General features: G+C 71.5%; 35 protein-coding genes, 8 tRNA genes and 1 other RNA gene (1 of these 44 running past the window's edge). 22 read left to right on the top strand and 22 right to left on the bottom strand.

What is annotated here, in order from left to right; all coding sequences use genetic code 11:
* From ACZ60W_RS12470 to ACZ60W_RS12480, 3 genes are all read right to left on the bottom strand, one after another.
* Positions 1–617: the 5' end (the start) of an FtsX-like permease family protein gene (locus ACZ60W_RS12470; RefSeq protein WP_469755296.1), read on the bottom strand. Its footprint begins 1,288 nt before the window's first position; the window shows 617 of its 1,905 coding nt (coding positions 1–617); it begins with the start codon at positions 615–617; its stop codon lies off the left edge, out of view.
* Positions 618–967: 350 nt separating this feature from the next.
* Positions 968–1,642 carry an ABC transporter ATP-binding protein gene (locus tag ACZ60W_RS12475; RefSeq protein ID WP_469755297.1) on the bottom strand — a complete coding sequence of 225 codons (675 nt, stop codon included), beginning with the start codon at positions 1,640–1,642 and terminating at the stop codon, positions 968–970.
* A gap of 58 nt (positions 1,643–1,700) precedes the next feature.
* The gene (locus ACZ60W_RS12480) at positions 1,701–2,108 is read right to left on the bottom strand and encodes a hypothetical protein (protein WP_469755298.1); all 408 of its coding nucleotides are present in this window, start codon (positions 2,106–2,108) and stop codon (positions 1,701–1,703) included.
* 361 nt (positions 2,109–2,469) lie between these two features.
* Between ACZ60W_RS12480 and ACZ60W_RS12485 the strand changes: the two genes are divergently transcribed.
* Positions 2,470–3,729, top strand: a complete 1,260-nt coding sequence (locus ACZ60W_RS12485) for a COG1361 family protein (RefSeq protein WP_469755299.1) — start codon at positions 2,470–2,472, stop codon at positions 3,727–3,729.
* Positions 3,730–3,840: 111 nt separating this feature from the next.
* On the opposite strand, the gene ACZ60W_RS12490 is transcribed toward ACZ60W_RS12485, so the two are convergent.
* A complete protein-coding gene (locus ACZ60W_RS12490; RefSeq protein ID WP_469755351.1) occupies positions 3,841–4,479 on the bottom strand; it encodes a TetR/AcrR family transcriptional regulator in 639 nt (212 codons plus the stop codon).
* A gap of 282 nt (positions 4,480–4,761) precedes the next feature.
* Between ACZ60W_RS12490 and ACZ60W_RS12495 the strand changes: the two genes are divergently transcribed.
* Positions 4,762–5,538 (top strand): VOC family protein, encoded by a 777-nt coding sequence (locus tag ACZ60W_RS12495; protein ID WP_469755300.1) that lies wholly within the window; start codon positions 4,762–4,764, stop codon positions 5,536–5,538.
* Between the two features lie 42 nt (positions 5,539–5,580).
* Here ACZ60W_RS12495 and ACZ60W_RS12500 read toward each other — a convergent pair whose 3' ends face one another.
* From ACZ60W_RS12500 to ACZ60W_RS12525, 6 genes are all read right to left on the bottom strand, one after another.
* On the bottom strand, positions 5,581–7,365 hold the full coding sequence (locus tag ACZ60W_RS12500) for a protein kinase domain-containing protein (RefSeq protein ID WP_469755301.1): 1,785 nt from the start codon (positions 7,363–7,365) through the stop codon (positions 5,581–5,583).
* Positions 7,366–7,622: 257 nt separating this feature from the next.
* Positions 7,623–9,422, bottom strand: coding sequence for a phosphotransferase (locus ACZ60W_RS12505; RefSeq protein WP_469755302.1), 1,800 nt, complete (start codon positions 9,420–9,422; stop codon positions 7,623–7,625).
* A gap of 378 nt (positions 9,423–9,800) precedes the next feature.
* Positions 9,801–10,223: a PIN domain-containing protein gene (locus tag ACZ60W_RS12510; protein ID WP_469755303.1), complete on the bottom strand. Its 423-nt coding sequence runs from the start codon at positions 10,221–10,223 to the stop codon at positions 9,801–9,803.
* On the bottom strand, positions 10,220–10,435 hold the full coding sequence (locus ACZ60W_RS12515; RefSeq protein ID WP_116159834.1) for a type II toxin-antitoxin system VapB family antitoxin: 216 nt from the start codon (positions 10,433–10,435) through the stop codon (positions 10,220–10,222). The genes ACZ60W_RS12510 and ACZ60W_RS12515 overlap by 4 nt, the downstream gene beginning before the upstream one ends.
* Before the next feature lie 122 nt (positions 10,436–10,557).
* Complete coding sequence (locus tag ACZ60W_RS12520) at positions 10,558–12,990, bottom strand: helicase C-terminal domain-containing protein (RefSeq protein ID WP_469755304.1); 2,433 nt, start codon at positions 12,988–12,990, stop codon at positions 10,558–10,560.
* 278 nt (positions 12,991–13,268) lie between these two features.
* Positions 13,269–13,353, bottom strand: a tRNA-Ser gene (locus tag ACZ60W_RS12525).
* Between the two features lie 141 nt (positions 13,354–13,494).
* Here ACZ60W_RS12525 and ffs point away from each other — a divergent pair.
* The 6 genes from ffs (at position 13,495) to ACZ60W_RS12555 (ending at position 22,457) form a co-directional block, all read left to right on the top strand.
* Positions 13,495–13,593, top strand: an RNA gene (ffs, locus tag ACZ60W_RS12530) — signal recognition particle sRNA small type.
* 243 nt (positions 13,594–13,836) lie between these two features.
* A complete protein-coding gene (locus ACZ60W_RS12535) occupies positions 13,837–15,972 on the top strand; it encodes a DNA polymerase III subunit gamma and tau (protein ID WP_469755305.1) in 2,136 nt (711 codons plus the stop codon).
* Positions 15,973–16,033: 61 nt separating this feature from the next.
* Entirely contained in the window at positions 16,034–17,284 is a 1,251-nt protein-coding gene (purD, locus tag ACZ60W_RS12540; RefSeq protein WP_469755306.1) for a phosphoribosylamine--glycine ligase, read from the top strand.
* A gap of 260 nt (positions 17,285–17,544) precedes the next feature.
* Positions 17,545–19,659 carry a M48 family metalloprotease gene (locus tag ACZ60W_RS12545; protein ID WP_469755307.1) on the top strand — a complete coding sequence of 705 codons (2,115 nt, stop codon included), beginning with the start codon at positions 17,545–17,547 and terminating at the stop codon, positions 19,657–19,659.
* A gap of 296 nt (positions 19,660–19,955) precedes the next feature.
* Positions 19,956–21,416, top strand: a complete 1,461-nt coding sequence (locus ACZ60W_RS12550) for a N,N-dimethylformamidase beta subunit family domain-containing protein (protein WP_469755308.1) — start codon at positions 19,956–19,958, stop codon at positions 21,414–21,416.
* Between the two features lie 129 nt (positions 21,417–21,545).
* Entirely contained in the window at positions 21,546–22,457 is a 912-nt protein-coding gene (locus tag ACZ60W_RS12555) for a phosphoribosylaminoimidazolesuccinocarboxamide synthase (protein WP_469755309.1), read from the top strand.
* A 109-nt stretch (positions 22,458–22,566) separates the two neighbouring features.
* Here ACZ60W_RS12555 and ACZ60W_RS12560 read toward each other — a convergent pair.
* The 4 genes from ACZ60W_RS12560 to ACZ60W_RS12575 form a co-directional block, all read right to left on the bottom strand.
* A tRNA-Gly gene (locus ACZ60W_RS12560) sits at positions 22,567–22,642 on the bottom strand.
* A gap of 182 nt (positions 22,643–22,824) precedes the next feature.
* Positions 22,825–22,897 (bottom strand) — tRNA-Gly (locus ACZ60W_RS12565).
* Positions 22,898–22,977: 80 nt separating this feature from the next.
* Positions 22,978–23,049: transfer RNA gene (locus ACZ60W_RS12570), tRNA-Gly, on the bottom strand.
* A 148-nt stretch (positions 23,050–23,197) separates the two neighbouring features.
* Positions 23,198–23,539, bottom strand: coding sequence for a histone-like nucleoid-structuring protein Lsr2 (locus tag ACZ60W_RS12575; protein ID WP_469755310.1), 342 nt, complete (start codon positions 23,537–23,539; stop codon positions 23,198–23,200).
* A gap of 367 nt (positions 23,540–23,906) precedes the next feature.
* Here ACZ60W_RS12575 and purS point away from each other — a divergent pair, with 367 nt between their 5' ends.
* The 3 genes from purS to purL are packed head-to-tail and all read left to right on the top strand — an operon-like array spanning position 23,907 to position 27,078.
* Positions 23,907–24,152 carry a phosphoribosylformylglycinamidine synthase subunit PurS gene (purS, locus tag ACZ60W_RS12580; RefSeq protein ID WP_017240564.1) on the top strand — a complete coding sequence of 82 codons (246 nt, stop codon included), beginning with the start codon at positions 23,907–23,909 and terminating at the stop codon, positions 24,150–24,152.
* Entirely contained in the window at positions 24,149–24,829 is a 681-nt protein-coding gene (gene purQ, locus ACZ60W_RS12585; protein WP_469755311.1) for a phosphoribosylformylglycinamidine synthase subunit PurQ, read from the top strand. The genes purS and purQ overlap by 4 nt, the downstream gene beginning before the upstream one ends.
* Positions 24,829–27,078 (top strand): phosphoribosylformylglycinamidine synthase subunit PurL, encoded by a 2,250-nt coding sequence (gene purL, locus ACZ60W_RS12590; RefSeq protein ID WP_469755312.1) that lies wholly within the window; start codon positions 24,829–24,831, stop codon positions 27,076–27,078. The genes purQ and purL overlap by 1 nt, the downstream gene beginning before the upstream one ends.
* A 54-nt stretch (positions 27,079–27,132) precedes the next feature.
* Here the strand turns inward: purL and ACZ60W_RS12595 are convergent, their stop codons facing one another.
* On the bottom strand, positions 27,133–27,537 hold the full coding sequence (locus tag ACZ60W_RS12595) for a nuclear transport factor 2 family protein (RefSeq protein ID WP_469755313.1): 405 nt from the start codon (positions 27,535–27,537) through the stop codon (positions 27,133–27,135).
* A 79-nt stretch (positions 27,538–27,616) separates the two neighbouring features.
* Here ACZ60W_RS12595 and ACZ60W_RS12600 point away from each other — a divergent pair, with 79 nt between their 5' ends.
* The 4 genes from ACZ60W_RS12600 (at position 27,617) to purM (ending at position 32,155) form a co-directional block, all read left to right on the top strand.
* On the top strand, positions 27,617–28,405 hold the full coding sequence (locus ACZ60W_RS12600; RefSeq protein ID WP_469755314.1) for a maleylpyruvate isomerase family mycothiol-dependent enzyme: 789 nt from the start codon (positions 27,617–27,619) through the stop codon (positions 28,403–28,405).
* A gap of 65 nt (positions 28,406–28,470) precedes the next feature.
* Complete coding sequence (locus tag ACZ60W_RS12605; RefSeq protein ID WP_469755315.1) at positions 28,471–29,280, top strand: META domain-containing protein; 810 nt, start codon at positions 28,471–28,473, stop codon at positions 29,278–29,280.
* 216 nt (positions 29,281–29,496) lie between these two features.
* Positions 29,497–31,023: an amidophosphoribosyltransferase gene (purF, locus tag ACZ60W_RS12610; RefSeq protein ID WP_469755316.1), complete on the top strand. Its 1,527-nt coding sequence runs from the start codon at positions 29,497–29,499 to the stop codon at positions 31,021–31,023.
* A gap of 52 nt (positions 31,024–31,075) precedes the next feature.
* A complete protein-coding gene (gene purM / locus ACZ60W_RS12615; RefSeq protein ID WP_469755317.1) occupies positions 31,076–32,155 on the top strand; it encodes a phosphoribosylformylglycinamidine cyclo-ligase in 1,080 nt (359 codons plus the stop codon).
* 144 nt (positions 32,156–32,299) lie between these two features.
* Here purM and ACZ60W_RS12620 read toward each other — a convergent pair whose 3' ends face one another.
* Together ACZ60W_RS12620 and ACZ60W_RS12625 are read right to left on the bottom strand one after the other, a co-directional pair.
* Positions 32,300–32,554 carry a DUF3073 domain-containing protein gene (locus ACZ60W_RS12620; RefSeq protein WP_019887615.1) on the bottom strand — a complete coding sequence of 85 codons (255 nt, stop codon included), beginning with the start codon at positions 32,552–32,554 and terminating at the stop codon, positions 32,300–32,302.
* 301 nt (positions 32,555–32,855) lie between these two features.
* Positions 32,856–33,947, bottom strand: a complete 1,092-nt coding sequence (locus ACZ60W_RS12625; protein ID WP_469755318.1) for a Leu/Phe/Val dehydrogenase — start codon at positions 33,945–33,947, stop codon at positions 32,856–32,858.
* 155 nt (positions 33,948–34,102) lie between these two features.
* On the opposite strand from ACZ60W_RS12625, the gene ACZ60W_RS12630 reads away from it, so the two are divergent.
* Together ACZ60W_RS12630 and bldC are read left to right on the top strand one after the other, a co-directional pair.
* Positions 34,103–34,954 carry a DUF8083 family protein gene (locus ACZ60W_RS12630; RefSeq protein ID WP_469755319.1) on the top strand — a complete coding sequence of 284 codons (852 nt, stop codon included), beginning with the start codon at positions 34,103–34,105 and terminating at the stop codon, positions 34,952–34,954.
* 578 nt (positions 34,955–35,532) lie between these two features.
* The gene (bldC, locus tag ACZ60W_RS12635; protein WP_003949541.1) at positions 35,533–35,739 is read left to right on the top strand and encodes a developmental transcriptional regulator BldC; all 207 of its coding nucleotides are present in this window, start codon (positions 35,533–35,535) and stop codon (positions 35,737–35,739) included.
* Positions 35,740–36,392: 653 nt separating this feature from the next.
* Here the strand turns inward: bldC and ACZ60W_RS12640 are convergent.
* Both ACZ60W_RS12640 and hrpA read right to left on the bottom strand, forming a co-directional pair.
* Positions 36,393–36,466 (bottom strand) — tRNA-Asp (locus ACZ60W_RS12640).
* Positions 36,467–36,554: 88 nt separating this feature from the next.
* A complete protein-coding gene (hrpA, locus tag ACZ60W_RS12645; protein WP_469755320.1) occupies positions 36,555–40,529 on the bottom strand; it encodes an ATP-dependent RNA helicase HrpA in 3,975 nt (1,324 codons plus the stop codon).
* A gap of 150 nt (positions 40,530–40,679) precedes the next feature.
* Between hrpA and ACZ60W_RS12650 the strand changes: the two genes are divergently transcribed.
* Both ACZ60W_RS12650 and ACZ60W_RS12655 read left to right on the top strand, forming a co-directional pair.
* Complete coding sequence (locus ACZ60W_RS12650) at positions 40,680–41,444, top strand: DsbA family protein (protein ID WP_469755321.1); 765 nt, start codon at positions 40,680–40,682, stop codon at positions 41,442–41,444.
* Positions 41,441–42,286, top strand: a complete 846-nt coding sequence (locus ACZ60W_RS12655; protein ID WP_469755322.1) for a cytochrome c biogenesis CcdA family protein — start codon at positions 41,441–41,443, stop codon at positions 42,284–42,286. Before ACZ60W_RS12650 ends, ACZ60W_RS12655 begins: the two co-directional genes overlap by 4 nt.
* A gap of 90 nt (positions 42,287–42,376) precedes the next feature.
* Here ACZ60W_RS12655 and ACZ60W_RS12660 read toward each other — a convergent pair.
* From ACZ60W_RS12660 to ACZ60W_RS12670, 3 genes are all read right to left on the bottom strand, one after another.
* Positions 42,377–42,450, bottom strand: a tRNA-Phe gene (locus tag ACZ60W_RS12660).
* Positions 42,451–42,472: 22 nt separating this feature from the next.
* A tRNA-Asp gene (locus tag ACZ60W_RS12665) sits at positions 42,473–42,546 on the bottom strand.
* 39 nt (positions 42,547–42,585) lie between these two features.
* Positions 42,586–42,658 (bottom strand) — tRNA-Glu (locus tag ACZ60W_RS12670).
* A 104-nt stretch (positions 42,659–42,762) separates the two neighbouring features.
* Here ACZ60W_RS12670 and ACZ60W_RS12675 point away from each other — a divergent pair.
* The 3 genes from ACZ60W_RS12675 to ACZ60W_RS12685 all read left to right on the top strand — a co-directional run.
* Positions 42,763–43,113, top strand: a complete 351-nt coding sequence (locus ACZ60W_RS12675; RefSeq protein ID WP_469755323.1) for a metallopeptidase family protein — start codon at positions 42,763–42,765, stop codon at positions 43,111–43,113.
* 97 nt (positions 43,114–43,210) lie between these two features.
* Positions 43,211–43,855, top strand: a complete 645-nt coding sequence (locus tag ACZ60W_RS12680; protein ID WP_469755324.1) for a hypothetical protein — start codon at positions 43,211–43,213, stop codon at positions 43,853–43,855.
* Positions 43,856–44,052: 197 nt separating this feature from the next.
* Positions 44,053–46,170 (top strand): DEAD/DEAH box helicase (locus ACZ60W_RS12685; RefSeq protein ID WP_469755325.1); only part of this gene is annotated, 2,118 nt, incomplete at its 3' end.

The raw sequence follows: 46,170 nt of genomic DNA on the forward strand, positions 1-46,170 counted from the left end.
CCGAACTTGCGCGGCGGCCTTCGCTCCCCGGTCCGCCTCACCGCAATGGGCGACCGCGCCGCCCGACGCGCGCTGAAAAGCCCCACGACCCAGGCGAGCGCGGGGCACCCGACAAGGCAGACGGCCAGCGTGGACCCTTCGGGCCAGGCGTCCTTGGGGTACCAGCGCAGTCCTGGCAGGCCCGCCCGTGCCAGCACCTCATTGAAGCCGAGATACCCCACGATTCCGAGCCAGGAACCGGCGAATGCGGCCATGAGGCTTTCACACGCGTTGACTCGCATGGTGTCTTTGGCGCTGAGCCCTACGAGTCGTAGGGCCGCTAGGCGACGAGCTCGGGATTCACTGGACAGCCGGGCGCATACGGACAGGAAAATGACGAGCGGAAGGAGAACGATGCATCCGAGGGTGAACCGAAGGATGTCGACCGTCGACGGCTCGATGATTTTCTGCTTCGAGTATTTGCTGCCGAAGTGGCCCAGAGGTAGGGCGTTGGGGAGTTCTTCTGGCGTGGTGCCGATGTAGGCATAAAGATCGTCCTGGCCCCCCAGTCCTCCAGCCCCGATGATGCCGGTTACGCGACCAGGCACTAGGCCAGAAACACCTGGCTGTGCCGCCATGAGCTCGCGCAGCCTTGGCGAGATGACCGCCTCGCCGGCTTCCGGCAGCCGAGAGACACCTGGGGGAAGTGGGCCCGGTCCAGGCGTTGTGCGCGCCAGAAGCACCCGCCGGAGCGGCTGTGCCCCGTATGGATCGTCGCGTTCCACGTACACGAAGCTGCTTGCAGGGCTGCCAAGTCTGGGCTCGCGGGCCGCGGTCCGGGCGTCGTGGGCCGAGAGAATTGAGGGAATGGAGAGTGCGGCTGCTAGGCAGGCGACTCCCAGCGCGGAACCGACAGCCATCAGGAGAAATCGGATGCGTCCTCTGCGTTCGCTTCCCCACAGTAGGTGCACGCCGAGAAGGAAGTTGCTCACACGCGTACCTGTTGCGTCAGGACCCCGTCAGACATTCGATATTGTTTATCGGCCTTCGCCGCGACATCTTCGGCGTGAGTGACAATGACCACTGCCGTCTTCTGCTGACGTGCGAGGTAGAGGAACTCGTTGAGTACGTTCTTGGCGTTGGCGCTGTCGAGAGCCCCGGTCGGTTCGTCAGCGAAAACGACATCAGGCCTATGCACTAGCGCTCGCGCAACCGCGACGCGTTGACTTTGACCGCCTGACAGTTTTGACGTGCGACGCCGCAGCAAGTCACCTAACCCGAGTCGCTCCAGAACCTGCGCTGCGATGGCATGGGCGTGGTCTTTGCTAATTCCTGCCAGTCGCAGCGGCAGTGCGGCGTTCTCTTGCACGGTCAGCTCCGGGAGGAGCTCACCGTACTGGAAGACGAACCCAAGGCGTTCGCGGCGGAGGGCACTCAACTCGCCGTCGGGGAGCGAACCGAGATCGATGTCATCGAAGATCACTCGACCGCTCGTCGGTGGCAGGACCCCTGCAAGGCAATACAGCAGGGATGATTTGCCGGAACCACTGCTGCCCATGATGGCGGCGACCTCACCGCGCTCAAGAACGAAGTCAGCGTTGCGGACCGCGTGGTACGTGCCGTAGTAGAGATCCACGCCCTCGGCGCGGAGGATGCTGTCCATCACTTGGCGAGCTCCATAGAAAGGGGAGCCGCCCCCCGGCGGCTCCCGTAACCATCGATTACCTACGTGAGAACTTCTGCAGCTTTGCGCAGTTGTCCGGGCGCAGCGCCCCGCGGTCCCGGCAGAGCTGAACCTCGATGTCGCGGGTGATCAGAAGTGCCGGGTCCTTGAGGACCCGGTCGATCTTGACGGTCTTCTTCTGAACGCCCTTGATGCGGCTCTTCGGATAGGCCGCGATGTTGATCTCGAGGTAGACGTTGTGGCCGTCATCGGCGGTCACGTCCGTCAGGTTGCCCTGCACGTGGAGCCCGCTGGGCTGCTGGCTCTGTGGCTGCCACCTGTACTTGCCGACGAAGCTGGCGCCTGGCGTCTCCATCTTCCAGACGTGCCACGAGTCCGCCATCGCCACCCCCATCCCTCCGAAGAACAGCCCCGCGGCCAGTGCCGCCGTAGCCAACTTCCGCATGGATAACCCCTGTTTGGTCGAGCCGACTGGTCATCACAGAAAGTAGCGGGCGGGAGGCGGGGGGATGCGCGCAGTAACGTCCCTCCCTTTGAGGACCGCTCGAACCGGTGAATGGGGGGTGGGGGAGGGGGCGTACAACCTTCGTGGGGGTGTGGGGGTCAGGAGGGGTATGACAACTCTGGGTTTTTCGAGGCGGGTTCGGGCGGCAGTGGTGCCGGCGGTGGCGGTGTCCGTGGTGTGGGGGGTGGCGGCGGCGGGGCCGGCCGTGGCGGTGAGTGATCAGTTGTGGGTGTACTCGAATCCGTATGAGCTGGTGGTGCCGGGCGGGGCGGAGGGAGGCGCGGCGGGGCCGGAGAGGTCCGTGGCGCTGAAGGTGTCGCACGACAACCAGGAGAACGAGGTCGGCGCGGGGCGGATCCGGGTGGACGCGAGTGGGCTGGCGGCGTTCGCGAGGGTGTCGTGGCCGGCGAACTGCGCGGTGGAGACGGTGGAGTCGGCGGTGTGCGACGTTCCGGCGTTCGTCGGGACGGAGCCGGTGACGGCGGCGGTGCTGGGGGTGCGGGCCCTGGAGGGGGCGCAGGCCGGGGCGGAGGGGCTGCTGCGGTACACGGCGAGCGCCGGGGGGATGGAGTCGTACCCGGGGGAGACGCGGGTCGTGCTCGGTGACGGGCCGGACCTGGCGCTGAGCGAGTCGCCGCGGAAGGACGGTGTGGCGCCGGGGAGCAGGATCACGGTGCCGGCGACGCTGGCGAACAACGGGAACCGGACGGCGCAGGGCGCCCTGATGCGGCTGTTCGCGTCGCGCGGGCTCGGTTTCGTGGAGCGGCCGGCGAACTGCGAGTACCTGGACACGGAGGTCGGGACCGAGGCGCTGTGCGTGCTGGACGAGCCGATCGCGCCGGGGGATTCGTTCGCGCTGGCCAACCCGTTGAAGGTGCGGAAGAACGCGCTGTACGACCGGTACGACTACTCGGTCGAGCCGTACTCGGCGGAGGCGCTGGGGGCGGCCCGGGCCGGGCGGACGTTCACGCCGGGGACGGGTGCCGAGCTGCACCTGGTGCCCGCGCCGGCGCTCCGGACGGCCACGGCCGCGGGGACCGCGAAGACCGCCGCCCGGACGGCGGCCGAGGCGCCCGTGCCGGATCTGGACCCGCAGGACAACTCCCGTTCCGTGATCGTCCACGCCGCCAACACCGCCGACCTGAGGCTGCGGGGCAGCCGGGTCGTGGGGGCGGTCGGGGCGACCGTGCGGGCGGAGGTCACGGTGAAGAACCGCGGGCCGGCGTGGATCGCGTCGCTGGGTGCGGGCGAGCCGGCGGCGACGGTCGACGTGCGGGTGCCGGCCGGGACGACGGTCACCGGGAAGCCCGATGCGTGCGCGGCACTGAGTGAGAGCGGCGAGTGGCTGGAGCAGCAGCTGGGGGCGCCGCGCTACCGCTGCACGACGCCGATCTACCTGTACGAGAACGCGTCGCACACCTTCGGCTTCGACCTGCGGATCGACCGGGCCGGCACGTCCCGTTCCGTGGTGGCGCTGGACAACGACCAGTACGAGCCGCCGGTCCGGTCCTTCGACCCGGACCTGACCAACAACACGGCCGCGATCGTCGTCATCGGCTGACGCGGGGACGGGCCCGGGCCCGTTCGCCCGCGGGACGCGGCGGCGTCCGCGCACACCGGACCCCGAGGGGCCCCACCGCACGAGGTGGGGCCCCTCGGGGTCCGCGCGCGTTCACCAGGTGGCGGGGTCGCCGCCGAGGGCGCCGGCGAGGAGGGTGCGGAGGTGGTCGGCCTCGGGGAGGAGGGCGGCTTCGATGGCTGCGTCGTCGTGGCCGGCGAGGGTGAGTTCCTGGATGCGGCGGAAGAGGAGCCGGTCGGCGGCGGCGATCAGGGCGGCGGCGGCGCGGGGGGCCAGGGAGGGCGCGGGGTCGTCGCCGTCCGAGGGGGGCAGGGCCGCCGCGAGGGCCTGCGCGAGCGCCTCCTCGCGCTGGTCGTGGAGTTCGCGGAGTCGGGCGGTGAGGGTGGGGCTGTCGGTGACCATGCGGGCGAACGCGGGTCCGGTGAAGCCGACGACGGGGTCGTGGGCGAGGAGGGCGGCGCGGAAGGTGCGGGCGAGGGCGGTGAGCGGGGCCTCGTCGGGGCCGCGGTCGGCGACGGCCCGGCCGAGGCCCTGGGTGAAGACGTCGTAGTGGTCGAGGGCCAGGTCTTCCTTGCGCGGGAAGTAGTTGGTGACCGTCTTCTTCGCCACGCGCGCCGCCGTGGCGATCTCCGCGATGGTGGTCCGCTCGAAGCCCTGGTCGATGAAGAGCCGGGTGGCGCAGTCGGAGATCAGCTGCCTGGTCTCCTGCTTCTTGGACTCGCGGAGTCCCATCTCGGTAGCCATGAGCAAATCTTACACCCGTGGTAAAAATAGTCTTGACCGAGTCAAGTGAACGGGTCTAAGTTTACGTCCGTCGCAAAAATCGCCCCAGGGTGCGACGGAGGGCCTGACCGTGGCCGCCCTGTCGTTCCCGCGCCCCAGGGAGTCCGTATAGAGAACGTCGCCCCGCCCGCAGCGCCCCAGGGCGCGCAGGGGCACCGGCCGGACCCGCAGCCCGGCCCGTCCCCGTCGTCGTCCGCCTCGTCCGTCCGTCCTCACTCGCCGGGAGTCGCCATGCACGTCACCACCTCCACGCTGTCCCTGACCGTCGCCGACGTGGACGCCTCCCGCGACTTCTTCCGTACGCACCTCGGCTACGAGGTCGCCATGGCCGCCGACGGCTTCGTCTCCCTGCGCCGCGACGACGCCGCCGCCGACATCGTGCTGCTCCGCGGCGGCAGCGAGGTCCTTCCGCCCGAGCAGCGCGACCGCCGGGCCTCGGGCCTGATCCTCGCCCTGACCGTCTCCGGCATCGAGGCCGAGGAGCGCCGCCTCGTCGAGGCCGGTGCCCCGGTCACCATGCCGCTCCGCGAAGAGCCGTGGGGCGAGCGTCTGTTGCAGCTCACCGACCCCAACGGCGTCGTCGTCCAGCTCGTCGAATGGGCCACGTCGACCGCCGCGACCGAGGAGGAGCCCGCCCTGCACGTGATCACGCCCACCGACGAGAACGTCACCGTCTCGCCCAACGCCCGCATGACCGGACTGGCGGCCCCCAGCCGGGGGAGCGCGGAACTCAGCACGTGGACCGTCGTGATGGAGCCCGGTCAGACCGGTCCCGAGCACGCCGTCAGCCGGGAGCAGGTGTGGACGGTGACCTCCGGGGTCCTGGAGGTCACGTACGGGACGGAGACCGAGAAGGTCGTGGCGGGCCGGACGTTCGTGCTCCCGCCGGACGGCGTCCGCCGGATCCACGCCCCGGAAGCGGCCGAGGCGCACGTGGCCATGCGTGCCGACGGCGTCGCCTCCGTCCCCGGCACGGAGGGCACCCGCGTCCTGCCCTGGGCGCGGTAGGAGGGTGGTCCGGGCAGAGGGGCGGGTCCGGGCGTACGCCCCTCAGCCCTTCTTGCGCAGGACGATGTACCGGTCCTGCTGGAGAAGGTCCATGTAGTGGAGCGAGCCGTCCTGTTGCATCGTGACCAGGCGGTAGATCGACTCGTCGGTGGTGCACGGGTCGTCGGGCGAGGAGCGGGTCACCCGCGACGCGTACGAGGCACGGCTCGGATCGGCGTCGGTGAGCGTCCAGGCGGCCTCGCACCAGGTGCCGGTCGCCGGCGTCTCGGTGCGTACCTTGCTCTTCTCCTCGCTCGACGCCGACTGGGCGATGGTGAGGGTGACCGTGGTCATCTCCCCGTCGACCCCCCGCCCCTTGCCGACCCACGTCCCCAGGTACTTCGCCGGGACGATGTCCGGCCCCGGGGTGTCGGTGGAGTCGGGTTCGGGGCTGTCCTCGCTCGGGTCCGGGCTGCCCGACAGCGGATCGTCGGGGGTCGAGGTCCCGGTCGGCGAGTCCGTCGGGGACTCCGTGGACAGGTCTGTGGGCGAGTCCGTGGAGGAGCCGTCGGACGGCGTGTTCTGCCCGGGGTCGGACGAGGTGTTCCGCCGGGCGTTGTCCCGCAGGTGGTCGATCAGCAGGTACCCGCCGCCCAGCAGCAGTACGCCGACCAGCGCGGCCGCCGGTACGCCGTACCTCCGCCGCCCGCCCGGACCCCGCTGGTACGGCGGGTGCCCAGGCACCGACGGCGGCTGTACCGGCGGGGCGGGAGTCACCGGAGCCGTCACGCCCGGCGGCCCGAACCCCGTCGCGACGGGCGGCCCGAAACCGGCGGGGCCCGGACCGGGCGAAGCCCCGGCCCGACTCTCGCCGCCTCCCTCTCCCTCTCCGGCTGCCTGATCGGGTGCCTGATCGACGGCGTCCCGCTCCCCGGACTCGTCCGTCGCCTCCAGATCCAGGAGCTGGACGGCGCTGCGGCCGACCGCCGCCGCGAGGGCGACGGGCAGCCAGTCGCCGCGTCCCAGCCGGGCGGCGGCGGAGCCGTCGTCGTCCAGGAGTTTCCGCAGGCGTTCGGGGGTGGGGCGGGCGGACGGGTCCTTGGCGAGGCACGCGTGGACGAGGGAGTGCAGGGGGGCGGGGAGTTCGGTGAGGTCGGGCTCCTCGTGCAGGACGCGGTAGAGGAGGACGGGGGCGCTCACCCCGGAGCCGAAGGGCATGGCGCCGGTGGCCGCGTACGAGAGGAGCGCGCCGAGTGAGAAGACGTCGCTGGCGGGTCCGGCGGGAAGGCCGTTCGCCTGCTCCGGCGACATGAAGCCCGGTGAGCCGAAGACCGCGCCGGACCGGGTGAGGACGGTGGTGGCGTCGAGGGCGCGGGCGATGCCGAAGTCGATCAGACGGGGTCCGTCGAGGGTCAGCAGGACGTTCGACGGTTTGACGTCACGGTGGACGAGGCCGAGGCCGTGCACATGGGAGAGCGCCTCGGCGAGGCCCACGCCGAGGGTGCGGACGGCCGGCTCGGGCAGGGGGCCGTGGTCCTGCACGGCGGTGGTGAGCGCGGGCCCGGCGACGTAGCCGGTGGCCACCCAGGGCCGGTCGCCCTCGGTGTCCGCGTCGAGGACGGGCGCCGTCCAGGCGCCGCCGACCCGGCGGGCGGCCGCCACCTCCTGGCGGAACCGGGCCCGGAACTCCGGGTCGGCCGTCAGGTCGCGGCGGACCACCTTGACGGCGACCGTCCGCCCGCCCGCGGTCCGGCCGAGGTAGACCTGGCCCATCCCGCCCGCCCCGAGCTGCCGCAGCAGCCGGTACTCGCCCACCTGCCGCGGATCGTCCGCTGCCAGCGGCTGCATCCCCACGCTCCCCCCGAGCCCGGCGCGCGTGCCCCCGTCCGCGCGTCCGGAGCAGACGCTATCGGCCCGCGACCGCCCGCGGGACGTGATCGCCGGGAACGAGGAGGGAGCGGAGTCGGGCCGACGAGGACGCGGAGAAGGACGGGCGATCTCGGCAGGCCCCGCCGCGTGGGGCGGGCTCACCGCGACGGGGCGGGCCCCGCCGCGAAGGGCAGGGCCCGCCGACGAGGTGCTTCCGCTCTCCTCCTCCGGCGTCCCTAGGCCGCGCCCTCGGCGTGTTCCACCAGGACGTCGGCGACGTCCGCCGCGAGCAGGAAGGGCAGGTGGCGGTTGACCTGGTCCTCGTGGTCGCGGTAGCGGGCGAACGGCAGGAGGGAGGCCAGCAGGGCCCACTGGTACTCGGCTTCGCCGAACGGCCAGTTCTTCTGCTCGCAGCCCTTGAGGATGGCGCGGAGCTTGGCGATGCACAGGAGCACGCGCCGGACGTCCGGGTCCGCGTCCTCGGGGATGGCCGGCTCCCACATGGTCGCACCGCGCAGGGAGCCGACGAACCAGGAGCGGACCTGGCTGAGTTGGTCGGGGCTCCAGGAGAACGTACGGGACCACAGGGCGGATTCGAGGCGGGCGAAGTCCTTGCAGATGTGGCCCTGGTGGGTGGTCTCGAAGTCGATGACGTAGAGGTCGGGGCGCCGGCCGTCCGGTCCGCTGGCCAGGACGTTCTCGCCGCGGAGGTCGCCGTGGCAGACGCAGGTCAGGTAGGAGGCGGTGGTGACGCCGTACTGGCGTTCGTACAAGAGCCGTTCGAAGAGGTCCTCGCTCCCGGGGTCCCGTCTGCCGATCTCCGCCATGTGGGCGACCAGCCACAGGGGGTTGGTGACGGACTTGTAGCCGGGGTCGGCGGCGAAGGGGCTGGAGCCGAGTGCGGAGTTGTCGAGGAGGTGCTCCAGCGGGCGGTGCTGCCAGGGGAGTCCGCCCTCGATGCCGAAGATCTCGGCGACCTCGGGGAGGCGGAAGTGCTCCAGCTCGGACTCGGCGTTCTTGCCGGGCGCGTAGCTGGTCAGTTCGAAGGCGACCGGGCGCAGGGCCGGGTACTCGCCGCGGAGGTCGCCGATGGTCCGCTGGGCCTGGCTCAGCCAGGGGCCGAGGGCGTCCATGAAGACTTCCTGGATGACGGGCTGGAGCGCGTCGGGGTCCGCGGTGCGCACCCGGTCCCGGAGGGTCTTGGGTTCGTCGCGGTGGCGGAAGACGTAGGAGGTGAAGATGCCCTGGAGCAGGCGGTTGGAGACCTGGACGGACGCGTCCTGGTCTCCCATGGAGAGGAAGCCGGTGGCCGCGGCGGAGCCGAGCTGGTTGAAGCGCAGCTCCTTGGGGGCGGTCGGGTCGGGGCCGCCCACGAGGAGGTGGATGCCGATGGCGTGCCGCAGCCAGCTGTAGACGTAATGGACGCGGTTCAGCTCGGGGTCGCGCAGTTCGCCGAGGGCCAGCAGGACCGCCGTCTCGGTGACGTCCAGGAGCTGTTCGCGCTTGGCCTCGTGGTAGCGGTAGGAGATCTGGATGAGCTGGAGGTAGCCGAGGACGTCGGCGAGGGTCTGGTAGCCGCTGGAGTGCCAGTGGCCTTCCACGGCGTAGTTCCAGAGGGCGCTGGCCAGCCAGTGCCGGCGCAGCACCCCGAGGTCGACGACGGTGTCGCCCTTGGCGTACGACAGCATCTCCGAGCGGCAGGCGCTGCGCGCGTCCTTGGCCCGCTGGTGCAGTGCCTGGGCGTCGTCGCCGGGCACGGAGACGAGGGCGAGGAGGGCGGGGAGCTCCTGCAGGTCCTCGTCGAGCACGGGGAGGAGCGACTCGGAGGAGACGGGGGCGTGCGTGGCGAACAGTTCGGTGATGCGGGTCCCCAGCTCCGCGACCAGCCGCCGGACGGTGTCGTCGTCGGGGGTCCCGGACCGCCAGTCGGCGAGGAGCGCGTCCCCGTCGCGCCGACGACGAGGATGACGTGGGCTTCGCGCCGCCCGATGCTTGCGGTGGACTGGCCCGCACGCGCCACGTGCTGCCCTGCTCACCTAGAGGCGCAGGGCGAGAATGAGCCGGACGGCGATCTCCCAGACCACTGGTCTCCCCCTCCAGGTGGTGTGTGCACGCCAATCTACCGACGACGTGTGTCGCCCACCGGCCGAACCCCCGGACTGCGGCCGGGTCCCCTTCCGGAAACGCCAGAGGGCCGGACCGCTTTCACGGTCCGGCCCTCTGGGCTGGCGGAGGATACGAGATTCGAACTCGTGAGGGGTTGCCCCCAACACGCTTTCCACATGTTCGTACGGGGGTCCGGCGGGGGCCGTGGGCGCCCTGACCTTCGGCGGAGCGTTCGGGGTGACCCCGCCCGGACGGGCCCGGACGGGCCCGGACGGGGGCGAATGAGACCAGAACTGAGACCGTGACGGTCACTTGCCGCCGTCAGGCCCGTACCACTGGAGGGCTTGCCCGGTGACGGCGGCGATGCACTCGAAGTCGCGGTCGCGGTGCAGGAGTGTGAGGCCCTGGAGTTCGGCGGTGGCAGCCACGATCAGGTCGACCGCCCCCGCGCTGCGGTGCTGACCGCGTTTGGTCAGGGCTTCCTGGACCTGCCATGCCCGGATGTATGCCCGATCGTCTACAGGGACCCATCCGAAGATGAGACGCAGGTTCTCGATTCCTTGCGCGCGGTCGTCGGCGGAGCGGGCGCTGTAGAAGAACTCGAGTTCGGTGATCGGGCAGGTCGCGATGAGGCCGGCCGCCGCGGCCTGGTCCCATCCGTATTGCTCGGCGTCATCGCGCAAGAACCGGGCGAGGGCGCTGGTGTCGATGAGGAACTGGGCCGAGTTCACCGACGGTAGTTTCTCTTGTCTTCGAAGAGCTCGAGGTCGAAGGCGCCCTCGCCTGCCGCGGCACGCAGGCGAGTGAGCGCGAGTGCTCTGCGCCGGTTCTCCAGCACCTCGCGCAAGGCGGTGTTGACGGTCTCCTTCTTGGTGCCCGTGCCGAGGGCTTTGGCGACCTCGGCCAGCAGGTCGTCGTCGAGGTCGATCACTGTGCGACTCATCGGTGCACCTCGCTGTATATCAATGTGTGCACCTAGTATATCAATGTTGATGTACAGGGGTGGAAGCCCAGGGCGCGTACACAGTGACGCTCCCATCGGTCACCACCCACTCGCTCCGCGCCTCAGGTATGCCCTGTCGGCATGACGCTGTGGATGCGGGACAGAGTGAAGACTCGTTCGGCTTCACGCAGGTGGCACCAGGCTTCGAGGTAGGGCGGGTCGAGTTCGAGGCGGCTGAGGGTGCGGATGGTGTGGCTTCCTGAGGCAGCGACGTATTCGACCGTGATGGCGGCCCCGGTGTCGATGGCGTGACCGAGCTGGCGGACGTCGGTGTACGTCAGCTGCTTCGCATACCCGGCGACGATCTCCTCGGTGTCCGTCCCGAAGGGGCCACCGTCGCCGAAGGGATCGGGGTCCGGGAGGATTGGCGGGGCCGCCAACAGCCGGGCAGCCACAGCGCGTGAGTCGATGCCCCCCGACACCTCCGCCGCCTTGTGCGTCGCGAGCCGTCCGCCGGTCTTCGCGGACGGCTTCCGTGGGGTCGGAACAGCGGCGGCCCGCCGGGGCGGGACCCTCTCGATGCGTACGGTCCCGTCCGGGGCCTCGGCGACGGGGGCATAACCCTGGTCCCGGAGCGCGGCAAGGGTCTGGTCGGGTGTGCCGGCGCTGACGAGCACCGTCGGGGCGAGCTGCCGCAGCCCGAGTGAGGCGAGCCCCCGGTGGGCGGCGAGTTCGGCCAGGAGGGACGGCTCGTCGCCGTGGATGACACAGGCGGTGGGGGCGACGCGTATACGGCCGTGACGGCGTGCGGCATCGGCGATGAGGTAGGACAGGGGCTGTGGCAGGGGCCCCTCGGCGATGGCGGTCAGCTCGGCGGAGACCTCGTCTGGAGCGAGGCCGGCGTCCAAGGCCCGTCGGATGCTGCCGGCGCTGAACCGCCATACCGAGGCCATCCCGCTGGTCTCCCGGTCCGCGGTCGCGTCCAGGAGCTCGGTGAGGCTCGCCGCGGGCGTGCCGCTGACGACGGCCGTGAGGTCGCTGCCGAGCCGGGCTGTGCCGGTGGCCTTCGGCAGCAGTCGTCGGCACTCGGTGGCCAGTACCTCGGCGTTGCCGGCCAGCAGAGCCGCCCCGAGTGGGGAGAGAGCGCCCCGGGCGATGACACCCAGCAGCTCGGCCTCGCGGACCGCGGTGGCGAAGGGCGTCTCGTCCTGGAATGCCAGGTGGGCGAGCGGACGGTGCCAGGCCACGAGCGGGCCCAGATCCGTGGCGACTCGCACGCCCAGCCCCTCCGGGAGCCGTGCCGCAGCGGCGAGGAGTCCCCTGCGAGCCTGCAGGCAGCCATCGCAGGGAGGTGCTCCGGCCAGGGCGGGGAGCGCCTTGTTCTCCTCGTCGCGGGCCTGGGACGGGGTGAGCGCCAGGTTCCACCATGCCTGGAGCAGCACAGCGAACTGCGCCGCGGGTTCCTGCGCCGCCCACGCGTCGTACTTCTGGGCGGGCGCGACGCGATGGCCGTCTCTGGCCACGAGGCCGACCGAGTACGCGGCCTCCAGGACGATGCGCACCGCGACGTCATCGGCCTGTGCGGCCTTGCCGATCCGACCCAGTTCACGTGCGCCGATCCCACCGGATTTCAGCCGGGCAGGTGGAGCCGACGAGCAGACCGACAGGACCGAGGCGGCGTGGGCCGCGAAGCCCGTAGCCGCAGCCGCTGCCTCCCGTTCCACCTCCGCCGCGGCGACGGACGCCATCTCTGCGGCAGGCGGTACAGGATCGAACGGGGCATGCCAGTCGGGGCCGCGGAGTGCGAGTGCCACTTCGGCGGGCATGCGGGCCGGCCCGTATCCGTGACGGTTCCGAATCAGCAAGCCCCGGTCGAGGGCCCATCGCTCGCCGGGCCGGGAATCGGGCTCGGGAGCCCCGAACACGATGAACTCCGTGTGCCGCAGTGTGGACCTCGCTCGGTGTTCGAGCAGCTCGCGGGCAGAGGGGGGAGCCTTCGCGACCATGGAGGCGATGCGTTCCGGATCGCCATGGTGGTGCAGGACGGCGGCCGTGCGCTGCTGCCTGGTGCCGGGCGGCTTGATGCCCAGCGCGACGAGCATGCCGCGCAGCTCCTCGGAGGTCACGCCCTTCAGGAGCTCCTCCAGCGGAGCGTCAAGACCCAAGGGCGCTTCCCAGGCTTGTCGCAATGGCGCGGCCATGCGGAGCCTTCCGTTGCCATCGGGCCAGACCAGCGCGCGATCGGCCAGAGCCTCCAGCACGGCGTCGAGTTCCCGAACGGCGGTGGGCGTAGTCGCTCCCAGCGCCTTCGCCAAAGTGCCGCACGCCATGGGCGTCCCCAAGGCGGCCAGGGCCTCGGCCGCCTGGAGGCACGGCAGCGGGAGCTGCGGCAGGGCGAGCACCACCGAGCCCGGTCGCAGAAGGCGTTCGGCCAGTTCGTCCAGCGAGCGCGGCTCAGGGGGGACCGAGGCGTCCTTCCGCAGGGCGAGCGCACGCCCCAGCCGCGGGGCGTCGAGACCGGCAAGCCAGGCCGTCAGCGTGGACCGGGACGTCACAGGAACACCTCGCGAGGTCGAGATCGTACGAGTGGACCAGATGTGGCCCGTGCGCAGATCAAGGATGGTGCATCCCACGGCCGCTGCAGGTGGCGCACGTGAGGGTTCACCCCTGAAAGCGAGCTGTTTGACCGGGCAGGGGCGCGATGGTTCTGGCGCACCGACTGAGATATCCCGAATGTCGGATATAAACGAGACCGCAAATGAGACCAGGGCATGCCGAAGAGCCGGACCGCGATCAGCGGTCCGGCTCTTCGTTTCGCCTGTTCAGGCGGCTGCGGAGGATACGAGATTCGAACTCGTGAGGGGTTGCCCCCAACACGCTTTCCAAGCGTGCGCCCTAGGCCACTAGGCGAATCCTCCGCGGCAAACAATACAAGACGTTGAGGGGTGCTCGCGAACGTGATCGGTTCGAAGTTCCTCGGGGTGGGATCGGGGAGGGGTGCGGGCGGAGTCCGGCCGGGATCGGGGGGACGGAGGGGGCCGGGGATCGGGTACGCTGAGCGAAGCCCCTCACGCGGTGCTATCTGACTGAACTCCCCCAGGGCCGGAAGGCAGCAAGGGTAGGTCGGCTCTGGCAGGTGCGTGGGGGGCGCTTGCGTTCCGGGGCCGGGTCCCGGGCGGGGGCGAGTCTCCTGGGCCGCTTCCCGGGCGGAGGCGGGACCGCGGGCCGCTGTCCGGACGGGGACGGGGCTCCGAGAGCGCCGCCCGGTCGTGGGCAGGGCTTCGAGACGGCCGCCCGATCAAGGCGGGGCTGCGGGCCGCTGTCCGGTCAGGGGCGGGTGGCGGGCCCTCGCGGTGGCGGTTTTTCCCGGGTTGTCGGCGGGCGCCTATAACCTCGTACATGTGTCGTCTCTCGCGCTCTACCGCCGCTATCGCCCCGAGTCCTTCGCCGAGGTCATCGGGCAGGAGCATGTCACCGACCCGTTGATGCAGGCCCTGCGGAACAACCGGGTCAATCATGCGTACCTGTTCAGCGGTCCGCGCGGCTGCGGGAAGACGACCAGCGCGCGGATCCTGGCGCGCTGCCTGAACTGCGAGCAGGGGCCGACGCCGACGCCGTGCGGGGAGTGCCAGTCGTGCCGGGACCTGGCGCGGAACGGGCCGGGGTCGATCGACGTGATCGAGATCGACGCGGCGTCGCACGGTGGTGTGGACGACGCGCGTGACCTGCGGGAGAAGGCGTTCTTCGGGCCGGCGTCGAGCCGGTACAAGATCTACATCATCGACGAGGCCCACATGGTCACGTCGGCGGGCTTCAACGCGCTCCTGAAGGTGGTGGAGGAGCCGCCGGAGCACCTCAAGTTCATCTTCGCGACGACGGAGCCCGAGAAGGTCATCGGGACGATCCGGTCGCGGACCCACCACTACCCCTTCCGGCTGGTGCCGCCCGGCACCCTGCGGGAGTACCTGGGCGAGGTCTGCGGGCGCGAGGGCATCCCCGTCGCGGAGGGCGTGCTGCCCCTGGTCGTGCGGGCCGGTGCCGGGTCGGTGCGTGACTCGATGTCGGTGATGGACCAGCTGCTCGCCGGCGCCACCGACGACGGTGTGACGTACGCCATGGCCACGTCGCTGCTCGGGTACACGGACGGATCGCTGCTCGACTCGGTCGTCGACTCGTTCGCGTCCGGGGACGGGGCGGCCGCGTTCGAGGTCGTCGACCGGGTCATCGAGGGCGGCAACGACCCCCGGCGGTTCGTCGCGGACCTCCTGGAGCGGCTGCGCGACCTGGTGATCCTGGCCGCGGTGCCGGACGCCGCCGAGAAGGGGCTCATCGACGCCCCGGTCGACGTGATCGAGCGGATGCAGGCCCAGGCGTCCGTGTTCGGCGCGGCCGAACTCAGCCGGGCGGCCGACCTGGTGAACACCGGGCTGACCGAGATGCGGGGCGCGACCTCGCCGCGGCTCCAGCTGGAACTGATCTGCGCGCGCGTGCTGCTGCCCGCCGCCTTCGACGACGAGCGCTCGCTCCAGGCCCGGCTGGACCGGCTGGAGCGCGGCGCCGCCGCCGCGCCCGCCCCCGTCTTCACGCAGGGTCCGCCGGCGCCCGCCCTGGGCTACGTGCCCGGGCCGGAGGCCCACACGCCGATGGCTCCGCCGCCGCCCGCCCCGGCGCCCGTCCAGGCGGCGCCCGCCCCCGCGCCCGTCCAGGCGCCGCAGCCCGTCGCCGAGCCGTCCGCCCCCGCCGCCCCGCGGCCCGGTGCGTGGCCGGGTGCCGCGGCGCCCGGCAGCGGTGCGCCGGGCGCGTGGCCCGGCGCGTCCGCTCCGGCGGCGCCGGCTCCTGCGGGCGCCTGGCCCGGTGCCTCGGCTCCGCAGGCCCCTGCCGCTCCCGCTCCCGCCCCCGCGCAGCCGTCGGCCCCGGCCCCGGCGGGGGGCGGCGGAGGGGACACGGCGCAGGTGCGGAACATGTGGCCGCAGATCCTCGACGCGGTGAAGAACCGGCGCCGGTTCACCTGGATCCTGCTCAGCCAGAACGCGCAGGTGGCGGGCTTCGACGGCACCACGCTCCAGCTCGGCTTCCTCAACGCCGGAGCCCGCGACAACTTCGCGAGCAGCGGCAGCGAGGAGGTCCTCAAGCAGGCCCTCGCCGAGCAGTTCCACGTGAACTGGAAGATCGAGGCGATCATCGACCCCTCGGGCGGTGCCGCGCCCCCGCCCGCCGCGACCGGCTTCGGCGGCTCGGGCGGGACCGGCGGCTTCGGCGGAGGCCGGCCCGCGGCGCCGGCGCCGTCCTTCTCGCAGGCGCCCGCGCCCGCTCCCGTGCAGCCGCAGCAGTCGGCGCCCGGTCCGGCGTTCCCGCAGGCGGCCCCGGCGCAGGCCCCCGCGCCCGCGTACAGCCCGCCGGCGCCGCAGCCCGTGGCGCCCGAGGACGACGTGCCGGAGGAGGACGACCCCGACCTCGTGGACTCCGCGCTGTCCGGGCACGACCTGATCGTGCGCGAGCTGGGGGCGACCGTTGTGGAGGAATACACGAACGAGTAGGGCCGTCTCGCTCGGTGGCCCGCACAAGGGGCATCCCGGCCCGCGGGCTACCCTGGCTGGCGTGAAGGTCCTCGTCATCGGCGGCGGCGCCCGCGAACACGCCCTGTGCCGCTCTCTCTCCCTCGATCCCGACGTCACCGCTCTGTACTGCGCGCCCGGCAACGCCGGAATCGCGGAGGTCGCCGAGCTGCACCCGGTCGACCAGCTGGACGGTGACGCCGTCGCGCGCCTCGCCGCCGAGCTCGGCGCCGAACTGGTCGTGGTCGGCCCGGAGGCCCCGCTCGTCGCGGGTGTCGCCGACGCCGTCCGCGCGGCCGGCGTCCCCGTCTTCGGCCCCTCCAAGGAAGCGGCGCTGCTGGAAGGCTCCAAGGCCTTCGCCAAGGACGTGATGGCGGGCGCGGGCGTGCCCACCGCCCGCAGCTACGTCTGCACCACCCCCGAGGAGATCGACGAGGCGCTCGACGCCTTCGGCGCTCCGTACGTGGTGAAGGACGACGGTCTCGCCGCCGGCAAGGGCGTCGTCGTCACCGCGGACGTCGAGCAGGCGCGGGCGCACGCGCTCGCCTGCGACCGGGTCGTCATCGAGGAGTACCTCGACGGCCCCGAGGTGTCCCTCTTCGCGATCACCGACGGCACCACCGTCCTCCCGCTGCAGCCCGCGCAGGACTTCAAGCGCGCGCTCGACGGCGACGAGGGCCCGAACACCGGTGGCATGGGCGCCTACTCGCCGCTGCCCTGGGCCGACCCCAAGCTGGTCGAGGAGGTCCTCGGGTCCGTCCTCCAGCCGACGGTCGACGAGCTGCGCCGCCGCGGCACGCCGTTCTCCGGTCTGCTGTACGCCGGTCTGGCGATCACGAGCCGCGGGGTCCGGGTCATCGAGTTCAACGCGCGCTTCGGCGACCCGGAGACCCAGGTGGTCCTGGCCCGCCTGAAGACCCCGCTGGCCGGCGTCCTGCTGAACTCCGCCAACGGCACCCTGGCCGACCAGGCGCCGCTGAACTGGGCCGACGACGCCGCGGTCACCGTGGTCGTCGCCTCCCACAACTACCCGGACACCCCGCGGACCGGCGACCCGATCGAGGGCCTGGACGAGATCGCGGCTCAGGACGCCCCGCACGCGTACGTGCTGCACGCCGGCACGAAGCGGGACGGCGACAAGGTCGTCAGCGCGGGCGGCCGCGTCCTGTCGGTCACCGCGACCGGTTCGGACCTGACCCAGGCCCGCGAGCGGGCGTACGCGGCGGTCGGCCGTATCCGTCTTGACGGCTCGCAGCACCGGACGGACATCGCCCGGAAGGCCGCCGAGGGCTGATCCCGCCCCGTTCTTCCCGAGGCCGTGCGGTGGCGACGTCGTGAACCGCACGGCCTCTTGAACGCCATCACCTTTACCCAAAGCCATTCCATCGAGTGACGGCTCAGCCATACGGATGACGCCCGCCGACGCCCCAACTATGGTGCGGCGAAGGCGTTCCGGCACTTGGCCCACCGGCATTGCGATGTCGGTGGCGGGTGCCACAGTGGGGGAGTGAGCAACACCGCCACAGGCAGTCCCGTCGAGGGCAGGAGGGGGTGATGTACGGCGTGTCCGGTACCGGTGCCGCTGTCGGCGAGGAGTGGGGTGCGCGCGCCGCGCGCTCCCGGGCCCTCGCCGTCCTCCGTGTCCGCGGCAGGGCACTCGGCCTCGCGGTGCTTCCCGCCGCCGTCGCCGTCGTGCTGTACGCGGGCGGGGTCACCGGCCACTTCACCGGCGCGGCCTGGGACACGGCCCGCTGGGTCGTGACGGTCCTCGCCCTCGTCGTCCTCGTCGCCGCCACGGCCGTCGCCCTCGTCGTCGGCCGGGCCCGCCCGGCCGCCACGCCGACGGTGGAGCTCGCCGAGACCGCCGCCCCCGACCTCTACCGGCTCGTCCGGGAGCTGGCCGACCGGCTCGACGTCCCCGCGCCGGCCGGGATAGCCCTGACGCCGGACTGCGACAGCTGGCTGGAGGACCGCACGCACCGGGCCCACCGGGCCCGCCGGACGGTCTCCGGCGACGGCGCCCCGGTCCTGGTCATAGGCTCCCCGTTCCTGTGGTGGATGCGCGTCGCCGAGCTGCGCGCCGTCCTCGCCCCGGTCGTCGCGGGCACGGGACCGGCCGCCCATCCCGACATAGCCGCGGCCCGCCGCTTCGTCCGCGGCCTCGACGCGGCCGTCGCCGTCCCCGAGGAGCCCGGGCTCGACCCGCTGCGCCGGCTCGGCGCCCACGGTGTGGGGCGGATCGCCCGCCTGCTGCTGCGCGCCTGTCGCGGGCACGCCGCCGAGATGGAGCGCGGGGTCGCCGCCGCGGGTTCGGAGCGCGCCCAGGCCGTGGACTACGGCGTGCGGATCGTCGCCCAGGAGCAGGTCGGCCTCGCCTACGCGGGCTGGGACCGGCTCCTGACCCGGGTCGCGCTGCCCGCCTGGCGGATGGGCCGCTGGCCCGCCAAGCTCGACGCGGGCGTCGTCTCCGCCCTGACCGAGCTCTCCCGCCGCGACCGGCTGGCCGACGGGTTCTCCTCCCGGCTCGGCGAGCGCCCCGCCTGCGACCTCCTGGAGGAGCCGGGCGCGGTCGACGAGGCCACCTCGCTGCTCGCCGCCCGCCTCTTCCACGGCGGCCCGGCGGAGCACGGCCCCGACTGGTCCCCGGTGGAGTGGAGCCAGTATCCGGAGGAGGTCGTCGACCGGAAGTGGCGGACCGACGCGGCCCGTCTGCACCAGGTCCTCGACGGCCTCGGCGTCGCCGCCTCCGCCGCGGGGACCGCCGCCGACCCTGCCGGTCCCACCCTGACCCGCGTGATCGACCACCTGACGACGACGCGGCCGGCGACGGGCGACGCCGCTGCGGAGACGGTTCCGGACTCCACCCGGCCGGCCCCCGGCACCGCGCGGACCGGCGCCCTCGGGACCCCCACGGCGACCGGCACCGCCCGGACGGACACCCACGCCCGCCCCGACGCCGACCTGCACACGGACGACGTCGACCCCCGGCAGGCCGCCGGCCACACCGCCGTCGACCACGCAGCCGCCGGCCACACCGCCGTCGACCACGCAGCCGTGAATCCCGCCCTCCGCGCTCACGCCGAGACCGAAGCCGAAACCGAAGCCGGAGCCGATCCCGACCTCGGTCCCGACCTCGGTCCCGACCTCGGTCCCGACCTCGGTCCCGACCTCGATCCCGACCTCGATCCCGACCTCCACCCCGACCTCGATCACGCGCACCTGGACGACGACGAGCCCGTGAATCCCGCGGCCGAGGAGCTCGCCGGGGCGCTCAGCGCGCTGCTCGCGCGGGAGGAGGCCGCGCGGGAGGCGCGGGTCGCCGCGGCGGAGAGCGCCCGGGCGGCGGAGAAGGGCCCGAAGGCGGCGCCCGCGGCGGTCAGCGGTCCCGACGGGCCCCTGCCGCTCTTCCCGCTCCAGCCGCCGCGGACCGGCCGCGATCTGCTCGCCGACCACGTGACGGCGATGGTCTGCTGCGCGGCGGTGGACACGGCGGAGGCGGTGCCGGGGCTCGACTGGCTCGACGGGCCGGCCCTGCTCGTCGGCGGCGAGCGGGCGGCGGACCTCGGGCCGAGGGTCCTGGCCCTGGTGGAGGACGGCGATCCGGAGCCGCTGAGCCTGTGGCTGGCCCGGACCGGGGTGCGCCCGGAGAAGCCGGTGCGCCTGGTCTGAGCCTCCGGCACGGAGGCCCGGCGGAGGCGTACGCGAAGCCGCGCGGCGACCCGTGCGGAGGCGTACGCGAAGGCCGCGCGGCGACCCGTGCGGAGGCTCGCAGGAAGGCCCGCGCGGCGAGCCGTGCGGAGGCTCGCCTTCCACTCTCGCCAATTCACGACGAACGGTGACGGAGTGCGTGCGTTATGTGATGTGCTGGAGACCGTCACTGACAAGGGCAAGAACCAGCGGCACCGACCAGCCGACAAGCCGACGAGCAGGCCAGCCGACCGGGGGAGTCGAGGGAGGGGCGCAGCATGGGGGCGGAGCAGATCAGACGGTGGGAGTCGGGTGCGCTGGCGCACGCCGTGAGCGATCCTTTCGGCCAGGGGCCCCTGCCCTGGCTGCGCGGGTCGGACAACTACTTCGACGACACCGGTCAGATGGTCCCCTGGTACGCGGACGAGATCCTGGCGCGGGGCGGCAGGGGCGGTCCGCGGACGGCCGACGACGTCCGCCGCCAGATCAAGGGGTTCGCGTCCGGCGGGGCCGTGGCGCCGGGGGAGTCGATCGATTTCCACGTGACGGTGGACCCCCCGCAGCAGTTCTCGGTCGACATCTATCGGATCGGGCACTACGGCGGCGACGGCGCGGCGAAGATCACGACCAGTCCGCGCCTCTCCGGGATCGTCCAGCCACCGCCGCTGACGGCCGACCGCACGGTCTCCTGCCACCACTGGTGGCAGTCGTGGCGGCTGCAGATCCCGTCGTACTGGTCGATCGGGGCGTACGTGGCCGTGCTGACGACGGCCGACGGCTACCGCTCGCACATCCCCTTCACGGTCCGCGACAACCACCCGGCGGACCTGCTGCTCGTCCTGCCGGACGTGACGTGGCAGGCGTACAACCTCTATCCGGAGGACGGCCACACCGGCGCCAGCCTCTACCACGCGTGGGACGAGGACGGCCGGCTGCTCGGCGAGGAGGACGCGGCCGTGACGGTCTCCTTCGACCGGCCGTACGCGGGTGCGGGTCTGCCCCTGCACGTGGGGCACGCCTACGACTTCATCCGCTGGGCGGAGCGGTACGGCTACGACCTGGCGTACGCGGAGACCCGCGACCTGCACGCCGGCCGGGTCGACCCGAGCCGCTACCGGGGCCTGGTCTTCCCGGGCCACGACGAGTACTGGTCGGCGCCGATGCGCAGGACCGCCGAACTCGCCCGCGACCAGGGCACCTCGCTGGTCTTCCTGTCGGCGAACACCATGTACTGGCAGGTGGAGCTCGGCCCGTCGCCGTCGGGGGTGCCGGACCGGCTGCTCACCTGCCGGAAGCGGCGCGGCCCCGGCCGGTCCGCGCTCTGGCGGGAGGTCGACCGGCCCGAGCAGCAGCTCCTCGGCATCCAGTACGCGGGCCGGGTGCCCGAACCGCATCCGCTGGTCGTGCGGAACGCGGACCACTGGCTGTGGGACGCGACCGGTGCCGGGGACGGCGACGAGCTGCCGGGCATGGTGGCGGGCGAGGCCGACCGGTACTTCCCGCGCACCGCGCTCCCGGAGCACCAGGGCCGCATCCTGCTGGCGCACTCGCCCTACCGGGACGGCGAGGGGGCGGTGCGCCATCAGGAGACCTCCCTCTACCGGGCTCCCTCGGGCGCCTGGGTCTTCGCCTCCGGCACGTTCGCCTGGTCGCCGGCGCTGGACCGCCCGGGCCATGTCGACGCGCGGGTCCAGCGCGCCACGGCCAACCTCCTGGACCGGATCTGCAAGAGGGACTGACCGGATCCGGCCGGTGGTGAGAAGGGCCTTCGGCGGGTCCCGGGAGCAGTCGGCCGGGCCCAGGCGCCGAGGGCCCGGCCAGGTGCGAGAGAATCGGAGCGCTCCTGGATCAACCTACGCGGAGGAACCGTGTCCGGATTCGTAGAAAAGCCCGAGCCCGTCCAGGTCCCGGGCCTCACCCATCTCCACACGGGCAAGGTGCGCGACCTGTACCGGAACGAGGCCGGTGACCTCGTGATGGTGGCGAGCGACCGCATGTCCGCGTACGACTGGGTCCTGCCGACCGAGATCCCCGACAAGGGCCGGGTCCTCACCCAGCTGTCCCTGTGGTGGTTCGACAAGCTCGCCGACCTGGTCCCGCACCACGTCCTCTCCACCGAGCTGCCGGCCGGTGCCCCCGCCGACTGGGCGGGCCGCACCCTGATCTGCAAGTCGCTGAACATGGTGCCGGTCGAGTGCGTCGCCCGCGGCTACCTGACCGGCTCCGGTCTCGTCGAGTACGAGGAGAGCCGCACGGTCTGCGGCCTCGCGCTGCCCGAGGGCCTGAGCGACGGGTCCGAGCTGCCCGCGCCGATCTTCACCCCGGCGACCAAGGCCGCCGTCGGCGACCACGACGAGAACGTGTCGTACGAGGAGGTCGCCCGCCAGGTCGGTGCCGAGACGGCCGCGGTGCTGCGCCGGACGACGCTCGACGTCTACGGCCGCGCCCGTGACATCGCGCGCGAGCGCGGCATCATCCTGGCCGACACGAAGTTCGAGTTCGGCTTCGAGAGCACCCCGGACGGCGACCGGCTCGTCATCGCCGACGAGGTGCTCACCCCGGACTCGTCGCGCTTCTGGCCGGCGGACCAGTGGCAGCCGGGCCGCGCCCAGCCCTCGTACGACAAGCAGTTCGTGCGGAACTGGCTGACGTCGCCGGCCTCCGGCTGGGACCGCAAGAGCGAGCAGCCCCCGCCGCCGCTCCCCCAGGAGATCGTGGACGCCACCCGCGCCAAGTACCTGGAGGCCTACGAGCTCCTCACCGGAAACCCCTGGTCCTAGGGGACCCGTTCCGAAGGGCCCCCGTCCGCCCGCATGCGGACGGGGGGCCCTCCGGAGCATTCCTGGGCACGAGAAAGCCCCCCGGTCATTCGACCGGGGGGCTTCTCCGTGGAGCGGACGACGAGATTCGAACTCGCGACCCTCACCTTGGCAAGGTGATGCTCTACCAACTGAGCCACGTCCGCATGCGCCGTAGCGCGCTGCTAACTATACCCAACGTCCCGGGTGCTCGTGACACACCTTTTGTGTGGGCCCCTTCACATGCGCCGGCCGGATCGAGGCGTGCTCGCGGGCCGATCTTCCGGCGATCTTCCGGGCGTACGACGAAGGCCCCGGTTCCTGAGAACCGGGGCCTTCGTTCTTCCTGAGCGGACGACGAGATTCGAACTCGCGACCCTCACCTTGGCAAGGTGATGCTCTACCAACTGAGCCACGTCCGCATTGCTGCCGCTCGGCTCTCACCGGGCGGTGCGAGCACCACTCTACCTGATCCACCGGAGTGGTCGGTCGAGCGATGCAGAGCGGGTGACAGGAATTGCACACTGCGCCTTCCCCCTGGAAGGGGGATGTTCTACTACTGAACTACACCCGCACGCTGCGTCGGACTCGGCTTTGCGGCCTTGCCCTTCGGCGTGATCCAGACTCTACCGGATCATCGGGGGTGCAATGCAAATCGCCTCGGGTCGAGGTCAGGGCCGGGGCCAGGGGGGAGCTCCGCGCCCCGGCACCTGAACCGTCGTTCAGCTCGCGGCGCGGAAGGCCTCGTAGACCCGCTTCGGGATCCGGCCGCGGGCCGGGACGTCCATCTTGTTGGACTGGGCCCAGGCGCGGACCGCCGCCGGGTCGGGGGCGAGGTCGGTGTGCGTGAAGCTCTGGGCCGCGGGGCCCCGGCCGGCCGCCAGTCGGGCCGGGAGCTTGCGCCCGGCCGCGAGGTAGGGGGCGAGGCTCTTGCGGAGTTTCTTTGCATTGGCAGCATTCAGGTCGATCTCGTACATCTTCCCGTCAAGGCCGAACGCGACCGTTTCAGCAGCTTCTCCGCCGTCGATGTCGTCGGAGAGAGTGACCACCACACGCTGAGCCACGGATATCGGTCCTTTCCTGCGGCCACCGAGGTCGCGAGGACGCTTGTGGCGCCTCTGACGTGCTGCGATGCCGACCGTACGGCTGTGCCGGGACAATGCTGCTTTCTTCTGGATTCCTTTGTACAGCGGCAGGTGTCGCATTGTGAAGCCCTGCCAATTGTTTCAGCGTGTCCCGGCACATTGCGGTCCGCAATATTTCACTGGAATTTTGCGCGGGGAGTGTCGGTCCGGCGTGCGGATCGTGTTCGTGTGGCGCACGTCGCACCGAACCGGCCTTTTGTAGGATCCTTCAGATCTCTACCCGCGTAGAATTTGGAGGCAGGTACGCTGAGGGAACCGCCCACGCAACACACCACCGGGAGTGCCAGTGGCACGCGTCGTAGTCGACGTCATGCTCAAGCCGGAGATCCTCGACCCTCAGGGGCAGGCGGTGCAGCGTGCACTGCCCCGCCTGGGATTCGCCGGAATCGCCGATGTCCGTCAGGGGAAGCGCTTCGAGCTGGAGGTGGAGGGACCGGTCGACGACGCCGCCCTCGCCCGCATCCATGAGATGGCCGAAACCTTCCTTGCCAACACCGTGATCGAAGACTTCATCGTGAAGGTGGAGTCGTGACCGCACGCATCGGCGTCGTCACGTTCCCCGGAACGCTCGACGACCAGGACGCGCTGCGTGCCGCCCGCCTGGCGGGCGCCGAGCCCGTCTCGCTCTGGCACCGCGACAAGGACCTCAAGCAGGTCGACGCCGTGGTCCTGGCCGGTGGCTTCTCCTACGGCGACTACCTGCGGGCCGGAGCCATCTCCCGCTTCTCGCCGGTGATGGAGACCGTCATCGAGCAGGCGAAGGCGGGCATGCCCGTCCTCGGGATCTGCAACGGCTTCCAGATCCTCACCGAGGCCCATCTGCTGCCGGGCGCGATGCTGCGCAACAACCACCTCCACTTCATCTGCCGCGACCAGAAGCTGCGGGTGGAGAACGCGGAGACCGCCTGGACCTCGGACTACTCCGCGGGCCAGGAGATCGAGGTCCCGCTCAAGAACATGGACGGCCGGTACGTCGCCGACGAGCGCACGCTCGACGCGCTGGAGGCCGAGGGGCGGGTGGCCTTCCGCTACCTGGACGTGAACCCCAACGGCTCGCTGCGCGACATCGCGGGCATCACCAACGCCGCGGGCAACGTGGTCGGCCTCATGCCGCACCCCGAGCACGCCGTCGAGCCGCTGATCGGCACCGGCAAGACGGACGGCCTCGGTTTCTTCACCTCGATCCTCAAGAAGCTGGTCAACGCCTGATGAGCCTCGACACCGTCAAGCACGCGAGCGAGACGCCGGACAGCGAGCAGCCCTGGAAGGAGCTCGGCCTCAAGGAGGACGAGTACGCGCGCATCCGCGAGATCCTCGGCCGCCGTCCCACCGGCGCCGAGCTCGCCATGTACTCGGTCATGTGGTCCGAGCACTGCTCCTACAAGAGCAGCAAGGTCCACCTGAAGCAGTTCGGCGAGAAGACCCCCGAGAACGACGCCATGCTCGTCGGCATCGGCGAGAACGCGGGCGTCGTCGACGTCGGCCAGGGGTACGCGGTCACCTTCAAGGTGGAGTCGCACAACCACCCCTCGTACATCGAGCCCTACCAGGGCGCGGCCACCGGCGTGGGCGGCATCGTCCGCGACATCCTCGCCATGGGCGCCCGTCCGGTCGCGGTCGTCGACCCGCTGCGCTTCGGCGCGGCCGACCACCCCGACACCAAGCGCGTGCTGCCCGGTGTCGTCGCCGGCATCGGCGGCTACGGCAACTGCCTGGGCCTGCCCAACATCGGTGGCGAGGTCGTCTTCGACTCCTGCTACCAGGGCAACCCGCTCGTCAACGCCGGCTGCATCGGCGTGATGAAGCACGAGGACATCCACCTCGCCAAGGCCTCCGGCCCCGGCAACAAGGTCATCCTGTACGGCGCCCGCACGGGCGGCGACGGCATCGGCGGCGTCTCGGTCCTCGCGTCCGAGACCTTCGACGACACCAAGCCGACCAAGCGCCCCGCCGTCCAGGTCGGCGACCCGTTCCAGGAGAAGCTCCTCATCGAGTGCACCCTGGAGATCTTCGGGGAGAAGCTGGTCGCGGGCATCCAGGACCTCGGCGGCGCCGGGCTCTCCTGCGCCACGTCCGAGCTCGCCTCCGCCGGCTCCGGCGGCATGCACGTGGACCTCGAGAAGGTCCACCTGCGCGACGCCACGCTCTCGCCCGAGGAGATCCTCATGAGCGAGTCGCAGGAGCGCATGTGCGCGATCGTCGAGCCCGAGCACGTCGAGCGCTTCCTGGAGATCTGCGAGAAGTGGGACGTCATCGCCACCGTCATCGGTGAGGTGACCGACGGCGAGCGCCTGGAGATCTTCTGGCACGGCGAGCAGATCGTCGACGTGCCGCCGCGTTCGGTCGCCCACGAGGGCCCGACCTACCACCGGCCGTTCGCGCGCCCGGAGTGGCAGGACGCGCTCCAGGCCGACGACGCCGGCAAGCTGCCCCGGCCGCAGACCGGTGCCGAGCTGAAGGACCAGGTCCTGAAGCTGGTGTCGTCCCCGAACCAGGCCTCGAAGTCCTGGATCACGGACCAGTACGACCGGTTCGTGCAGGGCAACACGGTCCTGGCGCAGCCCGAGGACGCGGGCATGGTCCGGATCGACGAGGAGACCAACCTCGGCGTGGCCATGGCGACCGACGGCAACGGCCGGTACGCGAAGCTCGACCCGTACACGGGCGCGCAGCTCGCGCTGGCGGAGGCGTACCGCAACGTGGCGGCCTCCGGCGCCAAGCCGCTGGCCATCTCGGACTGCCTGAACTTCGGTTCGCCCGAGGACCCGGCCGTCATGTGGCAGTTCGCCGAGGCCACCCGTGGTCTCGCGGACGGCTGTCTGCAGCTGGGCACTCCGGTCACCGGCGGCAACGTGTCGCTGTACAACCAGACCGGCGAGGTCGCCATCCACCCGACGCCGGTCGTGGCCGTGCTCGGTGTGATCGACGACGTGAACCGCCGTACGCCGATCGCCTTCGCGGAAGAGGGCCAGCTCCTCTACCTGCTGGGCGACACGCGTGAGGAGTTCGGCGGCTCGGCCTGGTCCGAGGTGATCCACCGGCACCTCGGCGGCATGCCGCCGGCCGTGGACCTCGACCGGGAGAAGCTGCTCGGCGAGATCCTGATCTCGGCCTCCCGCGACGGCATGATCGACGCGGCGCACGACCTGTCCGACGGCGGTCTCGTCCAGGCGGTCGTCGAGTCCTGCCTGCGCGGCGGGAACGGCGCGCGGCTGGTGGTCCCCGAGGGCCTGGACGCCTTCACGTTCCTCTTCAGCGAGTCGGCCGGCCGTGCGGTCGTCGCCGTCCCGCGCAGCGAGGAGCTCCGCTTCACCGACATGTGCGGTGCGCGCGGTCTGCCGGCGGCCCGTATCGGTGTCGTCGACGGCGACGCGGTCGACGTGCAGGGCGAGTTCGCGCTCTCCCTCACGGAGCTGCGCGAGGCGCACGAGGCGACGATCCCGGCCCTGCTGGCCTGACGCCCCGGCCGTACGCGACAGCCCCCGCCCTTCCAGGGCGGGGGCTGGGTGCGTTCAGCCGGCCGTGCCCCAGAAGGCGTCGGACTGGGCGATGTCCTCGACGCACTCGTCGATGTCGGAGATCTTGCCGCCCATGACGGTGAAGACGAGCGCGCCCTTCATCTCGATGCCTCGGTCACCGCGTTCGGCGTAGAACTTGTTGGACGCCACGGCGTGGCCGCGTCCGTCGACGGTGATGGAGTCCAGCTCGACGCGCATCTTGCCGCCGGTGAGCTCGAACATCTTCCGGTACATGGCGAGGACGTTGTCCCGGCCCTTGTAGTGCCCGGATATCTGGCTCTCGCCGGGCGAGTGGTGCGTACAGTCCGCCGTCATCAGGGTGCCGACGGTCTCCATGTCTCCCTTGGTCCACGCGTCGAATCCCCGTCGGACCAAGGCTGCGTCAGGGTGCTCGGTCATGGCCGATCGGCCCCTCTCCGTACGGATGGGTGTGCTGCGGACGGGCCTCCCCTTCCAGTCTCCGACTACCCTCGCCCCCATGCCACCGGCCAAGAAGCGCAACCGCAGGTACGACTCCGCCAGGACCAGGGCCGCCGTGCTCGCGCAGTTCGCGCACGTCCGCACGGCGGTGGAGGCCCTCTCGCCCGAGCAGCTCGACGGGCCGACGCGGCTGGGGGAGTGGACGGTGAGGGATCTGGCGGCGCACGTCGCGTGGATGGTCGACTCGGTGCCGCTGCTCATGGAGGCTCCGGAGCGGGGGAGGGACCGGCTCGCGCTGCTCGACTGGCCGTCGGTGACGGCGGGGGGCGCCGGGCGGATAGACGAGCACACCCGCGGCATCGACGCCTCCGACCTGCCGGGGCTCTACGCGCGCGTGGCGGACGACTACGGGCGGGCGATGGCGGACGCCGACGACGAGCGGCTGCTGCCCGTGAGTTTCGGCGCCATGACCCTCGCGGACTTCGTCGTGACCCGGACCGTCGAACTGGTCGTGCACACCGACGACCTGAACGCGGCGACGGGCGCCGGCATCCCGTACGACCGCCAGGCCCTGGCCGCCTGTACGCGGCTGCTCGCCGACGCGCTCGCGGCGAAGGCGCCCGGCGGCGCGGTGGAGGTCCGGATCCCGCCGTACGCGGTGGTGCAGTGCGTGGAGGGCCCGCGGCACACCCGGGGCACCCCGCCCAACGTGGTCGAGACGGACCCGCTGACGTGGGTCAGGCTGGCGACGGGCCGCACCGGGTGGGCGGTGGAGCGGGACGCGGCGCGCGTGAGCGCGAGCGGCGAGCGGGCGGACCTCGGCGCGCTGCTGCCCGTGATGGGCTAGGCCGAGCCGGGGAGGGGGACGGCACCCCTCCGGAACCGTTCGGCGGGCCGTTCCGTCAGACCTGCATGCCGAAGCCACGCGCACTCGCCGTCCTGGTCCCTCTTCTGCTGCTCACCGCCTGCGGTACGGAAGGAGGGGCGGGCACCGGGTCCGGCGCGGACACCGTCTCCCCGGACGTGCCGGTCGCCGGCACGTACTGGACGGTGGACGCCGTCACGGTCGACGGCCGCAGGTCGGCCGCGCCCGACGGGGCGCGCCTCGACTTCGGGAAGGACGGCCGGGCCCGGGGGAACACTGGCTGCAACACGTTCGGCGCCGCGGTCGTCGTGCGGGGCGACGGGGTCACCGTCACGCCGCAGGAGGTCACCGAGATGGGGTGCGCCGCCGACCGGCAGCGTTTCGAGCAGGAGCTCCTGAAGGCCCTCGCGGGCCCGCTGCGGGCGACGACGAAGGGCGACGCCCTGCGGCTGGAGTCGTCGGACGGCCGCACGGGCCTGGAGCTGACGGCGGAGCCGCCCGCCGCCCTGCGCGGGACGACCTGGAAGATCGACGGGCTGGTCTCGGGGACGAGCACGTCCTCGCTGCCGGCGGGCGGCGAGGGCAAGGCGCGGCTGGTGCTGGGCGCGGACGGCCGCATGACCGGGAACCTGGGGTGCAACAACTTCTCGGCGAAGGCCCGTGCCGACGACCGGACGCTCACGGTCGAGGGCCCGGCGGCGACGACCCGGATGATGTGCACCGGTCCGCAGATGGAGCTGGAGACGAAGCTGTACGAGCTCCTCGACGGCCCGCTGAACTATCGGCTGAACCACCGAACGCTGACCCTCACCGACGCCTCGGGAGAGGGCCTCACGGCGACGGCGACCACCCCCTGAGGGTGTCGGGACTGCGAACTCCGTCACATCGCGGGGGCGCTCCGGGCCTGGTACGAGCGTCCGCTCGCCGAGGGTCCGGAGGCGGAATCCCTTCGCGCGCCTGCTTCGTAGGCCCCTCCAGACCAAAGATGATCATTTTGTGCGATCGCACGAGTGGGGAGGGTCCTGCTTTTCCTCAATTCGGACCAGTGGTCGAGCCCGTCTACACTCGGAAACGTGCCACGTGGTGACGGTCGACTCAATCACGACCTGCTTCCCGGCGAGAAGGGCCCCCAGGACGCTTGCGGCGTCTTCGGTGTCTGGGCTCCGGGTGAAGAGGTCGCAAAGCTCACGTACTTCGGGCTCTACGCCCTCCAGCATCGGGGCCAGGAATCCGCGGGTATCGCGGTCAGCAACGGCTCCCAGATCCTCGTCTTCAAGGACATGGGCCTCGTGTCCCAGGTCTTCGACGAGACCTCTCTCGGTTCCCTCCAAGGTCATATCGCGGTCGGTCACGCCCGCTACTCGACCACCGGGGCGTCCGTGTGGGAGAACGCGCAGCCGACGTTCAGGGCAACCGCCCACGGCTCCATCGCGCTCGGCCACAACGGAAACCTGGTGAACACGGCGCAGCTCGCCGAGATGGTCGCCGACCTTCCCAAGAAGGAAGGCCGCAGCACGCGTGTGGCGGCCACCAACGACACCGACCTCCTGACGGCGCTGCTCGCCGCGCAGGTCGACGAGGACGGCACGCCGCTCACCATCGAGCAGGCGGCCGCGAAGATCCTCCCCGACGTCCGGGGTGCCTTCTCCCTCGTCTTCATGGACGAGCACACGCTCTACGCGGCCCGTGACCCGCAGGGCATCCGCCCGCTGGTCCTCGGTCGCCTGGAGCGCGGCTGGGTGGTCGCGTCCGAGTCCGCCGCTCTCGACATCTGCGGTGCCAGCTACGTCCGCGAGGTCGAGCCGGGCGAGATGATCGCGATCGACGAGAACGGCATCCGCACCTCGCGATTCGCGGAAGCGAAGCCGAAGGGCTGTGTCTTCGAGTACGTGTACCTGGCCCGCCCGGACACGGACATCGCCGGCCGGAACGTCTACCTCTCCCGGGTGGAGATGGGCCGCCGGCTCGCCAAGGAGTCGCCGGTCGAGGCGGACCTGGTGATAGCGACTCCGGAGTCCGGCACCCCGGCCGCCATCGGCTACGCCGAGGCCTCGGGGATCCCCTTCGGCGCCGGTCTGGTGAAGAACGCCTACGTCGGGCGCACCTTCATCCAGCCCTCGCAGACCATCCGACAGCTCGGCATCCGGCTGAAGCTGAACCCCCTCAAGGACGTCATCAAGGGCAAGCGCCTGGTGGTCGTCGACGACTCGATCGTCCGCGGCAACACCCAGCGCGCCCTGGTCAAGATGCTCCGCGAGGCCGGCGCGGCCGAGATCCACATCCGGATCTCCTCGCCGCCGGTGAAGTGGCCGTGCTTCTTCGGCATCGACTTCGCGACCCGCGCGGAGCTGATCGCCAACGGCATGTCGATCGAGGAGATCGGCAAGTCGCTGGGCGCGGACTCGCTCTCGTACATCTCCATCGACGGGATGATCGAGGCGACGACCATCCAGAAGCCCAACCTCTGCCGTGCCTGCTTCGACGGCGAGTACCCCATGGAGCTTCCGGACCCCGAGCTGCTGGGCAAGCAGCTGCTGGAGACCGAGCTGGCCGCCGGCCCGGCCGCCACGGCGGCCTCCGACGCCCTGCGTCGCCCGTAAGACCCCGCTGCAGCCGCCGTGCGAGCAGTCACGACACGAAAGTTCTGAACCCATGTCTCAGACCCCCAGTGCCGCAGGCGGCGCCAGCTACGCGTCCGCGGGCGTCGACATCGAGGCGGGCGACCGCGCCGTCGAGCTGATGAAGGAGTGGGTGAAGAAGACGCAGCGCCCCGAGGTCCTCGGCGGCCTCGGCGGTTTCGCCGGCCTCTTCGACGCCTCCGCCCTCAAGCGGTACGAGCGCCCGCTGCTCGCCTCGGCGACCGACGGCGTCGGCACCAAGGTCGACATCGCCCGCCAGATGGGCGTGTACGACACGATCGGCCACGACCTGGTCGCGATGGTCATGGACGACATCGTCGTCTGCGGCGCCGAGCCGCTCTTCATGACCGACTACATCTGCGTCGGCAAGGTCCACCCGGAGCGGGTCGCCGCCATCGTCAAGGGCATCGCCGAGGGCTGTGTCCTGGCGGGCTGCGCCCTCGTCGGCGGCGAGACGGCGGAGCACCCGGGCCTCCTCGGCCCGGACGACTTCGACGTGGCCGGCGCCGGCACGGGCGTCGTGGAGTACGACCGGCTGCTCGGCGCGGACCGCATCCGTTCGGGTGACGCGGTCATCGCCATGGCCTCGTCCGGTCTTCACTCCAACGGGTACTCGCTCGTCCGGCACGTGGTCTTCGACCGCGCCGGCATGACCCTCGACCAGCAGGTCGAGGAGCTCGGCCGGACGCTCGGCGAGGAGCTCCTGGAGCCGACGAAGATCTACTCCCTGGACTGCCTGGCCCTCACCCGGACCACGGACGTCCACGCGTACAGCCACATCACGGGCGGCGGTCTCGCCGCCAACCTGGCCCGGGTCATCCCGGACGGCCTGCACGCCACGGTCGACCGTTCGACCTGGACCCCGGGCGCGATCTTCGACCTGGTCGGCAAGGCCGGCCAGGTGGAGCGCCTGGAGCTGGAGAAGACGCTGAACATGGGCGTCGGCATGATGGCGGTCGTCCCGGCGGAGTCCGTGGACGCGGCCCTGACGACGCTGGCCGACCGCGGGGTCGAGTCCTGGGTCGCGGGCGAGATCACCGGGCGCGGGGCGCACACGACGGGCGCCGAGCTGGTCGGGGACTACGCCCGGTAGACCGCGGAGGGCACGACGTGACGGGGCGCTCCTGAGGGGCGCCCCGTTCGCGTGGCGCGGGGCCTCCGGCGCGTCGCGCCGGGTGCGGACAGCACGGAAACCCGGCCGGGGATCGCCCGGACCGGGTTTCGGTGATTCAGAAGGTCAAGCGCGACGCGGCGACGCAGCAGGACCGGACTCGTCGTCCTCGTCCTCGTCGTCCGTGTTGTAGAGATCCGCGTACTGGGCGTACGGGTCGTCTTCCTCGTCGTCGTCCTCGAACGGCTCGCCATTCGGCGGCTGGCTCGAAGTCGATGCGCCCAGCTCATTGGCCAGACGCGTCAGGTCCGTCCCGCCGCTGCTGTACTTCAGCTGGCGGGCGACCTTGGTCTGCTTGGCCTTTGCCCGGCCGCGCCCCATGGCTCGACCCCCTCGGTGACGGGGCTCGGTGGCCCCAGAGTCTTGACACGCGTTCATGATTCGGAACGGACTCTCGACAGAGAGACCGGTCCGTAGGGCTTCAACGGTACCTGTTTCCGCGGGTCTACGGTACGCCGCGCGCATCACATACCCCGGTACAGAACCATCGAGGTGCCCTTTCCTCGCTGGTCAGTCGCGATTTTAACCTCTTCTGGCGGGCCGACCCGCCGAGGGGAGTGAGTGAAGTCTCCCCGACGACGGGCCGGCCCCGGGCGCGGCGCCGTCCCGGCACCGCCCCGACTCAGCGGCGCCGGGCCTCCGCCATCCGCTGCTCGGCGATCCGGTCGGACGCCGCGGCCGGCGGAATGCCGTCGGCCTTCGCACGTGCGAAGATCTCCAGGGTGGTGTCGAAGATCTTCGTGGCCTTCGCCTTGCAGCGGTCGAAGTCGAAGCCGTGCAGCTCGTCGGCGACCTGGATCACGCCGCCCGCGTTGACCACGTAGTCGGGCGCGTAGAGGATCCCGCGCTCGACGAGGTCCTTCTCGATGCCGGGGTGGGCCAGCTGGTTGTTGGCCGCGCCACAGACGACGGCGGCGGTGAGGAAGGGTACGGTGTCGCCGTTGAGGGCGCCGCCCAGCGCGCAGGGCGCGTAGATGTCGAGGCCCTCGACGCGGATCAGCTCGTCGGTGTCGGCGACCACGGCGACCTGCGGGTGCTTGTCGGTGATCCGGCGCACCGACTCCTCGCGCACATCGGTGATCACGACCTCGGCACCGTCCTCCAGGAGGTGCTCGACGAGGTAGTGGCCGACCTTGCCGACGCCGGCGACGCCGACCTTGCGGCCGCGCAGCGTCGGGTCGCCCCACAGGGTCTGGGCGGAGGCGCGCATGCCCTGGAAGACGCCGTAGGCGGTGAGGACGGAGGAGTCGCCGGCGCCGCCGTTCTCGGGGGAGCGGCCGGTGGTCCACCGGTTCTCGCGGGCGACGACGTCCATGTCGGCGACGTAGGTGCCGACGTCGCAGGCCGTGACGTACCGGCCGGCGAGGGAGGCCACCATGCGCCCGTAGGCGAGCAGCAGCTCCTCGGTCTTGATCTTCTCCGGGTCGCCGATGATGACGGCCTTGCCGCCGCCGTGGTCGAGACCGGCCATGGCGTTCTTGTACGACATGCCGCGGGAGAGGTTGAGCGCGTCGGCGATCGCCTCGGCCTCGGTGGCGTACGGGTAGAAGCGGGTGCCGCCGAGGGCGGGGCCCAGGGCGGTGGAGTGGAGGGCGATGACGGCCTTGAGGCCGGATGCGCGGTCCTGACAGAGGACGACTTGCTCGTGGCCACCCTGCTCCGAGTGGAACAGTGTGTTCAGTACGTCGACAGGAACGCCGGTCACATCGGTCACGGTGGTGACTCCCAAGTACGAAGCGGCGGTTTCGGGCCTCCCTGCGGGTGGGGGAGGACCAGTTCGGCACGAGAGTAAGTCCTACCTGGGCGTAGATCGGCCGCAGTGCTCAGGATCACCCCCTCCCGGAGTACCTCCGTGGAAGGATTCGCGACATGTCGGTCGCCCCCACGGTCCCCGTTCCCTACGCGTCCTATCTGCGGGTCTACGAGCCGCTGGCCGCGTTCCCCGAGCCGGAGCGGACCCACTGGGCCCGGTACGCCCGCCGCCCGCGCACCCCCGGGGCCCAGGAGGAGCTGCGGCGGTCGCTGGCCGACCTGCTGCCGACGCCTCCGGTGCCCGTGCCGGTGCACGAGAGCGGGGAGGCGTTCGTCGCCCATCTGGACGGCGTGGTCGTGGTCTGCCCGTGGCGGACCCGGCTGCGGGGCTGGCTGGCGCTGCGGGAGCTGGTGGCGGAGGGGTATCCGGCGGCGGTGCTCGACGCGATGCTGCCGCCGGTGGTGCAGGCGCAGGCGGTGAGCGACCACGAGCGGTGGCTGGAGCGGCACCCGGACGCGCGGCCGTGGATCCGGACGGGGCTGTGGCACGTGCCGCTGCGCTGGTTCGCCCTCTTCGGCGACGAGGACCGGCAGTACGAGCCGGGGGACGCGGCGGCGGGCCGGGAGCCGGTGCTGCGGTACCGGACGACGATGGCGCAGGCGCGGCGGCGGCTGGCGCGGGCGTTGCGGGCTCTGCGGGAGTCGGTGGACGAGGGGCCCATGACGGAGGGTCTGATCGACGTGGGGCGCTGGCTGGAGGAGTTCCACCCGCGGTCGCTGGTGGAGCTGGACTTCGGCGGTCTGGTGCACCTGGTCGGCGAGGAGTGGCTGGCGGGGGACCGGTCGGCCGCGCAGTTGGCGGAGGGGCTCGCGGCGCTGAAGGCGGGCGACGGCGAGGCGGCGGGCGAGGCGTACGGGCGGCTCGCCGAGCGCTGGCGGGCCGTCAGGGACCTGCGGTTCGCGAACTGACATCAGTCGGGCATCTTCGTCAGGTCGGTATCGACAAGACATGTCCGGCCGGTGTAAATGATCTTCAACACTTCCGGACGGGGTGACTCCGTTGGCATGTGCCGGCGGCCGGGTCCTTCGGCACGTGTGGCGTGAGGACGTTGGTCCCGATCCGGGCCTTTGGCTCAAGCGTGACGGACAGCACTAACCGCACCCTTGCGTCGATCACCCTCCCTCGTGCCAAAATAGGACAAGGAGTCCGGGGAGGGTTCCTTCCGCCCAAGTATGGGCGGAACGCTCAGCATTGCACTCTATGGGGGGTCTGAGGACTCCTGATCGCTCTGTGACTGATCGTCACAGTGGCGTGACTGTCCGTTATGGCATGGTCCATCGACTTCCGCCGCTGATGAACACCTGCGAGGGCAATTCCATCGGTTTGGCCGACGTGGCTGGACGGATGGTGTAGTTGTAGTGCCGAGGACAAGCCGTTCGTCCTATAACCGACTCGGCCCGCTTCTGCCATTTCGGGCAACGCGGGTCAAGGTGCAGAATTTAGAGGAAAGAACCGAGATGGTTCGGTTCTCCCGAGGAGGCCGCTCATGACCGCTCGCACCCCTGATGCCGAGCCGCTGCTGACCCCTGCCGAGGTTGCCACGATGTTCCGTGTCGACCCGAAGACGGTGACCCGTTGGGCGAAGGCGGGCAAGCTCACGTCCATCCGCACCCTGGGTGGACACCGCCGTTACCGCGAGGCCGAGGTTCGCGCACTGCTGGCGGGCATTCCGCAGCAGCGCAGCGAGGCCTGAGGCTCGCTCGACACCCCGCAGCACCCCGTAACACCGGGCACTGCCGGATCCCCCTATCCGGTCGCCCACCCCTAGTACTGCCGACGGGCTCCTGCCCCAACAGGGTCTCCGTCAACGATCGCGCTGGACTCCGCCGGGTCCGGCGCGATCTTTTTTGTGGCCGGCGCCACTCGTCGCCGGGTGGTGCAATTGCACATATTAAATCGGGCTGGTGTAGGGAGGGTGTAAGTGAAGCGGTTTCTGAAACTCTTTCAGTGACACCCGTCACACTGGTGAAGTCTTGCCAAAGAACAGCCTGCCACCTCCCGGATCGGGTCCAACCCGCCGTAGGTCATGGGTCGGTGGGACTTTCGTCCCCCGTCGCCGCCGGCCGGGAACCCCGGGCCGTAGGGCCGCGCAGAGCCCCTCGGGGCCCGGGCCGAGCCCCCCGAGCCATCTCCGCCGGACGGGGCCGCCAGAAGGCCGCACAGGCCCGGCGGTGGCGGGCGGCGGTCCCCGGGATCGGCGCCCCGGTCCCAGGGCGCGGGGTACGGGTCGCGGGGCGAAAGGCAAAGGCGCGGGGCGAAGGGTGCGGGCCCTGCACGCGGGGCACCGGGCTCCTGGCCCGGAACACGACGAAGGCCCGCATCGTGTGATGCGGGCCTTCGTGAAAGCGATCCTGACGGGACTTGAACCCGCGACCTCCACCTTGACAGGGTGGCGAGCTAACCAACTGCTCCACAGGACCTTGCTCGCAGCCCCTGTTCGGCGGCTGCGAAGATGACTGTACAGCAGGTCAGCGGTCCGGTCGAACTCACCGCCGGAGGCGGCCCGCGTCAGGGCGCCGCCGCGTCGATGGCCTTCACGATCCGCTTGTCGGAGACGGGGTACGCCGTCCCCAGCGCGTGGGCGAAGTAGCTCACCCGCAGCTCCTCGATCATCCAGCGGATGTCGGTGACCTCCACCGGCACCGGCCGGCCCTTCGGGAGCTGTTCGAGCAGCCAGGCGTACTCGTCCTGCATCTCCCGGACCTTCTCCATCCTGGTGGTGTCGCGCTGGACGCCGGTCGGCATCTGCTGGAGCCGCCGGTCCACCGCCACCAGATAGCGCATCAGGTCGGGGAGCCGCTTCAGGCCCGTCCGGGTGACGAATCCGGCCGGCATCAGCCAGGCCAGCTGCGCCCGCACGTCGGAGAGGTTGTCGAGCAGGGCCAGGCTGTTCGTCGACTTCAGCCGCCGCTCGCACGCCTGCCACGCCGCCAGGATCTGCTGGACCTGCCCCACCGTCCGCACGGTCGTGTCGACGAGGTCCGCGCGGACCTTGTCGTACAGCTTCCGGAAGGACTCCTCGTCCCACGCGGGGCCGCCGTGGTCCGCGATCAGCTTGTCGGCGGCGGCGGTGGCGCAGTCGTCGAAGAGGGCCTGGATCGAGCCGTGCGGGTTCGAGGACAGGGCCAGCTTCTGCTGGTTGGTGAGCTTGTCCGAGGCGAACTTCGCCGGGTTCACCGGGATGTTCAGCATGATCAGCTTCCGGGTGCCCCGCCACATGGCCTGCGCCTGCTCGGCCTCCGTGTCGAAGAGCCGGACGGCGACGGTCGCGCCCTCGTCCACGAGCGCCGGGTACGCCTTGACCGGCTGGCCGGCCCGCCGGGCCTCGAAGACCTTCGTGAGGCTGCCGATCGTCCAGTCCGTGAGCCCCGTGCGCTCCAGGGAGGGCCCGGAGCCGTCCGGGCCGCCCGTGGCCGCAGCGGCGGCCTGGGAGAGGGCCTTGCGCGCCTTGGGGCGCAGCTGCTGCCGCAGGGTCTCCAGGTCCTTGTCCTCGGCGAGCTTGCGGCGCCGCTCGTCGACGATCCGGAAGGTGACCTTGAGGTGCTCGGGGACCTTCGCCCAGTCGAAGTCCTCGGGCGTGACGGGGACGCCGACCATCCGCTGGAGCTCGCGGGCGAGCGCCCCGGTCAGCGGCTCCTGCACGGGGACGACCGCGTCCAGGAAGCGGCCCGCGAAGTTCGGCGCGGGCACGTAGTGGCGGCGGATCGGCTTGGGCAGCGAGCGGATCAGCTCGGTGACGACCTCGGCGCGCAGGCCCGGGATCTGCCATTCGAAGCCGTCGTCCGTCACCTGGTTGAGCACCTGGAGCGGGACGTGGACGGTCACGCCGTCCGCGTCCGCGCCCGGCTCGAACTGGTAGGTCACCCGGAACTTCAGCGGGCCCTGGCGCCAGGAGTCGGGGTAGTCGTCCTTGGTGACCGCCCCCGCCTTCTCGTTGATGAGCATCTCGCGCTCGAAGTCGAGGAACTCGGGCTCCTCGTGGCGCTTGTGCTTCCACCAGGAGTCGAAGTGGGCTCCGGACACGACGTGTTCCGGGACGCGCTTGTCGTAGAAGTCGAAGAGCGTCTCGTCGTCGACGAGGATGTCCCGGCGCCGGGCGCGGTGCTCCAGCTCCTCGACCTCGGTGAGGAGTCTGCGGTTGTCGGCGAAGAACTTGTGGTGGGTCCGCCAGTCGCCCTCGACCAGCGCGTTCCGGATGAAGAGGTCCCGGGAGACCTCCGGGTCGATCCGGCCGTAGTTGACCTTGCGGTCGGCGACGATCGGGACGCCGTACAGCGTGACCTTCTCGAAGGCCATGACGGCCGCCTGGTCCTTCTCCCAGTGCGGCTCGCTGTACGTCTTCTTGACCAGGTGCTGGGCGAGCGGCTCGATCCACTCGGGCTCGATCCGGGCGTTGACCCGGGCCCAGAGGCGCGAGGTCTCCACCAGCTCCGCGGACATGACGAAGCGCGGGGGCTTCTTGAAGAGCGCGGAGCCGGGGAAGATCGCGAACTTGGCGTTCCGCGCGCCCAGGTACTCGCCCCGGCCGCCGTCGCGGCGGGCGCCGTCCTTCGCCCCGTCCTTGGCGTCCTTGACGTCCTTCAGGCCGATGTGGCTGAGCAGGCCGGCGAGGAGCGAGACGTGCACGGACTGCTCGGGCGCGTCCTCCTCGTTGAGGTGGATGCCCATCTGCTTGGCGACCGTGCGCAGCTGGGCGTAGATGTCCTGCCACTCGCGGATGCGGAGGAAGTTCAGGTACTCCTGCTTGCACATCCGGCGGAAGGAGCTGGAACCGCGCTCCTTCTGCTGCTCGCGGACGTACCGCCACAGGTTGAGGAAGGCGAGGAAGTCGCTCGTCTCGTCCTTGAAGCGGGCGTGCTGCTGGTCGGCCTGGGCCTGCTTCTCGGAGGGCCGCTCGCGCGGGTCCTGGATGGAGAGCGCCGCCGCGATGACCATGACCTCGCGGACGCAGCCGTTCTTGTCGGCCTCCAGGACCATCCGGGCCAGGCGGGGGTCGACGGGCAGCTGGGAGAGCTTGCGGCCCTGCGGGGTGAGGCGCTTCTTCGGGTCCTTCTCCGCCGGGTCGATCGCGCCGAGCTCCTGGAGGAGCTGGACGCCGTCGCGGATGTTGCGGTGGTCCGGCGGGTCGATGAAGGGGAACTTCTCGATGTCGCCGAGGCCGGCGGCGGTCATCTGGAGGATGACGGAGGCCAGGTTCGTCCGGAGGATCTCGGCGTCGGTGAACTCCGGGCGGGTGAGGAAGTCGTCCTCGGAGTACAGGCGGATGCAGATGCCGTCGGAGGTACGGCCGCAGCGGCCCTTGCGCTGGTTGGCGCTGGCCTGGCTGACCGGCTCGATCGGCAGGCGCTGGACCTTGGTGCGGTGCGAGTAGCGGGAGATGCGGGCGGTGCCCGGATCGATCACGTACTTGATGCCGGGGACGGTCAGGGAGGTCTCGGCGACGTTGGTCGCGAGGACGATCCGGCGGCCGGAGTGGGCCTGGAAGACGCGGTGCTGCTCGGCGTGGGAGAGGCGGGCGTAGAGCGGGAGGACCTCGGTGTTCCGCAGCTGCCGTTTGAGGAGGGCGTCGGCGGTGTCGCGGATCTCGCGCTCGCCGGAGAGGAAGACCAGGACGTCGCCGGGGCCCTCGGACCGGAGCTCGTCGACGGCGTCGCAGATGGCGGTGATCTGGTCCCGGTCGGACTCCTCGGAGTCCTCTTCCAGGAGGGGCCGGTAGCGGACCTCGACCGGGTACGTGCGCCCGCTGACCTCGACGATCGGGGCGTCGCCGAAGTGGCGGGAGAAGCGCTCCGGGTCGATGGTCGCGGAGGTGATCACGACCTTGAGGTCGGGGCGCTTGGGCAGCAGCTGGGCCAGGTAGCCGAGCAGGAAGTCGATGTTGAGGGACCGCTCGTGGGCCTCGTCGATGATGATCGTGTCGTAGGCGCGCAGCTCGCGGTCCGTCTGGATCTCGGCGAGCAGGATGCCGTCGGTCATCAGCTTCACGAAGGTCGCGTCGGGGTTCACCTGGTCGGTGAAGCGGACCTTCCAGCCGACGGCCTCGCCCAGCGGGGTCCGCAGCTCCTCGGCGACCCGGTCGGCGACCGTGCGGGCGGCGATCCGGCGGGGCTGGGTGTGCCCGATCATGCCCCGGACGCCCCGGCCGAGCTCCAGACAGATCTTGGGGATCTGGGTGGTCTTCCCGGAGCCCGTCTCACCGGCGACGATCACGACCTGGTGGTCGCGTATCGCCTCCAGGATCTCGTCCTTCTTCTGCGAGACGGGGAGCTGTTCGGGGTACGTGACCGCGGGCACGCGGGAGGCGCGCCCGTCGACGCGCTCCTTGGCCTTGGCCGCCTCGGCGGCGATCTCGTCCAGGACGGCCGCGCGGGCCTCGGGCTTGCGGATGCGGCGGGCGCCTTCGAGACGGCGGCCGAGCCGGTGGGAGTCCCGCAGCGAGACCTCGGCCAGGACGGACTGGAGGGCGGCGAAGGAAGTAGACATACGGGATCCAGGATCGCACCTGCGGCCGAGAAGCGGCGAACCGATTTACGACCGTCCACCGGGTCGCCGCCGTTCCGTGACCGTCCGTTCCCGGCCGTGTCGGGTTCACCTCCTTCCCTCCCGTTCTGGCGGCGTATCTATCGTTCTCGCATGTCCAACCCCACCTCCAGGCCCACGTCCACCTCCCCGTCCAAGGCCAGGCCGGTCCTGATCGTCGCCGGCGTGGCGGCGGCCGCCGTGCTGCTCGGCGTCGTCTCCTACACCGCGACCAAGCCCTCGTCCCCCGGTGCCGGCGGTTCGTCCGCGGTCGCCGAGGTCTCCGCCGACCCGGCGGCCGGCGTCCATCCCGAGCTGGAGGCGTACGCCCGCCGCGACGCCGCCGACGGGCTGGCCATGGGCCGGGCCGACGCCCCCGTCGTGCTCATCGAGTACGCCGACTTCAAGTGCGGCTACTGCGGGCAGTTCGCCCGGGAGACCGAGCCCGCGCTGGTGCGCCGGTACGTCGCGGACGGCACCCTGCGCATCGAGTGGCGGAACTTCCCGATCTTCGGCGAGGAGTCGGAGGCCGTGGCCCGCGCCTCCTGGGCGGCCGGGCAGCAGGGCAGGTTCTGGGAGTTCCACCGGGCCGCGTACGCCGAGGGAGCCAAGGAGAAGGGCTTCGGCCGGGAACGGCTCGCCGCCCTCGCGAAGGAGGCGGGCGTCCCCGACGCGGCCCGGTTCGCGAAGGACTCCGAGGGGACGGCGGCCCGCGCGGCGGTCCGCGCGGACCAGGAGCAGGGCTACGCGCTGGGTGCCACGTCCACCCCGTCGTTCCTGGTCAACGGCCGGCCGATCGCCGGCGCCCAGCCGCTGGAGACCTTCACGGAGGCGATCGAGGCGGCGGCGAAGAGCGCCGCGGCGAAGGGCAGGCCGTGACCGCGGGCATCGGCTACTTCGCCGCCTTCCTCGGGGGTCTGCTCGCCCTCCTGAGCCCGTGCAGCGCCCTGCTGCTCCCGGCCTTCTTCGCGTACTCGATCGACACGCGCGCGAAGCTGGTCGCCAGGACCGGCATCCTCTACACGGGCCTGGCGACGACGCTCGTGCCGCTGGGCGCGGCCGGTTCCCTCGCGGGACGATTCTTCTACGGCCACCGGGACCTGCTCGTCACGGCGGGCGGCTGGCTGATCATCGCGCTGGGCGTCCTCCAGGTCCTCGGCCGGGGCTTCGCCCCCCGCCGGGCCGTCGAGGCGAGCGCCCGCATCCGGCCGACGTCGGCGCTCTCGGTGTACGCGCTGGGTCTGGTCTACGGCCTCGCGGGCTTCTGCGCGGGCCCGATCCTGGGGAGCGTCCTCACGGTGGCGGCGCTGAGCGGCAGCCCGGCGTACGGCGGACTGCTCCTCGCGGTGTACGCGCTGGGCATGGCGGTCCCGCTGTTCGTCCTCGCGCTGCTCTGGGAGCGGTACGACCTGGGCCGGCGGCGCTGGCTGCGGGGCCGTCCGCTCCGGCTCGGGCGCTTCGAGGCCCCTTCCACGTCGCTGGTCTCGGGGCTGTTCTTCGTGGCCCTCGGCACGCTGTTCCTCGTCTTCGACGGGACGACCGCGCTCCCGGGGCTGCTGTCGGTGGACGCGTCGTTCGCGGTGGAGGAGCGGGTGGCGGCCCTGGGCCGTTCGGTCCCGGACGGGGTGCTGCTCGGGGCGGTCGTGGCGGCGGTGGCCGTCGTCCTCGTGCTGCGGGGCCGTCGTGGCGGCGCCCGGACGAGGGAGCGCGAGGAGACGTGACGCGGCGGGGGAGGGGCGCGGCCCTTCCCCCGTACGGCCGTTCGGGGGAACGACGAAGGCCCCGTTCTCTCGAACGGGGCCTTCTCCTTGTGGCTGGGGCCGGGGTCGAACCGGCGACCTATCGCTTTTCAGGCGATCGCTCGTACCAACTGAGCTACCCAGCCACGAGGTCATTTCTGACCTCAGCGATCCTGACGGGACTTGAACCCGCGACCTCCACCTTGACAGGGTGGCGAGCTAACCAACTGCTCCACAGGACCTTGCTATGTGCGAGCACTAGTCTCGCACACGGTAATGCGTACCCCCAACGGGATTCGAACCCGTGCTACCGCCTTGAAAGGGCGGCGTCCTGGGCCACTAGACGATGAGGGCTAAGGGCCCACCTGCGCGCTTCTCAGCGCGTCGGGGACGTCTGAAGCATATGGGATGGCGGCCGCTATCGCCAAAACGGTTTCCCGGCGGGGGAGAATGGGCCCGTGCTGGAGATGACGCGCGAGGAGTTCGAGGAGCTTGTCGCCGAGGCCCTGGACCGGATTCCGCCGGAGCTGACGCGGCTGATGGACAACGTCGCCGTGTTCGTGGAGGACGAGCCCGCCCCGGACGACCCGGAGCTCCTCGGCCTCTACGAGGGGACGCCGCTGACCGAGCGCGGCGAGTGGTACGCCGGGGTGCTGCCCGACCGGATCACGATCTACCGGGGGCCGACGCTGCGCATGTGCGCGACGCGCGAGGACGTGGTCGCGGAGACCGAGATCACCGTGGTCCACGAGATCGCCCACCACTTCGGCATCGACGACGAGCGGCTGCACGCGCTGGGCTACGGCTGAGCCTCGGCGGGCTCCGGGCGTGTCCCATGTGGCGCAAAGGGAGTTGGGCAGGGTGACGCGTTCCGATTCCTGCCTGCTGTGTCCTGGAGGTGCCCCCGTGCGCCAATTGCCCACCCCGGTGAGATGGGCCGCCACCGCGCTGGCCGTCGCCGCCTGCGCCGGTCTGAGCGGCTGTATGAGTGTCAGCGACGAGGGGGCGAAGCCGACGCCCGGCGCGTCCGGGGGGAAGCAGGGCGCGGCCGCCGAGTCGGACGGCGGCGGAGGCGGGTCCGCCGGGGGCGGCGGCTCCTGGAACGGCCGGCCCGACCGGGGCGGCCCGCAGGCCGCCGGAGCCGGTACGGAGTCCCCGGTGCCGAGCGGCTCGCCCTCGGGCACGGCCGAGCCCTCCGCCGGCGCGGTGCTGCCGGTCGAGGGCCCGGGCGGTCCCGGCGGGACGCAGAAGCCGCAGCCGACGGGCGGCCAGCAGGGCCCCGGCGGCGGGTCCGGCGGGGCCGGGAGCGGCGCCGGCGGTGGATCCGGGACTCCGGGAGGCGGCGGGTCCACGCCGACGCCCACGCCGGAGCCGACCCCGGAGCCGACGGCCGAGCCGACCCCGACGCCGGAGCCGACCCCCGAGCCGACCTCCAACCCCACCGATCCGCCGACGTCCGGCACCGACACCCAGCTGGGTGCGATGCGGTCGGCGGACGGGTCCGGGGCCCCCACGGAGCCGGTGGCGTCTCCGCAGGTCGGACCGGTGTGACGGAGTCCGATTTGCCATAGGTGGGGGAGGGTGCGTATGGTGGTAGATCGTTTGATCCCCTTGCCCGGCGCCGACACAGAAGAGCGCCGCGTGGCGCGTACTCTCCCTAGCCGTGGCTGACCGCATTGAGGCGGTCGTTTGCGAAATCACGGAGTTGACGGGCGCGTGCCGAGACTCCGGAAGGTTTCGCATTTCGCATGTCCATTTTCAGTTCTGACCACGCCGTCATGCCCGAGAACGACGAGATCGTCGAGGCCGTCGTGGCCTCCGAGACCGCCGAGATCGTGGAGATCCTCGACGTCGACGCCGACACGGACGTCATCGAGGCCGACGACATCGACGCCGGCTCCGAGGAGCCCGCCGAGCCCACGATCACCTTCGGCGACCTCGGTCTGCCCGAGGGCGTCGTCCGCAAGCTCGCGCAGAACGGCGTCACCACCCCCTTCCCGATCCAGGCCGCGACCATCCCGGACGCCCTGGCCGGCAAGGACATCCTGGGCCGCGGCCGCACCGGCTCCGGCAAGACCCTCTCCTTCGGTCTGCCGCTGCTCGCCACCCTGGCCGGCGGCCACACCGACAAGAAGAAGCCCCGCGGCGTCATCCTCACCCCGACCCGTGAGCTCGCGATGCAGGTCGCGGACGCCCTCCAGCCCTACGGCGACGTGCTCGGCCTCAAGATGAAGGTCGTCTGCGGCGGTACCTCCATGGGCAACCAGATCTACGCCCTGGAGCGCGGCGTCGACATCCTCGTCGCCACCCCGGGCCGTCTGCGCGACATCATCAACCGCGGCGCCTGCTCCCTCGAGAACGTCCAGATCGCCGTCCTCGACGAGGCCGACCAGATGGCCGACCTGGGCTTCCTGCCCGAGGTCACCGAGCTGCTCGACCAGGTCCCGGTCGGCGGCCAGCGCCTCCTCTTCTCCGCCACCCTGGAGAACGAGATCGACAGCCTGGTCAAGCGCTACCTGGTGGACCCGATCACGCACGAGGTCGACCCGTCCGCCGGTGCCGTCACCACCATGACCCACCACGTCCTCGTCGTGAAGCCGAAGGACAAGGCCCCGGTCACCGCGGCGATCGCCGCCCGCAAGGGCCGCACGATCATCTTCGTCCGCACCCAGCTGGGCGCCGACCGCATCGCCGAGCAGCTCCGCGAGGCCGGCGTGAAGGCCGACGCCCTCCACGGCGGCATGACCCAGGGCGCCCGTACGCGCACCCTGGCCGACTTCAAGGACGGCTACGTCAACGCGCTCGTCGCGACCGACGTCGCCGCCCGTGGCATCCACGTCGACGGCATCGACCTGGTCCTGAACGTGGACCCGGCCGGCGACCACAAGGACTACCTGCACCGCTCGGGCCGCACCGCCCGCGCCGGCCGCTCCGGTGTCGTGGTCTCCCTGGCCCTCCCGCACCAGCGCCGCCAGATCTTCCGCCTGATGGAGGACGCGGGCGTCGACGCCACGCGCCACATCGTCGGCGGCGCCGGCGCGTTCGACCCCGAGGTCGCCGAGATCACCGGCGCCCGTTCGCTGACCGAGGTCCAGGCCGACTCCGCGAACAACTCGGCCAAGCAGGCCGAGCGCGAGGTCGTCGACCTGACCAAGCAGCTGGAGCGCCTCCAGCGCCGCGCCGTCGAGCTCCGCGAGGAGGCCGACCGCCTGGTGGCCCGCGCCGCCCGCGAGCGCGGCGAGGACCCCGAGGCCGCCGTGGCCGAGGTGACGGAGGCCGCCGAGGCCGAGGTCGCCGCCGCCGTGGTCGAGGCCGAGCGCGCCGCCCGCGTCGAGGAGCAGCGCCGCGAGGAGCGTCCGGCCCGCGACGAGCGGGGCAACTACGAGCGCCGCGACCGCGGTGGCGACCGTGGCGGCTTCCGCCGTGACGACCGTCCCTCGGGCGGTTTCAACCGTGACGACCGCGGTGGCGACCGTGGCGGCTTCCGCCGCGACGACCGTCCGTCCGGCGGCTTCCGCCGTGACAACGACCGTCCGTCCGGTGGCTTCCGTCGCGACGACCGTCCCTCGGGCGGTTTCAACCGTGACGACCGCGGTGGCGACCGTGGCGGCTTCCGCCGTGACGACCGTCCCTCGGGCGGTTTCAACCGTGACGACCGTGGCGGCCGTTCCTTCGAGCGTCGCGACAACGACCGTCCGTCCGGCGGCTTCCGCCGTGACAACGACCGTCCGTCCGGTGGCTTCCGTCGCGACGACCGTCCCTCCGGTGGCTTCAACCGTGACGACCGCGGTGGCGACCGTGGCGGCTTCCGCCGTGACGACCGTCCCTCGGGCGGTTTCAACCGTGACGACCGTGGCGGCCGTTCC

This window comes from Streptomyces sp. NPDC104202, assembly GCF_055584185.1.

Excerpts from the sequence above, each read along its gene's own strand:
- ACZ60W_RS12550 (WP_469755308.1), top strand. The coding sequence starts at position 19,956 with ATGGGGGCGGAGCAGATCAGACGGTGGGAGTCGGGTGCGCTGGCGCAC.
- ACZ60W_RS12630 (WP_469755319.1), top strand. The coding sequence starts at position 34,103 with ATGTCGGTCGCCCCCACGGTCCCCGTTCCCTACGCGTCCTATCTGCGG.
- ACZ60W_RS12475 (WP_469755297.1), bottom strand. The coding sequence starts at position 1,642 with ATGGACAGCATCCTCCGCGCCGAGGGCGTGGATCTCTACTACGGCACG.
- ACZ60W_RS12650 (WP_469755321.1), top strand. The coding sequence starts at position 40,680 with ATGTCCAACCCCACCTCCAGGCCCACGTCCACCTCCCCGTCCAAGGCC.
- purM (WP_469755317.1), top strand. The coding sequence starts at position 31,076 with ATGTCTCAGACCCCCAGTGCCGCAGGCGGCGCCAGCTACGCGTCCGCG.
- ACZ60W_RS12490 (WP_469755351.1), bottom strand. The coding sequence starts at position 4,479 with ATGGGACTCCGCGAGTCCAAGAAGCAGGAGACCAGGCAGCTGATCTCC.
- ACZ60W_RS12620 (WP_019887615.1), bottom strand. The coding sequence starts at position 32,554 with ATGGGGCGCGGCCGGGCAAAGGCCAAGCAGACCAAGGTCGCCCGCCAG.
- ACZ60W_RS12495 (WP_469755300.1), top strand. The coding sequence starts at position 4,762 with ATGCACGTCACCACCTCCACGCTGTCCCTGACCGTCGCCGACGTGGAC.
- ACZ60W_RS12595 (WP_469755313.1), bottom strand. The coding sequence starts at position 27,537 with ATGACCGAGCACCCTGACGCAGCCTTGGTCCGACGGGGATTCGACGCG.
- ACZ60W_RS12480 (WP_469755298.1), bottom strand. The coding sequence starts at position 2,108 with ATGCGGAAGTTGGCTACGGCGGCACTGGCCGCGGGGCTGTTCTTCGGA.
- hrpA (WP_469755320.1), bottom strand. The coding sequence starts at position 40,529 with ATGTCTACTTCCTTCGCCGCCCTCCAGTCCGTCCTGGCCGAGGTCTCG.
- ACZ60W_RS12545 (WP_469755307.1), top strand. The coding sequence starts at position 17,545 with ATGTACGGCGTGTCCGGTACCGGTGCCGCTGTCGGCGAGGAGTGGGGT.
- ACZ60W_RS12605 (WP_469755315.1), top strand. The coding sequence starts at position 28,471 with ATGCCGAAGCCACGCGCACTCGCCGTCCTGGTCCCTCTTCTGCTGCTC.
- bldC (WP_003949541.1), top strand. The coding sequence starts at position 35,533 with ATGACCGCTCGCACCCCTGATGCCGAGCCGCTGCTGACCCCTGCCGAG.
- ACZ60W_RS12600 (WP_469755314.1), top strand. The coding sequence starts at position 27,617 with ATGCCACCGGCCAAGAAGCGCAACCGCAGGTACGACTCCGCCAGGACC.
- ACZ60W_RS12515 (WP_116159834.1), bottom strand. The coding sequence starts at position 10,435 with ATGAGTCGCACAGTGATCGACCTCGACGACGACCTGCTGGCCGAGGTC.
- purL (WP_469755312.1), top strand. The coding sequence starts at position 24,829 with ATGAGCCTCGACACCGTCAAGCACGCGAGCGAGACGCCGGACAGCGAG.
- ACZ60W_RS12500 (WP_469755301.1), bottom strand. The coding sequence starts at position 7,365 with ATGCAGCCGCTGGCAGCGGACGATCCGCGGCAGGTGGGCGAGTACCGG.